At 36.7% G+C, this 55839-nt stretch carries 69 protein-coding genes and 1 pseudogene (2 of these 70 cut by a window edge); 60 read left to right on the top strand and 10 right to left on the bottom strand.

The features are described 5' to 3' along the window. The 3 genes from spoVAE to CLNEO_RS07015 form a co-directional block, all read left to right on the top strand. Window positions 1–26, top strand: the 3' end of a protein-coding gene (gene spoVAE / locus CLNEO_RS07025) for a stage V sporulation protein AE (protein ID WP_066086460.1). The gene continues 331 nt to the left of window position 1, outside the view; the window shows 26 of its 357 coding nt (coding positions 332–357); its start codon lies beyond the left edge, outside the window; it ends in the stop codon at window positions 24–26. A 532-nt stretch (window positions 27–558) separates the two neighbouring features. Next, window positions 559–1080: an HD domain-containing protein gene (locus CLNEO_RS07020; protein WP_066086456.1), complete on the top strand. Its 522-nt coding sequence runs from the start codon at window positions 559–561 to the stop codon at window positions 1078–1080. A gap of 19 nt (window positions 1081–1099) precedes the next feature. After that, window positions 1100–1264, top strand: a complete 165-nt coding sequence (locus CLNEO_RS07015) for a hypothetical protein (RefSeq protein WP_157723500.1) — start codon at window positions 1100–1102, stop codon at window positions 1262–1264. Between the two features lie 10 nt (window positions 1265–1274). Here the strand turns inward: CLNEO_RS07015 and CLNEO_RS07010 are convergent, their stop codons facing one another. Then, window positions 1275–2528, bottom strand: a complete 1254-nt coding sequence (locus CLNEO_RS07010) for a shikimate kinase (RefSeq protein WP_066086449.1) — start codon at window positions 2526–2528, stop codon at window positions 1275–1277. 278 nt (window positions 2529–2806) lie between these two features. On the opposite strand from CLNEO_RS07010, the gene CLNEO_RS07005 reads away from it, so the two are divergent. From CLNEO_RS07005 to CLNEO_RS06995, 3 genes are all read left to right on the top strand, one after another. Next, on the top strand, window positions 2807–4411 hold the full coding sequence (locus CLNEO_RS07005) for a family 10 glycosylhydrolase (RefSeq protein ID WP_066086446.1): 1605 nt from the start codon (window positions 2807–2809) through the stop codon (window positions 4409–4411). Window positions 4412–4751: 340 nt separating this feature from the next. Further along, window positions 4752–7334, top strand: a complete 2583-nt coding sequence (gene clpB / locus CLNEO_RS07000; protein WP_066086444.1) for an ATP-dependent chaperone ClpB — start codon at window positions 4752–4754, stop codon at window positions 7332–7334. A gap of 496 nt (window positions 7335–7830) precedes the next feature. Continuing rightward, on the top strand, window positions 7831–8928 hold the full coding sequence (locus CLNEO_RS06995; protein ID WP_066086441.1) for a diguanylate cyclase domain-containing protein: 1098 nt from the start codon (window positions 7831–7833) through the stop codon (window positions 8926–8928). A gap of 155 nt (window positions 8929–9083) precedes the next feature. Here CLNEO_RS06995 and CLNEO_RS06990 read toward each other — a convergent pair whose 3' ends face one another. After that, window positions 9084–9263, bottom strand: a complete 180-nt coding sequence (locus CLNEO_RS06990; RefSeq protein WP_066086439.1) for a hypothetical protein — start codon at window positions 9261–9263, stop codon at window positions 9084–9086. Between the two features lies 1 nt (window position 9264). Continuing rightward, window positions 9265–9441: a hypothetical protein gene (locus CLNEO_RS06985; protein ID WP_162266461.1), complete on the bottom strand. Its 177-nt coding sequence runs from the start codon at window positions 9439–9441 to the stop codon at window positions 9265–9267. A gap of 206 nt (window positions 9442–9647) precedes the next feature. Here CLNEO_RS06985 and CLNEO_RS06980 point away from each other — a divergent pair, with 206 nt between their 5' ends. The 4 genes from CLNEO_RS06980 to CLNEO_RS06965 all read left to right on the top strand — a co-directional run bounded on the left by CLNEO_RS06980 (window position 9648) and on the right by CLNEO_RS06965 (window position 12592). Then, window positions 9648–10304, top strand: coding sequence for a YigZ family protein (locus tag CLNEO_RS06980; protein WP_066086435.1), 657 nt, complete (start codon window positions 9648–9650; stop codon window positions 10302–10304). A gap of 197 nt (window positions 10305–10501) precedes the next feature. After that, a complete protein-coding gene (locus CLNEO_RS06975) occupies window positions 10502–11230 on the top strand; it encodes a YebC/PmpR family DNA-binding transcriptional regulator (protein WP_066086432.1) in 729 nt (242 codons plus the stop codon). A gap of 180 nt (window positions 11231–11410) precedes the next feature. Next, window positions 11411–12313: a tyrosine-type recombinase/integrase gene (locus tag CLNEO_RS06970; protein WP_066086429.1), complete on the top strand. Its 903-nt coding sequence runs from the start codon at window positions 11411–11413 to the stop codon at window positions 12311–12313. A gap of 51 nt (window positions 12314–12364) precedes the next feature. Then, complete coding sequence (locus CLNEO_RS06965) at window positions 12365–12592, top strand: hypothetical protein (protein WP_066086426.1); 228 nt, start codon at window positions 12365–12367, stop codon at window positions 12590–12592. Between the two features lie 656 nt (window positions 12593–13248). On the opposite strand, the gene CLNEO_RS06960 is transcribed toward CLNEO_RS06965, so the two are convergent. Further along, window positions 13249–13911 carry a helix-turn-helix domain-containing protein gene (locus CLNEO_RS06960; protein ID WP_066086421.1) on the bottom strand — a complete coding sequence of 221 codons (663 nt, stop codon included), beginning with the start codon at window positions 13909–13911 and terminating at the stop codon, window positions 13249–13251. A gap of 243 nt (window positions 13912–14154) precedes the next feature. On the opposite strand from CLNEO_RS06960, the gene CLNEO_RS06955 reads away from it, so the two are divergent. The 36 genes and pseudogenes from CLNEO_RS06955 to CLNEO_RS16510 form a co-directional block, all read left to right on the top strand. After that, the gene (locus CLNEO_RS06955) at window positions 14155–14436 is read left to right on the top strand and encodes a hypothetical protein (protein WP_066086418.1); all 282 of its coding nucleotides are present in this window, start codon (window positions 14155–14157) and stop codon (window positions 14434–14436) included. A 17-nt stretch (window positions 14437–14453) separates the two neighbouring features. Next, window positions 14454–14705: a hypothetical protein gene (locus CLNEO_RS06950; RefSeq protein WP_066086415.1), complete on the top strand. Its 252-nt coding sequence runs from the start codon at window positions 14454–14456 to the stop codon at window positions 14703–14705. A gap of 160 nt (window positions 14706–14865) precedes the next feature. Continuing rightward, window positions 14866–15153 (top strand): hypothetical protein, encoded by a 288-nt coding sequence (locus tag CLNEO_RS06945; protein ID WP_066086413.1) that lies wholly within the window; start codon window positions 14866–14868, stop codon window positions 15151–15153. Window positions 15154–15209: 56 nt separating this feature from the next. Next, window positions 15210–15674, top strand: a complete 465-nt coding sequence (locus tag CLNEO_RS06940; protein WP_066086410.1) for a hypothetical protein — start codon at window positions 15210–15212, stop codon at window positions 15672–15674. Between the two features lie 143 nt (window positions 15675–15817). Then, on the top strand, window positions 15818–16633 hold the full coding sequence (locus CLNEO_RS06935) for a hypothetical protein (protein WP_066086407.1): 816 nt from the start codon (window positions 15818–15820) through the stop codon (window positions 16631–16633). 116 nt (window positions 16634–16749) lie between these two features. After that, window positions 16750–17697: a DUF3102 domain-containing protein gene (locus CLNEO_RS06930; RefSeq protein WP_066086405.1), complete on the top strand. Its 948-nt coding sequence runs from the start codon at window positions 16750–16752 to the stop codon at window positions 17695–17697. Between the two features lie 146 nt (window positions 17698–17843). Beyond that, window positions 17844–18848 (top strand): hypothetical protein, encoded by a 1005-nt coding sequence (locus tag CLNEO_RS06925; RefSeq protein ID WP_066086402.1) that lies wholly within the window; start codon window positions 17844–17846, stop codon window positions 18846–18848. A gap of 235 nt (window positions 18849–19083) precedes the next feature. After that, on the top strand, window positions 19084–19251 hold the full coding sequence (locus CLNEO_RS15755; protein ID WP_157723499.1) for a DUF5659 domain-containing protein: 168 nt from the start codon (window positions 19084–19086) through the stop codon (window positions 19249–19251). 83 nt (window positions 19252–19334) lie between these two features. Continuing rightward, window positions 19335–19907, top strand: coding sequence for a hypothetical protein (locus CLNEO_RS06920; RefSeq protein WP_066086400.1), 573 nt, complete (start codon window positions 19335–19337; stop codon window positions 19905–19907). A 20-nt stretch (window positions 19908–19927) separates the two neighbouring features. After that, window positions 19928–20179, top strand: coding sequence for a hypothetical protein (locus CLNEO_RS06915; protein ID WP_066086397.1), 252 nt, complete (start codon window positions 19928–19930; stop codon window positions 20177–20179). 78 nt (window positions 20180–20257) lie between these two features. Further along, window positions 20258–20437 (top strand): hypothetical protein, encoded by a 180-nt coding sequence (locus CLNEO_RS06910; protein WP_066086394.1) that lies wholly within the window; start codon window positions 20258–20260, stop codon window positions 20435–20437. Next, the gene (locus CLNEO_RS06905; protein WP_066086393.1) at window positions 20430–20648 is read left to right on the top strand and encodes a hypothetical protein; all 219 of its coding nucleotides are present in this window, start codon (window positions 20430–20432) and stop codon (window positions 20646–20648) included. The genes CLNEO_RS06910 and CLNEO_RS06905 overlap by 8 nt, the downstream gene beginning before the upstream one ends. After that, window positions 20641–21198, top strand: coding sequence for a M15 family metallopeptidase (locus CLNEO_RS06900; protein ID WP_066086390.1), 558 nt, complete (start codon window positions 20641–20643; stop codon window positions 21196–21198). The genes CLNEO_RS06905 and CLNEO_RS06900 overlap by 8 nt, the downstream gene beginning before the upstream one ends. Before the next feature lie 152 nt (window positions 21199–21350). After that, window positions 21351–21764, top strand: a complete 414-nt coding sequence (locus CLNEO_RS06895) for a helix-turn-helix domain-containing protein (protein WP_066086388.1) — start codon at window positions 21351–21353, stop codon at window positions 21762–21764. Window positions 21765–22330: 566 nt separating this feature from the next. Beyond that, window positions 22331–22477, top strand: a complete 147-nt coding sequence (locus CLNEO_RS15750; RefSeq protein ID WP_157723498.1) for a hypothetical protein — start codon at window positions 22331–22333, stop codon at window positions 22475–22477. Then, on the top strand, window positions 22464–23726 hold the full coding sequence (locus CLNEO_RS06890; RefSeq protein WP_242864178.1) for a PBSX family phage terminase large subunit: 1263 nt from the start codon (window positions 22464–22466) through the stop codon (window positions 23724–23726). The genes CLNEO_RS15750 and CLNEO_RS06890 overlap by 14 nt, the downstream gene beginning before the upstream one ends. Window positions 23727–23740: 14 nt before the next feature. Further along, window positions 23741–25051, top strand: coding sequence for a phage portal protein (locus CLNEO_RS06885; RefSeq protein WP_066086385.1), 1311 nt, complete (start codon window positions 23741–23743; stop codon window positions 25049–25051). Beyond that, on the top strand, window positions 25041–25775 hold the full coding sequence (locus CLNEO_RS06880) for a structural protein (protein ID WP_066086382.1): 735 nt from the start codon (window positions 25041–25043) through the stop codon (window positions 25773–25775). Before CLNEO_RS06885 ends, CLNEO_RS06880 begins: the two co-directional genes overlap by 11 nt. 104 nt (window positions 25776–25879) lie before the next feature. After that, window positions 25880–26440, top strand: a complete 561-nt coding sequence (locus CLNEO_RS06875) for an NUMOD4 domain-containing protein (protein WP_066086379.1) — start codon at window positions 25880–25882, stop codon at window positions 26438–26440. Between the two features lie 178 nt (window positions 26441–26618). Next, complete coding sequence (locus CLNEO_RS06870; RefSeq protein ID WP_066086377.1) at window positions 26619–27161, top strand: DUF4355 domain-containing protein; 543 nt, start codon at window positions 26619–26621, stop codon at window positions 27159–27161. Window positions 27162–27176: 15 nt separating this feature from the next. Continuing rightward, on the top strand, window positions 27177–28001 hold the full coding sequence (locus CLNEO_RS06865) for a hypothetical protein (RefSeq protein ID WP_066086375.1): 825 nt from the start codon (window positions 27177–27179) through the stop codon (window positions 27999–28001). 81 nt (window positions 28002–28082) lie between these two features. Next, entirely contained in the window at window positions 28083–28328 is a 246-nt protein-coding gene (locus CLNEO_RS06860; protein ID WP_157723497.1) for a head-tail connector protein, read from the top strand. Continuing rightward, on the top strand, window positions 28325–28618 hold the full coding sequence (locus tag CLNEO_RS06855; protein WP_066086370.1) for a hypothetical protein: 294 nt from the start codon (window positions 28325–28327) through the stop codon (window positions 28616–28618). The genes CLNEO_RS06860 and CLNEO_RS06855 overlap by 4 nt, the downstream gene beginning before the upstream one ends. Beyond that, the gene (locus CLNEO_RS06850; RefSeq protein WP_066086368.1) at window positions 28615–28944 is read left to right on the top strand and encodes an HK97 gp10 family phage protein; all 330 of its coding nucleotides are present in this window, start codon (window positions 28615–28617) and stop codon (window positions 28942–28944) included. The genes CLNEO_RS06855 and CLNEO_RS06850 overlap by 4 nt, the downstream gene beginning before the upstream one ends. Next, window positions 28941–29321 (top strand): hypothetical protein, encoded by a 381-nt coding sequence (locus CLNEO_RS06845; protein WP_066086365.1) that lies wholly within the window; start codon window positions 28941–28943, stop codon window positions 29319–29321. Before CLNEO_RS06850 ends, CLNEO_RS06845 begins: the two co-directional genes overlap by 4 nt. 5 nt (window positions 29322–29326) lie before the next feature. After that, the gene (locus CLNEO_RS06840) at window positions 29327–29869 is read left to right on the top strand and encodes a hypothetical protein (protein ID WP_066086363.1); all 543 of its coding nucleotides are present in this window, start codon (window positions 29327–29329) and stop codon (window positions 29867–29869) included. Window positions 29870–29926: 57 nt separating this feature from the next. Then, entirely contained in the window at window positions 29927–30277 is a 351-nt protein-coding gene (locus tag CLNEO_RS06835; RefSeq protein WP_066086361.1) for a hypothetical protein, read from the top strand. An 11-nt stretch (window positions 30278–30288) separates the two neighbouring features. Next, window positions 30289–30564: a hypothetical protein gene (locus tag CLNEO_RS06830; protein ID WP_066086358.1), complete on the top strand. Its 276-nt coding sequence runs from the start codon at window positions 30289–30291 to the stop codon at window positions 30562–30564. Continuing rightward, window positions 30557–32026, top strand: coding sequence for a phage tail tape measure protein (locus CLNEO_RS06825; protein WP_066086356.1), 1470 nt, complete (start codon window positions 30557–30559; stop codon window positions 32024–32026). Before CLNEO_RS06830 ends, CLNEO_RS06825 begins: the two co-directional genes overlap by 8 nt. A gap of 1 nt (window position 32027) precedes the next feature. After that, window positions 32028–32720, top strand: coding sequence for a phage tail domain-containing protein (locus CLNEO_RS06820; RefSeq protein WP_083531891.1), 693 nt, complete (start codon window positions 32028–32030; stop codon window positions 32718–32720). Between the two features lies 1 nt (window position 32721). Then, window positions 32722–33756: a BppU family phage baseplate upper protein gene (locus CLNEO_RS06815; protein ID WP_066086353.1), complete on the top strand. Its 1035-nt coding sequence runs from the start codon at window positions 32722–32724 to the stop codon at window positions 33754–33756. 13 nt (window positions 33757–33769) lie between these two features. Continuing rightward, window positions 33770–34081, top strand: coding sequence for a hypothetical protein (locus tag CLNEO_RS06810; RefSeq protein WP_066086350.1), 312 nt, complete (start codon window positions 33770–33772; stop codon window positions 34079–34081). 2 nt (window positions 34082–34083) lie between these two features. Next, window positions 34084–34218: an XkdX family protein gene (locus tag CLNEO_RS15360; RefSeq protein WP_083531822.1), complete on the top strand. Its 135-nt coding sequence runs from the start codon at window positions 34084–34086 to the stop codon at window positions 34216–34218. Then, on the top strand, window positions 34218–35477 hold the full coding sequence (locus CLNEO_RS06805) for a phage tail spike protein (protein ID WP_066086343.1): 1260 nt from the start codon (window positions 34218–34220) through the stop codon (window positions 35475–35477). Before CLNEO_RS15360 ends, CLNEO_RS06805 begins: the two co-directional genes overlap by 1 nt. A gap of 12 nt (window positions 35478–35489) precedes the next feature. Further along, complete coding sequence (locus CLNEO_RS06800; protein WP_066086340.1) at window positions 35490–35765, top strand: hypothetical protein; 276 nt, start codon at window positions 35490–35492, stop codon at window positions 35763–35765. Between the two features lie 191 nt (window positions 35766–35956). After that, a pseudogene (locus tag CLNEO_RS16510) lies at window positions 35957–36043 on the top strand (YebC/PmpR family DNA-binding transcriptional regulator); the annotation flags it as partial. 75 nt (window positions 36044–36118) lie between these two features. On the opposite strand, the gene CLNEO_RS06795 reads toward CLNEO_RS16510, so the two are convergent. The 3 genes from CLNEO_RS06795 to CLNEO_RS06785 all read right to left on the bottom strand — a co-directional run bounded on the left by CLNEO_RS06795 (window position 36119) and on the right by CLNEO_RS06785 (window position 38174). After that, a complete protein-coding gene (locus tag CLNEO_RS06795; RefSeq protein ID WP_066086337.1) occupies window positions 36119–36889 on the bottom strand; it encodes a site-specific integrase in 771 nt (256 codons plus the stop codon). A gap of 345 nt (window positions 36890–37234) precedes the next feature. Then, the gene (locus CLNEO_RS06790; protein WP_066086334.1) at window positions 37235–37867 is read right to left on the bottom strand and encodes an HAD family hydrolase; all 633 of its coding nucleotides are present in this window, start codon (window positions 37865–37867) and stop codon (window positions 37235–37237) included. A 13-nt stretch (window positions 37868–37880) separates the two neighbouring features. After that, entirely contained in the window at window positions 37881–38174 is a 294-nt protein-coding gene (locus CLNEO_RS06785; RefSeq protein ID WP_066086332.1) for a thiamine-binding protein, read from the bottom strand. A 159-nt stretch (window positions 38175–38333) separates the two neighbouring features. Between CLNEO_RS06785 and fumC the strand changes: the two genes are divergently transcribed. Together fumC and CLNEO_RS06775 are read left to right on the top strand one after the other, a co-directional pair. Continuing rightward, on the top strand, window positions 38334–39698 hold the full coding sequence (fumC, locus tag CLNEO_RS06780; RefSeq protein ID WP_066086329.1) for a class II fumarate hydratase: 1365 nt from the start codon (window positions 38334–38336) through the stop codon (window positions 39696–39698). 334 nt (window positions 39699–40032) lie between these two features. Next, window positions 40033–41211, top strand: a complete 1179-nt coding sequence (locus tag CLNEO_RS06775) for an NAD(P)-dependent malic enzyme (RefSeq protein WP_066086327.1) — start codon at window positions 40033–40035, stop codon at window positions 41209–41211. 120 nt (window positions 41212–41331) lie between these two features. Here CLNEO_RS06775 and CLNEO_RS06770 read toward each other — a convergent pair whose 3' ends face one another. Beyond that, window positions 41332–41790 carry a YaiI/YqxD family protein gene (locus CLNEO_RS06770; protein WP_066086324.1) on the bottom strand — a complete coding sequence of 153 codons (459 nt, stop codon included), beginning with the start codon at window positions 41788–41790 and terminating at the stop codon, window positions 41332–41334. Window positions 41791–41886: 96 nt separating this feature from the next. After that, entirely contained in the window at window positions 41887–42525 is a 639-nt protein-coding gene (locus CLNEO_RS06765; protein ID WP_066086322.1) for a lactate utilization protein, read from the bottom strand. Between the two features lie 548 nt (window positions 42526–43073). Here CLNEO_RS06765 and CLNEO_RS06760 point away from each other — a divergent pair. Continuing rightward, window positions 43074–43859, top strand: a complete 786-nt coding sequence (locus CLNEO_RS06760; RefSeq protein WP_066086320.1) for a TrmH family RNA methyltransferase — start codon at window positions 43074–43076, stop codon at window positions 43857–43859. A 162-nt stretch (window positions 43860–44021) separates the two neighbouring features. On the opposite strand, the gene CLNEO_RS06755 is transcribed toward CLNEO_RS06760, so the two are convergent. Further along, window positions 44022–44342, bottom strand: coding sequence for a DUF3892 domain-containing protein (locus CLNEO_RS06755; protein WP_066086317.1), 321 nt, complete (start codon window positions 44340–44342; stop codon window positions 44022–44024). A 731-nt stretch (window positions 44343–45073) separates the two neighbouring features. On the opposite strand from CLNEO_RS06755, the gene aroF reads away from it, so the two are divergent. From aroF to CLNEO_RS06700, 11 genes are all read left to right on the top strand, one after another. Then, complete coding sequence (gene aroF / locus CLNEO_RS06750) at window positions 45074–46087, top strand: 3-deoxy-7-phosphoheptulonate synthase (protein ID WP_066086316.1); 1014 nt, start codon at window positions 45074–45076, stop codon at window positions 46085–46087. 100 nt (window positions 46088–46187) lie between these two features. After that, window positions 46188–47036, top strand: a complete 849-nt coding sequence (locus CLNEO_RS06745) for a prephenate dehydrogenase (RefSeq protein WP_066086314.1) — start codon at window positions 46188–46190, stop codon at window positions 47034–47036. 8 nt (window positions 47037–47044) lie between these two features. Beyond that, window positions 47045–48106 carry a 3-dehydroquinate synthase gene (gene aroB, locus CLNEO_RS06740; protein WP_066086312.1) on the top strand — a complete coding sequence of 354 codons (1062 nt, stop codon included), beginning with the start codon at window positions 47045–47047 and terminating at the stop codon, window positions 48104–48106. Window positions 48107–48111: 5 nt separating this feature from the next. Then, window positions 48112–49377: a 3-phosphoshikimate 1-carboxyvinyltransferase gene (gene aroA, locus CLNEO_RS06735; protein WP_066086310.1), complete on the top strand. Its 1266-nt coding sequence runs from the start codon at window positions 48112–48114 to the stop codon at window positions 49375–49377. Next, the gene (gene aroC, locus CLNEO_RS06730) at window positions 49367–50452 is read left to right on the top strand and encodes a chorismate synthase (protein ID WP_066086307.1); all 1086 of its coding nucleotides are present in this window, start codon (window positions 49367–49369) and stop codon (window positions 50450–50452) included. The genes aroA and aroC overlap by 11 nt, the downstream gene beginning before the upstream one ends. A gap of 154 nt (window positions 50453–50606) precedes the next feature. Continuing rightward, window positions 50607–51746, top strand: a complete 1140-nt coding sequence (locus tag CLNEO_RS06725; RefSeq protein ID WP_066086303.1) for a bifunctional chorismate mutase/prephenate dehydratase — start codon at window positions 50607–50609, stop codon at window positions 51744–51746. Window positions 51747–51758: 12 nt separating this feature from the next. Continuing rightward, on the top strand, window positions 51759–52205 hold the full coding sequence (gene aroQ / locus CLNEO_RS06720; RefSeq protein ID WP_066086299.1) for a type II 3-dehydroquinate dehydratase: 447 nt from the start codon (window positions 51759–51761) through the stop codon (window positions 52203–52205). Window positions 52206–52208: 3 nt separating this feature from the next. Then, window positions 52209–53396 carry a pyridoxal phosphate-dependent aminotransferase gene (locus tag CLNEO_RS06715; protein WP_066086296.1) on the top strand — a complete coding sequence of 396 codons (1188 nt, stop codon included), beginning with the start codon at window positions 52209–52211 and terminating at the stop codon, window positions 53394–53396. 706 nt (window positions 53397–54102) lie between these two features. Then, window positions 54103–54534: a division/cell wall cluster transcriptional repressor MraZ gene (gene mraZ / locus CLNEO_RS06710; protein ID WP_066086293.1), complete on the top strand. Its 432-nt coding sequence runs from the start codon at window positions 54103–54105 to the stop codon at window positions 54532–54534. A 121-nt stretch (window positions 54535–54655) separates the two neighbouring features. After that, on the top strand, window positions 54656–55594 hold the full coding sequence (gene rsmH / locus CLNEO_RS06705) for a 16S rRNA (cytosine(1402)-N(4))-methyltransferase RsmH (protein WP_066086651.1): 939 nt from the start codon (window positions 54656–54658) through the stop codon (window positions 55592–55594). Window positions 55595–55615: 21 nt separating this feature from the next. Further along, on the top strand, window positions 55616–55839 hold the 5' end (the start) of the coding sequence (locus tag CLNEO_RS06700) for an FtsB family cell division protein (RefSeq protein WP_066086288.1). Its footprint extends 316 nt past the window's final position; 224 of the gene's 540 nt are visible here — the first part of the coding sequence; it begins with the start codon at window positions 55616–55618; its stop codon lies off the right edge, out of view.

Below are 55839 nucleotides of genomic sequence, written 5' to 3'. Positions count from 1 at the left end.
TTGTTACGAATCCAAAGGAAAAGTAAAATATATTTTATTTTTGCAGGGTCATATCAAGAGATAGGGCCTTGCATTTTTTTTGCAAGCAAGGACAGATTATGTTAAGTATCAAGGAAAAGATGGGGAAAGCTTACACAATCTTAAATTTCTAAAACAATGGCTACGGGAAAAAATTTTTCATTTGAAGAGCCAATGGAAAATAGTAAATTAAATTAGTGTTTTATTTTATCATTGCAAGGGCAGGAATGAATGCAATTGGTTTAAATGCCTAATTTCAAATCACTATTTGCTTTTTTGTGCATTTTTAAACAAATTAATTGAAAAAAGAATGTTTAAAGCTAACAAAAGAACATCCAATGACGAACTTAAATTTTGCTTGGTTTGTTTCTTGTGTGAAATTAGTTCGTATGCTATAATAAAAAAGTTAAAGCACTTAAAGTGAAAATAAAAGACTTTTTGTCAGGCAATTAAGAAAATTAATGGAATTTTAGAAAGATAAGTTGATTTTTCTACGTTGGGTGATATAATTATGTTAATCTAAAAAAGGATGTGAGGCCAATGCACAAGGCAATTGGTTCTAAAAAAGATTTTGGCAACTTAAATGAGGATGAATTGTTAGCAGAGTACAATAGCTGTGTGGGGGATATCATTAATCACGAAATGGTGAAGAAGATGGATTCCTGCGTGCAGCATTGCAATACAAGCCGGTTGCAGCATAGTATCAACGTATCTTATTATAGCTTTTGGGTTTGTTATCGTATGGGGTGGGACTATCGTTCTGCCGCAAGAGCAGGACTTTTGCACGATTTATTTTTCTACGACTGGAGAATTAAAAAGGGGCTTCGCACCAATCATGCCTCTTGGCATCCAAGGGTTGCGTTGGATAACGCAAGCAAAATTACAGAGCTTAACAAAGTTGAACGAGATGCTATTCGTAGGCATATGTGGCCATGTACATTGATTCCTCCCAGATATATTGAATCCTATGTGGTTACCCTTGTAGACAAAGTTTGTGCTGTTTGCGAGGTTGCAGAGCGGAAATATAAAGGTTTCCGTGTGAGAAAAGTTGCTGTTTCTTAAAGGAATAAAGAATCATTTTGTGAAGGAAATGTTAGTATATGAAACGTCGGTAAACACAGGGGTTGTGGGTATCGGCGTTTTTGTTATGTACGATAAAGGAATATCGGAACATTGTTCCATCAAAACAACCCCAAAAGGCGGTGAAACTCTATGGTTCATCACCTTTTGGGGTTTGATTGTTTAAAATATTTTGATTATGCTTTGGACAAAATTTGAGCAAAAACAAGGATAAGCTCGTCCAAGCCCGTTTCGGGGGAAAAATTATTTTCGCAAATTCCCTCAGCGGCAGCAGTATATAGGGGCAACCGTTCTTGATACAGGCGAAGGGTGGTTTCCGCATTTGGTGCTAATGGCCTGCCGTTTCCGCTTTCCAATAATGAAACTTCTCTTTTTATCCAAACAATTCGTCCATTTTTCTTTAGAATATTTATGTTTTCCCAATCCTTAATGACGCCCCCGCCGGTTGAAATAACAAAACCGTTCAATTGTGAATACTTTTGAACCATGGCTTTTTCAATTTCACGAAATGCGGGCTCTCCCATTTGATAGAAATAGTCTTCAATAGGCATTTTGATTTCTTTTACAATTTCTTCGTCAATATCAATAAAGGTTTTACCAAGGCATTCTGCCGCTTTTTTTCCCAACGTGGTTTTGCCGCAACCACTCATGCCAATTAATACAAGGTTGCTGCGTTCTTCCAAAAGAGAGGAATATAGCCTGTGGGTTATAGAGTCGTCTACTTTTTTTTCTAAAAAAATGGCAACTGCGCATTTTGCTTGCCCAATGAGCATTTCTAGGCCGCCAACTGCAACGACTCCTTTTGAAATCCCGTCTAAAACAAATTGTGTTCTTAGAGGATTATATACAACATCAATTACTGCTTCCAGCCTTTCAAAGGACGATAAATCAATGGGACTATGTTCTGTATTTGGAAACATACCAACAGGGGTGGTGTTGATAATGATTTGCGCATCCCCATGGTTTTGATAGCAGGCATCGTAGGAGATTGTTTCGGGATTTTCCTTATAATATACGGTCAGAACTTCCTTTGCTCCCATATCCGTTACCACTGAAATGCAGGCTTTTGCCGCTCCGCCTTTTCCCAGTAACAAAACTTTTTTTCCTCTTGGATCTATTTTGTGCTTGACTAACATATACCGAAAACCATCATAATCCGTATTATAGCCATAAAGCCTATTATTTTTATTTACAATTGTGTTAACTGCGCCGATTGCTTCTGCTTTTGGATCGATGCAATCCAAGTATGGAATGACCATTTCCTTATAGGGTATGGTTACATTGATTGCGGCAAAGTCTTTTTGTGCCATGAAATTGTGAAAAGACGCTTTGGATAAGGGGATCAAATTGTAGGTATAATCTGCCAGTTGTTCATGTATGATTTTGGAAAAGCTGTGTCCAAGCTTTTCTCCGATTAAGCCGTATCTCATGGAAGCACCTCAAATCTTTGTTTTCTCCTATGGTAATACAGTAAATGAATTTATGCAACGGTTTCTTTGGTTTTCTTTTTCCATAATGCAAAGGATGTATTATTTCATTTGTTAAAGCTTGCATGAGAAGTATTTTTATTACAACTGCAATGAAATGGCTTGCTTCATAATGACCATAAATTACCACCATTTTGTAAGCTATTCTTAATGGTAATCTAGGGAATATTGTGATAATATAGTAAAAAACGGTAGGGTTAGTAGATTAATAGGAGAAAATGATGAAAAAATTGTTGAAAAAAATGGGCGCGGCAATATTATCAGCATCTTTATTGTTAAATAGTACAAACATAGTAACGGCATATGCAGCTAATTCCAAGGATTTTTGTGGTGTGTGGATTTCAACGGTATATAGTGCGGATTATCCCTCTGTGCAAAATGATATAGTAGCACAAAAGGCAGAGTTTACACAAAAACTAGACAAATTGAAGGCACTTGGGATAAATGCCGTGGTAGTTCAGGTCAGACCCAAGGGGGATGCTTTTTATGAATCGGAATTAAATCCTTGGAGTGCAGTTTTAACCGGCATACAGGGAAAAGATCCGGGGTATGACCCAATGGCGTTTATGATCGAGGAAGCACATAAAAGAGGGATGGAGTTTCATGCATGGATGAACCCTTACCGCATTACCACCTCGGGAACGGATTTGGCGGCGCTTTCTTCTGATAATATGGCAAGGCAGCACCCTGATTGGATCATTACTTACAATGGTGCAATGTACTATAACCCTGGAAAAACGGAGGTAAAAGAGTATATTCGTGACACTGTTGGTGAGGTTGTTAAAAACTATAATGTGGATGCAATTCATTTTGATGATTATTTTTATCCGTCAAATTATCCATTGCCCGACGGAGAAACGAGGGATGGACAAGAGGCAAATGCGCGCCGAGAGCATGTAAATGACATGGTTCGCATGGTAAATGAGAAAATAAAAGAAATTAATCCAAAGGTTCAATTTGGGATAAGCCCCTTGGGGATTTGGAAAAACAACAGCTCGGATCCCTCCGGTTCTCAAACCAATGGTGGGGAAGGCTATTATTCCGTATTTGGTGATGCAAAAACTTGGGTGCAAAAGGGATGGGTAGACTATATTACACCCCAGCTATATTGGGAAACTGGATATTCCTATGCGGATTATGAAACCCTTGTGAAATGGTGGAGCAATTTGGTAAAGGGCACCGGTGTTACTCTTTATATTGGACAGGGCATATACAAGGATGTTGTAGCCAAGGAAATCGCGCATCAGTTAAAGATCAATGAAGGTTATGATGTAAACGGAAGCATTTTCTTTAGTGCAAGAGATTTATTTGATGATCGACAGGGTGCGGCAACGGCAATAAAGAAATACTATACTGCAACCTCTTCAGCGGGAACGACGACCCCAGTGACACCAACTGTGATTGAAAAGAAGAAGGCCTATGCGACCCGTTCGTCAATTACCGTAAACGGAATGCCTGTTTCCTTTGAAGTATATACGATTAATGATTATACCTACTTTAAGTTAAGGGATATTGCTTATTCCATCAGCGGCACGCAAAAGCAGTTTGACACTGTTTGGAATGAGGCGGATGCTTCAATTAATTTGTTAACAGGCTTAAGCTATTCGGGAACAGCCAGCGACAGCGCAACAGCAACAGATACATCGGCAACTACCTCCACAGCAAAGCTTTATCTGGATGGGGAACAACAGAGTGTAAGTGCGTTTACCATTAACGATTATACCTATTATAAACTAAGAGATATTGCGAAGCTTTTAAATGTTGGGGTTACTTGGGATAGTGAAACATCTACCATAGGTATTGATACCACAAAAGGATATGAATAAATTGCTTTTAGGCGGTGCTTACAGAATTTTTGTAAGCGCTGTCTTTTTATGTTTAAAGCATGATATGTAAGTCTGAGAGACGGAAAAAATGATGAGTCCCTTGAAGGGGGTAGAATTATTCAAAATATATGTGCTTTATTTCAATTTTTTGGCAAAACTGAAAATGGGTTGAAAAATAATGTAAAGAGGATATTCTAAAAATAAAATTTTTGTATAATAATTATTGTTAGCACTCTTTACAAGTGAGTGCTAACAATGTATAATAAACCCATAATTGATAAATTAAATTGATAAAGAAACGCACAATATTATTTGTTTTGATTAGAAAGGTGGAATGGTTATGAACTTGCAAAAATTTACACAAAAATCATTGGAAGCCATTCAAAATGCCCAATCCGTTGCTGTGGAGTATGGAAATCCCCAAATAGACCAACAGCATTTGTTGGCTGCTCTATTAACCCAGGAGGATGGTTTGATACCTCAGCTTTTGCAGAAAATGAGCGTAAATGTGAACGGTCTTCTTCAGGCGGTGGAGGCTGAAGTGAAAAAGCTTCCCCGTGTATCCGGCGGGCAAACTTATTTAAGCTCTGATTTGGAAAAAACGATGGTTGCATCCGAAAAGCTTGCTGAAAATATGAAGGATGAATATGTTTCGGTGGAGCATGTTTTTATGGCGATGTTAAATGCGCCCAATGGCGTTTTGAAGCCTATTTTTAAGCAGTATAATGTAAGCAAGGACAGCTTAATGAAAATTTTGGCCTCTGTAAGGGGAAACACTCGTGTAACCAGCGATTCTCCCGAGGCAACCTATGATGCCTTGAGAAAATACGGATCTGATTTGGTGGAAAAGGCAAGGAGTAAAAAGCTTGACCCTGTCATTGGACGAGATGACGAAATTAGAAACGTTATTCGGATTCTTTCACGTAAGACAAAAAACAATCCGGTTTTAATCGGTGAGCCGGGGGTTGGTAAAACGGCCATTGCTGAAGGCTTGGCCCAGCGAATTTTAAAAGAAGATGTGCCCAATAGCTTAAAGGATAAAACCATTTTTTCATTGGATATGGGTGCATTGATTGCTGGAGCGAAATTTCGGGGTGAATTTGAGGAGCGGTTGAAAGCGGTTTTAAACGAGGTGCGTAAGAGTGAGGGGAAAATTATCCTCTTTATTGATGAGCTGCACACCATTGTTGGGGCAGGAAAAGCCGACGGTGCCATGGATGCAGGCAACCTGCTTAAGCCAATGTTGGCAAGGGGTGAGCTGCATTGCATTGGGGCAACAACCCTCAATGAATACAAGCAGTATATAGAAAAAGACCCCGCCTTGGAAAGAAGATTTCAACCGGTGTTGGTTAATGAGCCTACGGTGGAGGATACGATTGCCATTTTGCGTGGGCTAAAGGAACGATACGAGGTATACCATGGCGTAAAAATTCAAGATCAGGCAATTATTGGGGCCGCAACATTATCCAATCGCTATATTACCGATCGGTTTCTTCCTGATAAGGCAATCGACTTGGTGGATGAGGCCTGCGCCATGATTCGTACGGAAATGGACTCCATGCCCACAGAATTGGACATTATTCAGAGAAAAATCATTCAGCATGAAATTGAGGAGGCGGCTTTAAAGAAAGAGAACGACAAGCTTTCCAAGGAGCGCTTGGCGGAAACGCAAAGAGAATTGGCAGAAATGCGTGATAAGTTTGCCGCATTAAAAGCGAAATGGGAAAATGAAAAGGATTCCATTGGCGTTGTGCAAAAGCTTAGAGAGGAAATAGAGGATGTAAACGCTGAAATTGAAGCTGCGGAAAGAAAGTATGATTTGAACCGTGCCGCTGAGTTAAAATACGGCAAGCTGCCCCAATTGCAGAAGGAGTTAGAGGAAAAAGAGCGTTTTGCCGAGGAAAACAACGGAAAGAACACGCTGCTCCGTGATAAAGTAACAGAGGAAGAAATTGCCCGAATTATTGAACGTTGGACGGGTATTCCCGTTGCTAAGCTTATGGAGGGGGAAAGAGATAAGCTCCTGCATTTGGAGGATATTTTGCACAAAAGAGTGGTAGGACAGGACGAAGCGGTAACGAAGGTTACAGAAGCAATTTTGAGAAGCCGTGCGGGGATTCAAAGTCCCAACAGACCCATTGGCTCTTTCTTGTTCCTTGGGCCAACGGGGGTTGGAAAAACGGAATTGGCAAAAACCTTAGCGGAGTGCTTGTTTGATGATGAAAAAAATATGGTGCGTATAGATATGTCTGAATATATGGAGAAATTCAGCGTATCCCGTCTGATTGGCGCACCTCCCGGATATGTAGGATATGAAGAAGGCGGACAGCTTACCGAGGCTGTTCGAAGGAAGCCTTATTCTGTCATTCTTTTTGATGAAGTTGAAAAAGCCCATCCAGAGGTATTTAATATCCTTCTTCAAGTTTTGGATGATGGGCGAATTACTGATTCTCAGGGAAGAACAGTAGATTTCAAAAATACGGTCATTATTTTGACCTCAAACCTGGGTTCTTCCTATTTATTAGAGGGTGTGGGTGAAACAGGAGAAATTAAAGAAGATGCCCGCATGGCCGTGGAAGAATTGCTGCATCGTTCCTTTAGACCGGAATTTTTGAACCGCCTGGACGAAATTGTATTCTATAAGCCCTTGAGCAAGGATAATATTACCCATATTATTGATTTAATTATGGCGGATTTGAATAAACGATTGGCGGATAAACAGCTTCGCTGTGAATTAACAACTAGGGCAAAGCAGTTCATCGTGGAGGAGGGCTATGACCCTGCATTTGGTGCCAGACCATTAAAGAGATTGGTACAAAGAAATATTGAAACCCTTTTAGCAAAAAAAATAATTGCTGATGAAGTTGTTCCGGAAAGCAACTTGATAGTCGATGTGATAAATGGCGAATACAAGGTTATTTAAATTAAGATTGTTGGCAAACCGTTGGAAGCCTATTAATTTTTAGAAATCAAACGAAATAACCCCTTGTATAGCTGTACGAGGTAGCCCCTTTTGTTAGACAAAACAGGTCTAATAAAGGGGCTTTCTTTTTTTAAAATTAATTTGCTGCTTTATGAAATGATTATTGGCATAATATAATCTTTTTTCTAGTGATTATAAACGGATTTATTTAAATTTATATGAGGGGCTTTGGTTCAGATTGTTTTTGCCTCATTGTTCTGTTATAATAAAAGTTAAAGCAAAAGTTGGAATGAATCATGCTTTCTTTAAATAAAAAATGCTTGTTTTGCTTTCCCATGCAGTATGCTTTTTTTGCTGCGGATACTTTCGGTGAATACTCGGTTCAAATACAAGTATTTATTGCACTTGACGCTTCGAAAGATAATTAAAAAGGATTCGAATAGACTTGACTGTTTATTATATGTTATGAAAAAATTTACATTAGGAAGGAATTTGAATGAACAATATATCGAAGCAAATGAGATGCCTTGCACATTTGAAAGGGAAATTGTTGGCGGATAAAGTTAATTTATATCAAGAAGAAATAAACGACAGGAATTATCATAGTTTTCTGGGTTTGTCTGTTGTAGGTGTAGTTATATCTGGCAGTATTTTGATCATTGGAATACCCTTCCCTCATTTTTTTATTTATAATAAGCAGATTTTTGGTTTATTTTGTTTATGTATTGTTTTATATTTTATGGGAAAGCTTTTTCTACAAAAAGAAAAGAAATATAGTACCCTAGCTTTTTATTGTGCCTTGACACCCATTATGTTTATGGGTATTTTAATGGGGACTTTTTTAGATCCTAGGGTGCCTTCTGTTACAATTATGGTTTTTTTATGTGTGTTAACCTTGTTTATGATAGATAAGCCATGGCGAATTATAATGTTTATTACTTGCTCAGCAATTGTATATGTAATTTTGTGCTATAAAGCCAAGGAGTATGAATTGTTCCTTACAGATGTGATACACTTGTTTGCTTTTTATTCCATGGCGGTGGGCATTAATTTTTTAACTGTGAACGAGCGTATTGATAACGTAGAAGGCTTCGTGAATTATAGAATCAGGTCTGAATTAGATTTAATGACAGGTGTTTATAACAGAGAAGTTGGACTGAATAAAATCAAGCAACTTATCAATGATGGGGTACAAGGTGCCTTTATTATTGTAGATATTGACAATTTTAAGAGGATAAATGATAATTTCGGTCATTTGTATGGAGATATTGTGATCAAAGGCGTAAGCCGCTTAATTAAAAAATCCTTTCATGAGGAAGATGTTGTATTGCGTATGGGTGGGGATGAGTTTATCGTTTACTCTGTTAATCTTGTAGAAGTGAAAGAATGTAAAAAAAAGTTGGAATGCTTGTTGGATTGCTTTAGCAGCTCTGAGGCAGGAGAGGAAAAAAAGGGGATTCCTGTAAGTATTAGCATAGGATGCTCTATTAATGACAAGGTGCAAATTGATTTTAACCGTCTTTACAGGGAAAGTGATCAATGCTTATATGTTGCAAAGCAATCAGGGAAGGGTTGCTGTGTAATTAAGGAGTAGATGCGTAGCGGTATTCAAATCGTCTTGCGAAGGTTGAAAACAAAAGTAATAATTTTTGTTGTGCATAATATGAATTGTTCATGATATTTTACGTAAAAGCGATACCTAATTAAATTTATCAAGTATCGCTTTTACGCTATCATAATCATTTTGAATTAACGACCTGTTCTTTGTGCTGCTTTAGCAAAATGACGCAAAGATCTCATTGTGCGAATTTCAGAGCTATTATGAGAAATGGCCTGTTGAATATTGTCAGGTAAGCCTTTATAATAATTTTGAGCTCTGCCATTGTTTAACAGTAAATCTGCTAAGTCTCTATATTCTTTTGCAAACAAATTAATAGCCTCCTCTCAATAGATGTTCAGCATAGCGCCGAAGGTCTAAGTCGTAGTGGATGTTGTTTTGATATTGACGAATATTAAACTGGCGATCTTCGGGGAGAGAGTTGAAAAAATCCTTTGCTTTAGGGCTCCGGTTTAATAAATCATCAAGGTCTTTGTATTCTTGAGCCATTTTTATCACCTCAACCTTATGATGCTCAAAAAATGAGGTTCCATTCCTAAATTTACGCATGAAAGAATTTTCCAGAATGGAAATTTATGAAGGCTTGGCATTAAAATATTTATGGGTTTTATATATATTTGCGCTAAGATAGTTATAGTGTAATTGAATCAATTTGGTGCAATTTTTTCGAAAAAAATAAATGGTTGGTGGATGAGATGCTTAATCAATATAAAACAATTTTAAGAGAAGCGGAAGGGGAAATAATAGAAAAAAAATCCCGGTTTATTGCAACGGTAAGACCGATAAAGTCAGAAGACGAAGCAAAGCAGTTTATTGAAGAAATGAAAAAAAAGTATTGGAATGCCACCCATAACGTATTTGCATATCAGTTTGGGGAGCATAATGAATTACAGCGTTTTAGCGATGACGGAGAACCCCAGGGAACAGCTGGAATGCCTGTTTTAAACGTTCTGAAGGGGGAGGAGGTTAAAAATACTGTAATCGTAGTTACGCGGTATTTTGGCGGTACGCTTCTGGGAACGGGAGGATTGGTACGGGCCTACGGAAGAGCTGCGAAAGAGGGGCTTTTGGCCGCCGGCATAGTAGAGCTAATTCTTTACGCAAGGTATGAAATTATTGCAGAATATACGGAATCGGGGAAGGTGCAATATGAAATCATGCAAGAAGGGCATGTTCTTTTTGATACCCAATATTCTGACAAGGTTGTTTATACTGTTTTTGTGAAAGCCGAGGAAACGAATGCATTTGAGAAAAAAATGCTTGATATTTTTCGAGGAAACGCGCCGTTTAAGAAACAAGGGGAACAATATGGTGCTTGGCAGGAGGGAGAGATATCTTTTCTGGAAAAGTAGGCGCTTGCTAGAAAAAATTCATGATAGAGGTAAAAAATAATCAATATATGTCTGAATTTTCCCCGAAGAATAAGAAGCTTTTTTTAGTACTTTGTTGTGTTTGGTCGAAAAAGAAATTATGGAATATGGATTTTTCTTGAATTACGGCAGAAAAAATGATAGAATATTTTGGTGAAATTTTATGGAGGAGGGTTCTTATGTCAGGACATTCGAAGTTTGCGAATATAAAGCACAAAAAAGAACGGAACGATGCAGCAAAGGGAAAAGTTTTTACCATGTTAGGTAGAGAAATTCAAGTGGCGGTAAAGTCTGGTGGATCCGATCCAACGAGCAATGGAAAGCTGCGAGATGTGATTGCCAAGTGTAAATCAAACAATATGCCAAATGATACAATTGATAGAAGTATTAAAAAAGCGGCCGGAAACGAAGATGGCGTTGAATATGAAACAATCAGATACGAAGGCTACGGGCCCGCAGGCGTTGCGGTAATTGTGGAAGCGCTTACTGATAATAGAAATCGTGCTGCAGCAAATGTTAGAAATGCATTTACAAAGGGTGGCGGCAACATGGGTACATCAGGCTGCGTTTCCTTTATGTTTGATGAAAAAGGTTTGATTGTGATTGACAGGGAAGAAGCCGACATGGATGAAGAAGAATTGATGATGGTTGCTTTGGATGCGGGTGCGGAAGATTTTGCGGCAGAGGAAGACAGCTTTGAAATTACTACATCCCCGGATGATTTTTCTGTTGTAAGGGAGGCGTTGGAGGCTGCAAATATTCCTATGGCCTCTGCGGAGGTTACGATGATTCCCCAGACATATACAGAACTGAAATCTGACGAAGAAATTAAGAAAATGAATAAGCTTTTGGATTTGCTGGACGATGATGATGATGTTCAGAATGTATTTCATAACTGGGATGAATAATAATGCATTTTCACCATCCGTTAAAACGTTGATATTTAGGGGTTTCTTAGATTTGCATACATGCTATGCATCAAATATTGAATAAAATAACGTTCAGTTATGATGTACAAACAACTTTCAGTTACGATATACATTTATACATTTTAAGTATAAAAATTGTGATTGGGGGTTGTTTTTTTTATGCAATTAATACACTTATTGGATGAATTTTTATTGGAACTAAAAATAAGTAACAAGTCAGAAAGAACAATAAAAACCGTAAGAAATAACTGTACTTTGTTTATTAAATATGTGGGGAAAGAATTTAATGTTGATTCTGTCGAACAGTTGAACAGAAACCACGTTAAAGCCTACGTTACCTATAAACAATCATTAGGCTTGAAAGCTACCTATATTAATAACATTATTAAAAACTTGCGTATGTTATTCAATTATCTACATCAAGAAGAATATATATCTACTAATCTTATGAAACAAATTAAATTTCAAAAGGAAAGCAAGGTTATTATTCAATCATTTACAGATGTAGAAGTTTCAAGGATGATTAAAGTATATAGTAATGAAAATTTTTTAAATTCACGCAATAAATGTATTATGGTTATGTTATTTGACACAGGAATTAGAAATTCCGAATTGTGCGATATTACCATGAAAGATATAATGGAAAATGCAATCTTAATTCATGGAAAGGGCGATAAGCAAAGAATTGTGCCTATTTCACCATATTTACAGAAAATCATGTTGAAGCATGAGCAAAAGAGAGCCTTATATATCAAAGAAAGATATGAACAAGAATATTATTTTTTAAGCCAAAAAGGAAAGAGATTGACACCAGAAGCAATTGAAAGGGTAGTGAAAGTATGTGGGGAACAAGCCAATGTAAGAAGTGACATAAGGTGTTCTCCTCATACTTGCAGACATACCTACGCACAAATGCAGTTAAAAAATGGCTTAGATGTATATTCTCTATCTCGTATCTTGGGGCATGAGAATATCACTATAACTAAACGTTATTTACAATCATTGACAGATGCAGACATTTTAGCTCTAGCAGTTAAAACTTCACCATTGATGAATTTATAACACATAGTATTTTACCCCTTACAAGCTAAAAAAAATGCCTGTGAGGGGTATTTGTATCATGGCGGAAAATTCCGCTGCGACAACAATTCTACCAGAGAAAAAACAGCAGAACAGAAAGCTAGGGAAGCAAAGAGTTTAAAGGAAATTGAGAGTGTATTAGCGGAGAAAAGAAGAGAAAGCACACTTAAACAAAATGTTACCGATGTGCCAGTTTCGGCACAACGGCACACCCCTCAGATGAAAAAGGTAGGGCAAGAGACATCGTTGCCAAAAAAGTAGGGTTAAAATCTGGTCACGAAGTAGATAGAGCTATTAAAACGGTAGCTGTTATTGATGAATTAGAACAAAAAGGCGAAACAGAAACTAAAGGTATCCACCATTTAAGGCATACCCTGTACGGAATATTATTCCTACCAGCTTGCTTATAAGTACGGGATGAAACGCACCATACCACTTTTATTACAAGTGGGTAACAAAACGTTATATACCTCACCCACGAAATTGTGGTCAGTGAAATCTCAACCGCCAAAATTGGCGAGTAATCAACTATGTTAAATTTGACATAGTTCAACTGTCAGAAATTACTGATGGTTAAAGTTAGTGAGTCCGAATTATTCGGAGACACTAGAATATATTTAACCATCTTAAAATTAAGCCCGTTACTCCACTCAACATTACTCTTCCTTTACCCATTCCACTAGAGAAAATACACGTTTTTCCACCCTAATTTAAACGATAATACTTTTCTAATGCAATTCTTCACCTAAAATATTTGAAACGAAAATAGGGGCATATACTGCGATTTAACCCAAGGTTATTTGACAAATAAAAAAGGATACACACTAAATGCGTACCCTGTAAATTATTTTTAAATCTTGAATTAGTGATACATCTTTATTTTTAAAATCTTGAATTAAACTTCATAGGGTAAAAAATCATTGTTCTTCGTCTAAATTGTCATCTTCATTTACAATACTTACACGTTGTTCGTCTTTATTTGCGTACTTTAAAAATAAATTGCTTATCTCTTCATATAGTTCGTGTGTTATATCTTCATCTAAATCTTTTAAAATAAAAAATGGTATACTCATAATTCCAGTCATAAAAGGTAAATTAAAATCAATGTTTCTGCATAACGTTCTTAAAATTTTTACAGCCTCTTCTGGAATTTGATTATACATACTATTGAAAGCGCTTAGGATATATCTTTTTTGCGTTTGAAATTCTTCCTTGTTTTCGCTTGTCGTAAATTTAGCATATTTATTAATATCTTTTTTTATATCTTTTTTGTCTAAAAAACTCATCTGTCCAGAATCATCTGTATATAAACTATTTAAATCTTCTTCAAAAGTATTTGAAATAAAGTTGTCTGCTTCTTCCATAGTTAAATCTAAGATTTTAGAAAAAACTAAAACTAAATCAGATTGTTTGATACTTTTAGTTCTTCCATTTTCAATTTGTGCTATCCATGATTGCGGTCGTTCCATTTTTTTTGCTAATTGCGTAGCCGATAAATCTTTTTTTTGACGTTCACTTATTATTAAAGATTTAATTTCATCTGTTATCTTTATTCTTTTTATTGGATTATCCAATAACATATATATTCCTCCTTTTAGTTTTTCTGATTAACATACATTATATCGAAAAAAATACAAAGTGTCAATTATTTTTTAACTAATGTACAAAAATCACAAAATATAAAAATAATCACATAAAACTTCAAAAAACAACTTGACATACATTATAGCTGGTGGTATATTTTTGTAATAGCAGAAAACGACTTGACTTGTGATAGATTGTTTGAAATTACTGATAATACAAAACAAGGGGAGGACACCACCATGACACAGCTTGAACACTTAATGGAAACCAATGCAACAACAAATGATTTACTTGACGTTATCGCTTCATATCGTTATCTGGTAGCAGAAAAAGAAAAAGAAATTCATCAACTTAAAGAGCAGCTTTCCCAAAACACCTACACACCACCAGTAATTCAAGATGGTGTATTATTTCAAATGGCAAGCGTCAAATATGGCGCACCTGTAACTCATGTAAAAAATACCACTGGAATTAAATGGTATGAGGACAAGCTTGTGAAACCAGAACTAAAAATTATTTAGGGTTGGAGGGTGAACGGATGAACGATATTACGGTAAACGAAAGAATCAAAATAACCAATATTAAAAGGCATGAATATCTTGGGGAAGGTGTCATATTCGCCAAGTTAATATACCAAGGAAAAAAGTACACACTAAAGTATGACTACATAAAAAAAGAAATGTTAGGTTGCGCTGCCTGTGGATATATAGAAATGCCTTGGAATGAAGGTAGGGGTGTGTGGAATCTGATTAAAGAAGCGTTGGACAAGGCTAAGATTAGGGCTGGATAAAATAGTAAAAAACTATTGACGGAATACGTGTTCTGCTGTATAGTGAAAAATGCGAACACAAACCAAACACTATAACAATAATTCACTCTAACGAGTGCTTTATATAGATGTCACTATTACTATTACTATTATTATTTTAAAATTCCAAGGAGGAAATTTTATGCAAAACGAAGGAAACGAAGTAACACCAGAGGAAGTAATTTCAAACGATGTGCAGTGGGTGGATATTTTAAAGTATCTTGCAGAGTGTGAAGCAGCAATGGGAGAATGGGGAGAATTAGTTCCACCAGAACAAGTTTCGCAGGACGAAAACGAGTTGATGCTGAATTTAGAAAAAATGGGTAAATGTGGGCTTATTGAAGGTGCAAATACGCAGGCAAAAAATTTGTTAGAAGTAGAATGGACACTTACAAGAGAAGGATATTCGTATTTGTATCAGAATTCATAAATTTCAAGGAAAATATTGTTGCAATTATCACACATACAAAAAGGAGAAATGTACTTATGGATAAAAATATGATGGTTTTATTAAGAGCAAAAAGACTTGTTTTAGATGGTATTTGTCATTCAGACAAAGAAAAATCTTTTAAAGAGATTATTGAACAATTTACACAAAATGGACAAACAGCAGTTACCCATCTTGCAGTACAGCAATTGTTAAAAGAACAAATGATTCAAAGTGATTGTTCAAGTAATGTTTATAAATTAGAAGCTATGAATTTTATTATTTCTGAACGAGGGGAACAATTTCTTGAATTTTTAAGTAATGAAGATAGATTTACAACAGCAGAGATAATTTGTGAAAAGCTAAAGGATTTTAGTACAAGCACCTTTTTTAAAGTTTATACCAAATTAGAAGAACAAGAAATGGACAAGCTGGTTGATAGATATTGTGGAAAAGAATGGACAACGGCAGAGGACGGTTCTCATAAACGTAAAACAATTTTCGATGATGCACCACAGAAATGAAAAAGCTGCCAATATTAATATACTGACAGCCTAACCACTCACCATAGGATGAATGATATGTAATTTTGTACTCTAGTCAAGTCATTATAACATATTAATTTGTCCTGTGGTAGATAAATATAGAAAGGATTAATGATTTTTTAATGACGGAAAAAGAATTTGCAGAAAAAATTTGGGAGAAATCTTTCAGTACAATTATAGTTGATTATATAAGACAACCTAGAAATAAAAAAGAAGTTGACACTGTTATAAAAATAAAGCTTACCTGTTTAACAAAAATGTTGAGGACGATGTACCGAAAATACAAACAATCTATTCCAACAATGCTAGATATGGTAAATGAGTTTCAAGCTTTATTATATTTTGGAAGTTTGGAATTTGCAAAAGGTAAAAGCGAAGAAGAGTTAATTACTGTGGTAGATGATTTTAATATATTCGACCATTCAATAAGTAAGCAGTATTATAATTACCTTGAAAAATATATCAAGGGTAAACTTTATGATTTATATGTTATGAACAAAAAGGAACTGAAACTTACGGCTGAAGAAAAAGAAAATATGACAGTTGAAGAAATTGAAAAAAAGGAACAAGAATATAAAGATAAACTTTCAGAAACTTTAATAGGTAATTTTGAATTAGATTTTGATGAGTTTAAAAAAAGCAATCAAAAAGATACTTATTATGATTTGCACATCAAACATATTAAAGATTACTATTCAAAAGAAAATAATCAATATAGATGGTTACCAGAAGTATTATTGTGGTACTGGTGCAATAGAGAAGATATTCTTACAAAAAGCCAGCTTGAATTTATGGACAATTTGAATAGAAATCTTGCTAATGAAGTGTATGGTAGGGGAAACACTAAGCATTTTAAGGATAGGATTAAAACTAGAATATTGAGGAAGTACGAAGAATACCAGAAAGAAAATGGATTGATAGAAAGTAAGGTAGCGTAAGGTTATCTCCCTAGGGTGAATTACTGCCCTAGGGGATTTATTGATTTTGAAGTTTAAATACAATATACTAGCCTTCCGAATAAATCGGAAGCCTCTACTTTAAAGGAGAAATGTAAATGAATAATGAAATTATAGTGAAGCAAGAAAATGAATTAGAAGTAATGACAAAGGAGTTTTTACACCTTAAAAATGAAACTGCAAACAACATGATTAGAATGGGTAAAATCTTAATCAAAGTTAAAGATTCACTCCCACATGGCAAATTCGGAGAATGGCTTGAAAATGAGGTTGATTTTAGCCAACGTTCAGCAAATCAATTTATGAAAATTGCTCGTGAGTTTGGTTCAAATTCGCAAGCGATTTCTAATTTGGAATCGACAAAACTATATTTATTAGCGGAATTACCTGCTGATGATAGAGAAAATTTCATGAATGAGAATGACGTAAAAAATATCTCCACAAGAGAGATGAAGCAAAAAATTAAAGATTATAAGAAGAATTCAAATGGTTTTTGGAATATTGTTGATAAAATTCGTGATGCAAATAAATATAATATTCCTGTTGATGAGTTGAAACCATTTCCAAATAACACTGATTATTTCCCAGATATGAAGAGAAGAAATTATATTGATTTTCTGGAAAGCATTGAACAGTATGGGGTATTAAATCCTATACTTATTACCCGAGATAATACTATTATTAGTGGACATCAACGTGTAAGAGCGTGTAAAGATTTAGGAATTGAAACAATACCAGCATTTTATTTTTATAGCGAAAATAAGAATAATTATAGCTTGAATGATTTGTTATTACATGAATTTTTTATTTCAAATTTTCACACAAGAACATCTATTTTTTGGTTGGCTAGTGCATGGGATGAGTTTTATTTTGGTGATAAAGAAAAATCACTGGAACATATGGATAAGTTTGTTAATGAAGGTGCTGCAATTGACAAAAAATTTGATGATTGGATGGAAGGAATACGCCAAAAAATTGATAAACTGGAAGCCGAAAATAATAACCTAACTAAAGAAAACGACACTAAAATGTCAAAAAGTTGTTAGTGACTAGCAAATATGCGTATATTTTTATGTCGATTTCCTTAGTACTATAAGTTAAAAACCATATACAAGTTAATAACCATTTTAGCACTGCTTACGCAGTTCAAATTTGAAAGTTTTATTTTGATTAATTAATGAAAGGAATATGAATGTTAAAATTATTTATTACAAAGGAATTTATATTTGAGCCAGAAGAAGTTGCAGTATATTTAATATTAAATGGCTTGCAAAATAATAAAAATGATATACTATTTACCTCTATTGATGAGATAGGATATTATCTTACAGGTAGATTTTTAGATTCGCAAAAAGATAGACGTATTATTAATGGTATTAAAAAAGGCTTATCTACTTTAATTAAGGATGAAAATATTAAGTTTATTGAACAAGATAAGAATAATTATATCTTCGATGGTACAACTTGTAGATTAAATGATAAGGCTAATTTTACCATAATTGAACTATGGGAAATTCAAAAGATTTTTGCACTAGGTGCAATAGGATTTAAACTATTGAAGTATTATATGAATATTGTAGGTACTATTAATGGGAAAACAAAATCATGGCATATGTCACAAGAAGATATGTGTGAAGCATGGGAAATAAATTATGTTACTCTTAATGAATATAATAAAAAATTAGAAGAGTTAGAATTATTATTTATCTACAGAGGTAATGCAAGAAAGAAAGACGGTACATTCCATAAGATAAATAATGTTTATGGAAGATATAGGGATAAAGATGAGATAATGTCAGAGGCTAGAATTTATCTATCAAGTACTGAATTTGAGTATTATATGGAAAAAAATAAACTTGATGGAGATACAAGAACAAGTATCAAAATGAGATATAACGGCTTTGTTGCTGGTGCGAAAAAGTACAAAAATAATCAAGGTGAAATACTTAAATTATATGATGATTGTGTTAGATATAATAAAACGTTAGATGAAAGATATACGGAATTAACCCCTTTAGATTTATCTGTATTTGATTCGGTTACTAATCTAGTAAATCAAAAGCAAAACATTGAATCAAATGATTTGGATTCTGATTCATGGGGAGATGCAAATGTAATGGCTAAAGATACTTTTGATATAGATGATGAGCTAAAGAATATTTTTGGTATTACAGATTCATTTGAGAAAGCTATATAAAGAAGTAGTTTGTTTTATTGAAGTTGTTCCTTTTATGGAGCAACTTTTTTATTGTATAAAAGTAATGAAAATTTAAAATTAATTCCATATATAAATATACTATATAAACAAAAAAATACACCATTTATTAGCTATAATATATAGAAAGAGTTGCTTATAAACTCTTTAATTATGTAATTGTTTACAAAAATGCGGTACTTGTCAATGGGAGTATTATACAAAGGAAGGTGATGTTATGAGAAATATAAGAGTAGTACATAGTTTAGCATTAATGATGCATCTGGTAAGGAATGGATTTGCTGTAATTAAGGTTATTGATTCATTTACGGATAAGAATTTAAAGGTTTTTTTATTTGAAGATTCAGAGGAATTAAAAGATTGTATGATTCGATTTAAGAAATAATATTTGGTTGTACATGGTGTACAACTTTTTTTATTGTAACTATTCAAAGGTAAAACAAAGAGAGGAAGCTGTGAATTAGGTTAGTGAGTACAAATTACAAAAATGCAAAACACAATTTAGAGGGAAAAGTAGGAGAAGATAAGGTATTAGAATATTTAAAAACTATTCCTAAGATGGTTAAAATTACAGACGTTAGAGAAATGGACGAATATCAAGGAAAAGACGTTGATTTTATTTGTAAAAAACAGATTGATGAATGGGATTGTAAAAAATATTCGATTGAAGTTAAGACGGATATTGCAGCAGGTACATATGGAAATTTCTTTATTGAGAAACAGATTCATTATTTGGTAGATACACCTGTTGCAAAGAAAGGTACTATTACACAGGGCTGGATTTATTACAGCGAGTGCGATTTCTTTTTTATCTTTGTGCCTAAACAGGAAAGGATTTATATTTTTCATAATAATGTGATTAAGCAATATATAAATAAATTCCATCCGCCTGTTAGAAATTGTAATGATGGCTATAAGATTGTTCATGGATGGTGCGTTAAGATAAAAGATTTCTTACAAAAATACAATGAAAGTATTGTTTGTATAGATTCAAATACATTTAAGCAAATTGACAATCGAGATGTTATTAATAATTTATGATACATACAAAGGAGATTAACATGAGACAAAATAATTTAAGTGAAAATTTTATTAAAGAACATAACAAAAAGAAGATTGATGAGTTTTTCAATAATAATTTACCATATGCAATCCATCTTAAGAGTTGCGAAAAAATGGATGATGGATATATTTTTAAGGTTGATACTATAAAATTGAATTCTCTAGATGAAGTAAATAAGGAAATGGATTATTTCGAAAAAACGGTTGATTCATTAGTGAATGATATTTATGAAATTACTAGAGAAAAATAATTTTTAGGACGTAGCTTAACTAATAATGGGACGTTGAAATATACGTCCCTTTTTTATTATACAAAGGGAGGAATGAATATGAGTTTTCTTACATTTGCAGTTATTTATACATGGGTTAGTTTGATTATTGTATTAACGCTTATTATGACACCTATGATTATTCTGGTGGCAGAATTAATTGAATTATTCGTTAGATTTTTATATCTATCATGCAAGGTTATTTATTTAAAAATGAAAGTGGGTGTAAAAAATGAATGATAATTCTAAGGTAACAATCCAGAATTTATTGACGGTTAAAAGCATTGTTACAATTTTATTGACAGTGATTTTTAGTTATTTGGCTATTATTGGAAAGGTAAGCGGAGAACAGTTTCTAACCATATTTAGTGTAGTAATTGCATTTTATTTCGGCAGCCAATACCAGAAAGGAATTCAATCGCCAAATAAGGAGGTTGAGAATAATGAGTGATATAACCAAGGCTTGCAGAGACATTAAAGAGTTATCTCCATTGGCTCAAATAGCGTGTAATTTGTTCATGGAAGAGTGTAAAAAGGCTGGGTTGAATGTTTGTATTACTGAAACTTACCGCTCTGGTGACAGGCAAGTATGGCTATATGAACAAGGCAGAACTAGAGCAGGTAATATTGTTACATGGACAAAGAATAGTAAGCATACTGGTAGAATGGCTTGGGATATTTGCAAGAATGTTAAGGGGCAAGAGTATTCAGACAGTGCTTTCTTCTCCAAGTGTGGGGAAGTTGCTAAAAGGTTAGGTATAACTTGGGGTGGTACTTGGAGTACACCAGATAAGCCACATTTTGAGATTGATAAAGGATGGAAAGCACTAAAGGGAGATGATGAAGTGTTAGAGCATGGAATTATTATTGTTGATGGCAAGGAATGTAAAGTTGATATGATTCGTAAGGATGGGATTACTTATATTAAAACTAGAGATATTGCAGAGGTATTAGGGTTGAAGGTTGGTAATAAGGGAAGTATTCCAGTGATTGAAAGCTAAATAAAATAATCAAGTAAGATACTAGTAAAAAAGCCAATCAAGAAGGAACTCAATATAAACAGGAAAAATTTAAGCTTATTCAATTAGGTAACCTCCTTATAAATGAACTAATTTAATATTACCATAAATTTACACAGAAAGGAAGTGATAATATGGCAAACGATAAACGAGATAATAAAGGTAGATTTGCTGTACATGAGAAATTAACACCTATTCAGTTAAAAATGATTGCTGAATTATTGGATAATGGTGGAAATAAGGTAGAAGCGTGTAGGAAATTAAACGTTCCTAGAAGCACTTTGTACGATTGGATAGACAATACTATTTGGAATGATGAATACAGAAAAGCGTGTGAGAGGGTATATAAACTTAGTTTAGGTAAATACATGAATAAGCTTGATAAAATGCTTGATAGTAAGGATAGTAGAACGGTAATGAAAGCTATTGAAAATGGATTGAGGTTAAATGGGTACTTAGATTCAAAGCTAGACATTACTCAAAATACCACAGAAGATATAACAATTAGGATAGTTTCAGATAGTGAAGATGCTGAAAATGAGGGATAAATATATTCGTTATTATTACAATGAAATTTAATCACAATACTTTGTTAATCTAACACTGTGTTACTTCACTGTAAGTTACCTATGCGTAAAAAAATTGTTATGCGAATATCTAGGAATAATTGCATTACTTTACAGTGATAAAGAACCCTTGATATATAAGGGTTTTAAGCGTGTTGTAATGTGTGTAAAACCATAGTGTAATCTGCACAATTAAAATCATAGGATAAACAACTTAAAATAAAAATTTTATGGTTATTTGTTGTGTAGATTGCACAAAAAAATAAAGGAAAATGAGTGATGAAAATAGAGTGATTGAGAGGTAAATTTGCACAACAAAAACAGGTGAAAATAAGCGTATAAGCTAGGGTAGGGGGGGGACACCCTTTTAGAATATACCCATACCCCTGTTTGTGTACCAATATATCACACAGCCTATTTTATTACCATAGAAAATAGCTTTACGGTAAATTTGCCGTAGACCGTTTAAGCGATTCCAAAAATTGGTGTCGCTTTTCTATCATGCAGGATATGCACAATACGCACAACCTAGCAAAAGGAGTAAATATATGAATACACCAACCACAGCAACCCCTACCTTCATTGTCAGAAAAGAAAAAGTGGAAGATTTTTTATCTGGAACAACTAAAGGTAATCTTCAAAAAGTATTAGCAAGAGCGGATAAATTCAAAAAAAAGGAAGGTGATAACAATTAACTTAAACATAACAACAGAAATATTTAATGATATTTACTTACCATATATAACAGATTATTCACACAGATATGAGGTGTATAAAGGTTCGGCAGGTAGTGGGAAATCTTATTATATTACGCAGAAAATCTTGATTAAGGCTTTATCATCTAAAAGAAAAGTTTTAGTGATGCGTAAAGTAGGTACTTCAATTAAAGATTCAACATGGCAATTATTTATTGATGTTCTACATCAATTTAAGATGTATGATAAATGTAAGGTAAATAAAAGTGAATTAAGAATAGAACTACCAAACCATTCAATTTTTCTTTTTAAATCACTTGATGATAGAGAAAAAATAAAATCCATTGCAGGAGTCACAGATATATTTTGTGAGGAGTGTACTGAATTTTCGCAGAGTGATATTATTCAGCTTAATTTGAGATTAAGGGCAAAAATATCTAATTTACAAATGTTTTTTGCTCTTAATCCAATCTCGAAAGAAAACTATACATTTTCATATTTTAGATTCCATGAAAAAGAAGAAAACGAAACTATCCCTATTAGAGAATATGGTAATACGATTGTTTTCAATAGTACCTATAAAAATAATAAGTTCTTGCCACAGGAATATATTGATTCGTTGGAAGAATTAAAAGAAACAAATCCATATGAATATACAGTTTACGCTTTAGGTAAGTTTGCCAACTTAGGAAAACTTGTATATCCTAACCATGAAATTATGGAATTTGATTGGAGAGAAATTTTAAAGAAACCTAATACAAAGGCAATATTTGGGCTTGATTTTGGATATATAAATGATGAATCAGCGTTAATATTTGCTATATATTCAGAGGATGAAAAGAGAATATATATTTATGATGAGATATACCAAAAGGGTTTATTAAATAATGAATTAGCTGGTTTGATTATTCAAAAGGGTATTGCGAAAGAAATAATTATTGCTGATTGTGCCGAAAGAAAATCTATTGATGAAATCAGAAAATACGGTATTCCTAGAATTAGACCTTGCCGAAAAGGGAAAGGTAGTATCTTGCAAGGAATAAATAAGGTAAGCCAGAATAAGATAATCATTCATCCATCATGCACAAATGCGATTGTTGAGATTAAAAACTATACATGGAAAAAGGATAAGAATACAGAAAGCTATGTTAATGAAGCGAATGATTCTTACAACCATCTCATGGATGCTTTAAGATACAGTATTCAAGTAATTAAAGCCAAAGCCAACATATTAACGGTAAAATTATAGGAAGGAGGGAACAAATGTATTACATAGACAAGCAAGAGACATTAAGCTTAGAAAAGATAGAAAAATATATTGAAGATTATAAGTATAAATATTTACCACGATTATTAAAAAACAAGCGGTATTATGATTGTAAAAATGATACCATTATGAACCGTACATTTACAGATGTGACGAAACCAAATAATAAAGTTGCTACACCTTGGGCGAAATATGTTTCAGTTCTCATTAGTGGTTACTTCATGGGTAAACCAATTACCTATGATACCCAACAGGAAGAATTAAAAGATATTATATCTGGATTTACCACAAAAGAAATTGCACATAATCAGAGTGTAGAAAAGGATTGTTCCATTTTTGGCATTGGTGCAGAATTACTATTCATTAATGGGAATAAGCAGGTACAATTTGAAAAATTAGACCCTACAACGGTAATACCTATTTACAGTACAGCAATCACAAAGGAATTACTTTACTGTATTCGATTTTGGGAAACAAGGGATATTCTTTCCAATGATACCACAACAAACATTGAAGTTTATTCTGCTAATGATATTAGATATTATAAGAAATCTATCAGTGGTACTGTTTTGACAGGCACAGATGATAATTATTTTAAGCAAGTACCTATTAATATCTTCTATAATAATGAGGATATAACAGGAGATGCAGAGCCAGTATTAAAATTGATTGATGGCTATGATATTTCATTATCGGATACTGCAAACTTTAGGGAAGAATTGAATGACAGCTATTTAGTATTTAAAAATTCTAACCTTGAAACGGAAGATATTATTACCATGAAACAGAATAGAATTATCTCTATTGAAAATGCACAAGAAGGTAGTGCTTGTAGTGTTGATTGGCTTAATAAAGATTCCAACGATATCGAGAATGAGAATTATAAAAACCGTTTAGCAGATGATATTAAGCGTTTCTCATTTGTGGCTGATATTGAAACCGCTAAGAGCCATACAACGGCTACGAGTGCTAAGATTGGATTAATGGGAATAGAACAGATATGCGCCAGCAAGGAAGTATATTTCAGACAAGCATTATTGAGACGGTTGAATTTATTCTGTAACTTTTACAATTTGTTAGGAAGTAATATGAATACAGATGATGTTAAAATTTCATTTGTTCGCAACGTCCCGATTGATTTATCGGTAATTTCTGACACGATACAAAAGCTAAGTTCATTTGTTAGCAAGCGTACACTCTTAACGCAAATACCATTCATTAATGATATTGATGGGGAATTAAAACAGATTGATGAAGAAAATAGCCTTGATGCTTATGCCTTAGAAGGTGATACTGATGGCGAATAATAACTATTGGTTAGACAGAATGGAAAATGTCCAAAAGCTAACAAATAAGCAAGTAACACAAAGGATAAAAAAGTTATACCAGAAAGCTAATAAACGGATTAATAAGGAAATCAATAATATCTGGATGCAGATGCTAGAGGATGGAGAAATCTCAACAGCTAACCTTTATAAAGGTATGAGGTTTTCCAATCTTCAAAATTTGCTTCAAAGTGAATTACTTTCACTTAGCCGAGAAAGTGAAAAATATCTATCCGCTGCATTATTAAAGGTGGTAGAACAAGGCTTTACTGATATGAATAGATATATTAATAAGCCTACAGATTTTACTATTATGGATGCACAAACAGCCAAACAAATAATAGCACAACAATATAAGGGTGCTGTATTCAGTGAGCGTATATGGGATAATACCAATAAATTAAGAGGTGTTATTGAGAATAAAATAATTGATACTGCTATCCTTGGGAAAGATGTAAGAAAAGTAAGCAAGGAATTAAATTCCCTTATGGGCAGTGGATATAGCCAAAGTAAAAGAATTGTAATAACGGAAACAAGCAGAGTTTATAATGAAGGTTGCCGACAGAAAGCACAGGACAATGGCTATAAAACATATCATTTGTTGTTAGAGCCAGATGCTTGTGAGGAATGTGTGGCATTGGAACATGAACACTTTAATATTAACGAGAGTGTGTTACCAATTCACCCTTTTGTCGTTGCGGTATGATTATTGATTTAGATTAATAGTTGTACCGCTAATTTAATAAATAATTTCAGACACCTAACGATGGTGTCTTTTTTATTGCAGAAAATAATTATAGGAGGTTCTTAATGATAGAGCAGTGGAAAGATATTAAAGATTTTGAAGGTATTTATCAAGTATCAAATTTAGGTAGAATAAAATCACTTGAAAGAATTGTAATTGATAAAAAGGGAATGAAAAAGATTTGTAAAGAAACCATTAAAACCATACATGACAACGGCAAAGGCTATTTGAACGTGAATTTATGGAAAGATAATAAAAGTTATATGAGATATGTTCATAGACTGGTGGCACAGGCTTTTATACCTAATTTAGAGGATAAATCAACAGTAAATCACAAGGATTTCAATAGAAGTAATAATTGTGTAGATAATCTTGAATGGGCTACTTATAGTGAAAATAATGGGTATAGTGATAGGTTAGAAAGACAGGGGAAAACCTTTAGAAAAACAAATCCGTTTAACAAACCAATTAATCAATATGATTTAGATGGAAATTATATACAACAATTTCAAAGCATAAGAGAAGCCGAAAGAGTTGTAAATGATGGTACAGGCAGTAATATTTATAGAGTTTGCAAAGGACAATATAAACAATCTTTAGGGTATATTTGGAAATATGCAAGTTGATTTACCAGAACTGTAAAAGGTTCTTTTTTTTATGCCTTGTTTGGGGTTTAAGGCTTTAAAGATAAAACGTCTACCTCCCAAAATGGGAGGATGCAACTATTTAGTAGGTTGCAAGTTGCAACTTACCAACAGGGTGCGACAACAGTGTCGTGCGTTGACCTTACAGGAGGATTTTAAAATGGAAGAAAATAACAACACTAGTGTAGAAACAATTGAAACAACAGAAACACAGGAAACAGAAAACAAAACTTTTACTCAAGCTGATTTTGATAGAGAAATTTCTAAAATGTATGATAAATTTGAAAAAAGATTTTCTAAACGTGCAGAGGAAGCGCAAAAGCTTGCATCAATGAATGCAGAGGAAAAAGCTAAGTATGAGTTTGAACAGCGTGTGAAGGAATTAGAAGGTAAAGAAAAAGAATGGACACTCAAAGAAAATAAATATGAAGCTAGTAAAATTCTTGGGGAAAAGGGTTTACCTATTGCCTTTGCTGATTTTATTGTAGCTGAAGATGCTGAAACAATGATGTCCAATATCAAGCTTTTTGATGATGAGTTTAAGAAAGCAGTAGCAAAAGAAGTACAGGCAAGAATCGGCAGCAATACACCTAAAGCAAGTACAATTGATTTAGAAGTAGGCATGACGAAAGAGAAATTTGCACAGTTAAATGACAATGAAAAGATTGCTTTTTTAAAGAGTAATCCAGATTTTTTAAAATAAAGGAGACGATAAATTATGGCAACTATTAACGGAAACGTAACAACAACTCAGGACACAACAGCAGGATATATTGAAGCACTGGTTGTAAAAAATGCTTTTGAAACAGCAATTACATCTTTGATTAATTCAAAGAATTTGTTTACTACAAAGTTTACCTTACAGGGTGAAGATGGTGATTTGATTAGAAAAATTACTTACACTTATGATGGTGGTGTAGTAGATGCCGATACAGGCGAATTAGTACCTTCAGAACAGAGAGGAAAGCTTTCCTATAAGACACAGGAACTTAGAATTAAAGCAATGAAACAGGCTTTTGATGTTACTGATAAAGAGAAACGTCAGAATAGCAATGTATTAACAATGATGGCACAGGGTAATGCAGAAGTTACATATAACTTTATTAATGATAGCTTTTATACAGCTTTGCGAACCATTACAAAAACGCAGGAATTCACTACATTTAATTGGGATGCTGTAGAAGATGCCCTTGCAACATTGAATCTTGAATCAAGAGAAGGAATGTTCCTTTTGGTATCTCCTAAAATGTATTCTCAGTTGAAGAAATCCTCTGATGTAAAAACTGCTAACAATGGGGAAATTATTTTCTCTGGACAGGTAAAAACTGTAGACGGTTTGAGCATTGTAACTTCAAACAAATTGGGAGACGATGAAGCTTTCATTGCTTCTAAGGATACTATTGTTTATGAGTGCAAGAATGATGCTACAGTAACAACTGACGTATATAACGAATTGGAAAAGGAAACTTTTGTTACTAAATTCGCTGGTATTGTTTACCTTGACAATGAAAAGAAAGCAGTTAAATTTACCAAAACCGTCTAAGAAATGCTTAGAGGGTGCATGAAATTTAATGTAGGGGGACGGAGTGCTGTCCTCCTTTACTTTTTAAAAGAAGGTGAGGATATGGAAGAATACATTGAGATTTGTAAAGCTATCTTTGAAACCTACACGAATATTTCTTATGATGGCGAAAATAACGCTCATGTTGTTTGTGTAAATGAAATGGCGAAGTGTCACAAGAACAGAGAAAATAATGAGGGTTTAACTTCATTTAGCGGAAGTGGTATTTCCGAAAGCTATGAATCACTATATCCTAAATATATTGTTGTGATGCTTGAAAAGTTTAGAAAAAAGGTGAGATTGCTATGACAAAACAACCTTTTAATCTTTATCAAATAGTAACAACAAATGGTAGATATGGAGAAGAAACAGAGGAAGTATTGATTGATACAATAGGTGTTGCTATTTCACAACAGCATATGAAATCATTTACCAATGAAATACAGTATTATATTAAGGTAGAAACTGGATTGACAAGCTATCAGAATTTTACAGTTGGAGAAAATTATTTTATTTCAGATAGTAATACCAAATATGAGATACAATCCTTTATTGTTGGTAGATGGACACAGCTACAATTAAAGCAGGTGATTGTATGAGTGAGATAACGGTGAACTTGAATAATTTTATTGAGAATATTTTACCAGAGAAAATAACACAAGGCTTAGAATTAGCTGGGCAATATGTAGAAAATACAGCCAAAGAAAATATTACTGAGATGGGCGCAGTTGATACAGGTGCATTGAAAAATTCTATTACTCATGTTGTAGAAAATAATGCTGTTGAGATTGGCACAAGCGTAGAGTATTCACCTTTTGTTCACGAGGGTACAAGCAAAATGGAGGGCAGACCCTTCTTGCAAAATGCCGTTGATGAACACATGACAGAGATAGTACAATATTTTAAGAGGGGGGCAGAATTTTGATACTGGATGATATTTTACAAAGGTTAGAAGATGATACAGAGTTAAAATCATTATTAAATTCTTCCTCAAATAACACTGGGATTTACCTAAATAAAACCGACAAAACAGACAGTATTGTATATAGGTTTATCAATTTAACCAGTGATGCAATTAAAGAGCAAAACAGGCTTGAGATTAGTTGTTTAAGCCAAGATTATTTAAAGGTTAATGCAATCCTTGAAAGAGTGAAAGCAATTTTACTTACTGTAGGGGATGAGCAATTTAATAATGACGTTTTAGAGATTGCCTTAAATGGTGGTGGGTATTTGTTTGACGAGGATACCAAGAACCATATTGTTAAGGCTTTTTTTATTGTAAAGAATAGATATAGGAGGTAATAAGAATGGAAAAAATTGTATTGGGCAGTGGTAAGGTTTATATTGATGAATTCACTGGTACACTTCCAGAAAATACAGCGATTGAAATTGAAAGTAAATTATTAGGCTATATTCAAAGTGGGGCAAGCATTAGCTATAAGCCTAGTTTTTATGAAGCCAAAGATGATTTGGGTTTGGTATCTAAGAAAATTATTACAGATGAAGAAGCCGTATTGAAATCTGGTGTTATGACTTGGAATGGAAATACATTGAAAAAATTATGTTCTACTGCAAGAGTTTCCGAGGATACAGCTACACATACCAGAACTGTAAAAATTGGCGGTACTGGTAATTATGATGGAAAGAAGTATGTAATTCATTTTGTACATACTGATTCTGTAGATGGTGACATTAGAGTAACCATTGTTGGTAGCAATGAAGCAGGGTTTGAGCTTGCATTTGCAAAGGATAAAGAAACGGTTATTAATGCGGAATTTAAGGCGCAGCCACTGGATAGCGAGGGAACTCTAATTCATTATAAAGAGTATGATAGCAGCATTACAGCGTAAATGATTTAGGGGTACTGTTATGGTATCCCTTTTCTATTATTAAAAGGAGTGAAATCAATGTTAGATTTACAAAGAGTTTCAAATGAAAGCTACGAATTGAAATGGTTTGATGGTACTGTTTTAAAGTTGAGAAAACCAACTAGAGCAATGGAATTAAGTTTTTTAGATATAAATACTAAAAAGATGGACGAGAAAACAGGAATCGCAGCGATATACAATCTGATGTATAGAATTTTCATATTGCATGAGCCTGTATATATTCAGAAAAAAGGCTTTATTAATAAATTGCTGAAGAAAACAGAATTACTTGTAATAACTGAAAGTGATGTTGAAAAAATTCCTTATGATATTTTAGTTAATATTCTTGAAGAGTATTTTGATTTTTACTATAAGAAACTGGGGGAATAATCATCCCTTGTATGCCTACTGGTACAGGGGAAGAAAAACCGTACTTGTATACGGATACAGAGGATTTAAAGATGGTTGCAGATTACAGCGGATTAAACTTCAATGAGTGCTTAGAATTGGATTGTTACACATACAAGACACTTGTAAAGGATGCTTTTATTCATAAGATGCGTCAAACGGAAAAAGGTAGTGAATATCTTGAGGATTGTTGGTTATTACAGCAAACTAAGCCAGATATTAAGAAATTAAAAGAAATATTTGGGGAGGTGAAAAAAGAAAATGATTGATTTAGGCGAATTAGGAATTAAGCTTAAAGTTGATGATAGCGGCGGCATTGATGGCTTGAAACAATTTGGAGATAATGCAGAAAACACAGGCGGTAAGCTTGATGGGTTGCTAGGTAAATTAAAAGGGTTAGCTGTTGGTTTAGCTATTGGCGCAACCATTAAAAAAGGTTTTGATATTGCAAAGCAAGCTGTAACAGAATTTGCTGATAAAGGTGATGATATTGACAAGATGAGCCAAAAGTTCTCTATGTCAGCGGAAGCCTATCAGCAATGGGAAAGCATAGCAGGACACAATGGAACGTCAATTGAAACAGTGGGTAAGGCTATAAAGGAAATTACCACAAGTGCTGAAGATAATGCTGAAGCCTATGAAAATATGGGTATAAGCATGAAAAATACTGACGGTTCAATTCGAGATAGCCAAAGTATTTTTAAGGATACCATTTTAGCATTATCTGATATGAAAGCTGGAACTGAAAGAGATGCTAAAGCTAAAGAACTTTTGGGGAATAAATACCAAGAATTATTACCGCTTATTAATGGTGGTAAAGATGCCATATTAGAACAGCTTGAAGCGTCTGAAAGTGCTGTAACCATGACAGATGAGCAAGTAAAATCTGCTGCTGCTTTTAAGGATGCACAACAGGCAATGGAAGAACAGATTACCAAAGTTAAGATGGCATTAACAGAAAAGTTAATTCCAGCTTTAGTAAATATTATGGATTGGGTTTCTGAGTATATGCCACAGATACAAGAAACTGTTGATACGGTAGTATCTGCTATAGGTGGTTTTATTGATGGTTTAGTAGCTATGATTTCTGCATTAGTTACTTCAGCGCAAACAGAAGGAACATTATTTAATACAGTTTGGGAAAATATGAAGATAGTTGTTGATACAGTGTTAAAGGGAATTCAAGCTTTGTTTGGTGCATTTACAGCATTATTCAATGGAGATTTCGAGGGGTTCTTAAACGGAATAAACGATTTTCTTAATATTGCCATTGAGGGGCTTGTAAAGCTGATTGCAAACTCAAGCAAACTTTTCCTTAATGCAGGTAAGAGCATTTTTACATCATTGTGGGACGGTTTAAAGCAAGTATGGGATGGTATTAAAAAATGGGTAGATGAAAAGGTTTCTTGGCTTACGGATAAGGTAACATTCTGGAAAAAGAAGAAAAGCGAAATGGGCAATGATTCAGACGGTGAATCAGATGGTAGCCATAGAAATGGTTTAGCTTATGTCCCTTATGATGAATATAAATCCGTCCTCCATAAGGGGGAAATGGTGCTTACACAAGCTGAAGCTGACAGATACCGTAATGATGAAACCACAAACAAGACAGAAAACTTTACTGTAAACATTGCAAAAGTTGAGAACAGTAACGGAAGAACTACTGGGGATTTAATGAGAGAAATGGAATTCTACAGAAAATCAAAGAAGCTAGCAACAGGGGGTGCTTAAGGTGTCACAATATTTTACATTCAAAGGGATTAATTCTCTTGATATGGGGGTTGTTATGCTGAAAGCACCCTCCATTTATAAACCAACGAAGAAAGTAAATGAAATTGAAATTGCAGGGAGAAACGGTATCTTACATGAGGATACAAATGCTTATGAGAATTACACAAAGGAAGCTGAGTGTCATGTAACAGATAGAAGTAAGATTGATGATATTTGTGCTTGGCTGAATGGTTATGGGGAAGTTACTTTTTCCAGTGAACCAGACAAAGTTTACAAGGCATTCATTAAGAATCAAATACCATTTAATAATATATTGGTGAATTTGAATGATTTTTTAGTGCAATTCGATTGCTTCCCTTTTAAGTATTCTGTGAACCATGCAGACGAAGAAATGAGCCTTACAACAGGGACAACTATCTATAACCAAGGCACAGTTTATAGCGAACCAGTAATCACAATTTATGGCGAAGGGAATATTACGCTCACAATTAATGATGAAGATTATTCTATTACTGGAATTGACGGCTATGTAACAATCAATAGCGAGATACAAGAAGTTTATAAAGATAGCATAAATAAAAATAATTCCTTTTTAGCATTGGATTTCCCTAAATTTCAAGTAGGGGCAAATACAATTAGTTGGACAGGAAACGTAGAAAGAGTAGAAACGCAACCTAATTGGAGGTGGTTATAAGATGGCACAAGTCTATAAGAAGTTAGAAATTGATGTAAATAAAGAAGTTACGGCTATTATTACAGCCGTTCAAAATGATGCCAGTAGCCGATATTTAGATGTGGTTTTGTTAGATGGTAGCACAGCCATTAATCTTACAGGGCATGAGGTTAGAATATATGGGAAAAAAGCAGATGATAAAGAGTTTTATAATAATGGAGAAATTACAAATGCAACGGCAGGAAGATGCCAGTTTGAATTAACAAGTCAAGCGTTAGCAGTAGCGCAGGATTTGGAAGTACAGATTATTATATTTAAGGATAATGTGGAAATTTTGAGTACACAGCCGTTCAAAATCCATGTAGTGGCAAGCCTTATTTCTTCTGGTGCGGTTGAGAGTAGCAACGAATACGGTGCATTGGTTGTGCTATACCAGAACCTTTACGAAGCCTATGATTTAATGACGGATATGGTACAAAATATGGGCACAAAAGGTACGATTGCAACCGAGCGCAATTTGGACACCTTTTGGCAGATGCTAGAATATATGGCTGAATATTTGGATACAGATTTAACCACTTTACTGAATCAAGTGTTATCGGAAGCCAACGTACAAGGGGTGATTGATAGGCTAGGCAATACAGTGGATACAGGTGGCACGACAACAGCAGGGACGGTAATGGGGAAATTGAATGGCTTGCTTAGTGTCAAAAAGTACAAAGTTTATAAAAAATTAACAACAACCACTCCTCCTGGTACCACAAAAATCATTTTATCTGTATCTGGTGCAGGGGAGTTTTACGGATTGCAAGGCACGCTTACAGGTGTAACAGTTATTGCTGACGGAGTTGAATATTCAAACTTGTCTGGAGGTACGAACTATATTTATAAGCCGTCGGTAGCATCGAGCGGGGATGGGCTATTCTGTGAAGCTAATACCAGTTCCAAAACGTCAAATTATTCGACTGGAGTTATGCCGTTTAAGGATTCTTTTGTTGTTGTGGTAAGCGGAAATACGGGCGTAGAAGTGGGTATAGCATATGCTCTGTACGAATAAAGGAGGGGGAGTTATGTATTATAAAAAACAAGGAAATGAGCCACCTGTAATTAAAAGTGGCTGTGCATACACGGAAAGTTATTATTTTGATGGCTATTTGTTTTTGAAATATTCTGTCGGTAATGTACCATCAGAGGGATTAGAAGAAATTACGCAAGAGGAATTTGAAGCGAATAAGCCTGTTATTCCAGAACCAGAACCGCAGCCAACGGAGCAAGATATTCTGCAAGCCGAATTGTTATTGAACCAAATGTCGATTCTGGATAATCAAGGGGCGCAAGATGCGGTTATGGCTGAAATATTACTAGGACAATTGGAGGTGTAAATATGTATGCGATCGTAAAACGGTATTACGATATGGGGCTGTATTCTGCTAGTGATGTAGCAAAATTTGTCAAGGCTAGAAGATTAGTAGCCGAAGAATACAAGCTAATTACAGGGTTGGAATACGAGGTGATTTGATGATTACCATACACGAAAAAAATAGCACAGCATTTGACACATTAGGCTTGGGGGCATTGCTCCCGAGCCTTTGTAGTGTCACAGAGGAATTAAACGGTGTTTATGAGTTGGAATTGCAGCACCCTTATGACGAGTGGGGAAAGTGGGAGAAGCTTGAAAATGGTTACATCCTATGTGTAAGTACGCCAAGGGGAAAACAGGCTTTTCGTATTTATAACATTAAGCCTACTATGGAAAGTATCACAGTGAATGCAAGACATATCTTTTATGATTTACTGGATAATTTTATTCAATCTTGCAGTATCACAGCACAGACACCACAAAGCACATTGAATAGCTTGCAATCAGCGTTTAACTATGCTATGCCATTCACATTCAATACAACACTAACAGGCACAGGAAGTTTAGCAGTATCTAGTATTAATCCCATTTCAGCACTTTTGGGAAGTGGAGAGGACAATGACAGCTTTGTTTCTGTATTTGGCGGTGAAATATTGAGGGATAATTATAATATATCTTTTTTACCCTCTATTGGAAGTGATAAAGGGGTTTCTATCCGATATAGTAAAAACCTTATAGGATTAGAAATTGAAGAAGATATTAGCGAAGTGGCAACAAAAATATTTCCTGTTGGTAAGGATGGATTAATTGGTTCACCTGTGAACAGTACTCATATTAATGATTATCCATACCCTAAAGCTAGAAAATATGAAAATACTTCCCTTACAACACAAGCACAACTTACAGCGTATGCACAAAGTTTATTTAACAGCGGTGTAGACTTGCCAACGGTGAATATTAAAGCAGATTTTCAGTTGTTGGCAAAGACAGAAGAATATAAGAATTTTGCAATACTGGAAGATGTCCAGCTTGGGGACGTTGTGACAGTGGTAAATAGTAAGATGAATTTCAGCAAGAAAGCGCAAGTGATTTCTTATGAGTGGGATTGCTTGCTTGAAAAATATAATTTCGTTGAATTAGGGGATTTTGTCGAAGATATTACAACCAGTATTACCAGTGGGGAGAAAAGCCTTTCTACTGCATTGGGTGCATCTACTGAGGTAAAGCAAGTGTTAAACCTTATCAGCGGTAATATTACCATAGTAAACAATACGCTATATATCAGTATGGATAGTGCAGATTACACACAGGCAACAAAATTATTCCGTTGGGGTACTGGTGGCTTACAATTCAGCAGCACAGGAATAAACGGTACATGGAAAACCATAATTGATAGTAATGGAAATTTAGCAACATAAGGAGTTGAGGGGATGAATCAAGATGAGATGGCAGTTAGAATTGAAAATATAGAAGTACGTCAAGATAAGATGGAGAAAAGGCAAGACGATTTGGAACAGCTTACAAATGCGGTTTCTGTAATGCAAAATGAACAGGAACATATTAAAGAAGATTTAGGTGAAATTAAGGGAGACGTAAAAACTTTAATTGAGAAACCAGCTAAGAGATGGGATAGTATTGTAATGACATCAATTACTGTTGTTGTAGGTGCTTTGGTTGGGTATTTGCTTAGTGGGGGGACGATATAAATATTCATTGTTATGGTATATTTTAGGGTATATAGTGTAATGGCTATATGCCCTTTTTGTTTCTTAAAACTTGCATTCAGTGATGGTTTATGTTATCATTCAGTGATGATATATGTTGAGGTGTTTAACAAAAATCGTAACTGAATTTTCAATGTAAATCTGAGCAAAAAACCTTGAAAAATCAACGTTTAGAAGAAATTAAGAAAATGAGTAAGCTTTTGGATTTGCTGGACGATGATGATGATGTTCAGAATGTATTTCATAACTGGGATGAATAATAAATAAAATCGCCGTAAGCCTTGAAATTACAGGGTTTACGGCTTTATTTTTTGTCTATGCGTACTAAAAACGTACTATTTCATTAAAGCATCTAGTTTTTCACATACTGTCGTTTGCTTGTTAGGGTATAAATGACTGTATACTTCTAAAGTTGTTTTTATGTTTTCGTGTCCCAATCTATCCGCTACTACAAGGGGCTGAAATCCCATTTCGATTAACAAGGATGCATGGGAGTGCCTTAAGTCATGAATACGTATTTGTTTCACACCTGCGGTCTCAGCGTATTTATTTAGTACTACTCGCAAGGTGGGACGGCTGGCAGTTATGAGACGGGTACTTTTGCCACAGTCATATATATGTGATAGATATTCTTCTATTGTTTCACACAAAGCAATAGGGATTTCTACTATCCTTTTACTTTTCTTTGTCTTAGGTGTTAAAATCAGCTCTTCTTTATGGAGTTTAGCATAATTTTTACTTATAGATATTTCTTTCTTAATTAGGTCAATATCTCCAACAGTGAGTGCTAACAGTTCCTCGGAACGCATTCCTGTCCAGAATAATATCTCAAAGGCTAATTTGTACTCAGGGTCTTTTACGGATTCAATGAATTTTTTATATTCATCTAATGTCCAGAATTGTATATCTGCTTTTGGTTTGCCTTGTATCCTTTCGTATATTTTACAAGGATTTGAGGATAGGTTGTAATAACGAACTGCAAAATTAAATATGCATGATATTTGGCCATTCACTTTTTTTAAATATAAATTGCTGTATTCATTAGTTTCTAGGAGCTTATTATTAAACTGTCTTAGCGTGTTCGGTGTGATTTGGTTGATGGGCATATCTCCAAGCTCTGGGATGATCCGATTGTCAACAATTGATCTTTTAATGGCGGACATTGCAACGAGTGCAAATGGTCAGTGGAATAACACTTGCGAGGGCACAGCAGAATTAATAACACTGGGAAAAGCTATTGAAACAATTTAACGTTAGTAGTGGATTGAAGCAATATTATTTAAAGCAAAAGGCAAGGACTTCGCAATGCGTATCTCTTGCCTTTTTTTATTCCTCATGGCAGTGAGGTAATCGTAAGATTGCTTTAGAAAGAAGTAGCTAAAAAAAATTATAGAAAAAAACCTATCACAAATTGCAATAGGTTCCGATATTTTTTCTAGAAACGCTTGAAGTTACAATAATTCCTTATAGCTTTTTATGTATTTGTCGGCAACGGCGCGAATGACACCGCTGTCAGCCTCTGTAACAGGATCTGCAACGGCATAAACGGTAAAGCCCCCTTTTTTTGCTCCCTCAACAGCATAAAGTGCATCCTCGAAAACAATGGTATTTTCCAGATTCCCGCCCAATTTTTCCATGGCAATGCGGAATACTTGGGGGTCAGTTTTATAGTGGCCTGTTTCAGTACAGGTCAGAATGAACTGAAAGTATTTTATAAGGTCAAGACGCTCCAAGGCAGGATGGATATAGCTAGCTTCGGAAGCGGTTAAAACACACATTTTGGTGCCATTTTCTAATTCCTTATCCAAAAATTCTTTTGCATAAGGCTTTAAGGGAATGGTATTTTTATAGGCATCCTCAACATATTGAATGATTTCGTTTATAATTTCCTCAGGCGTATGGGTTACGCCCAAGTCTTTACGGAAATACTCTGCCGTTTGACCGATAGTTTGGGCTTTAACCACACTATGTAAATTTTCAGGTACGGCAAAACCATGGTTTAATAAAAAGTTGCGCCCCGTATTTTTCCAAACAGGCATGGAATCAATTAAAGTGCCGTCAAGGTCAAAGATAATACTTTTCATAAGTTCTCCTTTGTTATCTATATTTATCTGTTTTTTCTGCTATCGTTAAGAGGCCTTGTGGATTATGAAATATTTTCACATAGGATTTGGTGGAGGGGGCGCCTAGTTCCACAGGGATTTCTTGGCAACGCTTTACAATTTCCATTAGGGTTTCTATATCCCCCTCAATCGTGGTTTCAAAAGGTCCAACCATATAGTTGCAACCCGTTGAAGCAATATACTCAATCACACGATCCACAATGACACAGACTTTATCCATTTCTGAAATATCGGGCAAAACCTGTATTGCAATGCTGGTTGTATACATTTTCATTCCTCCTTTTTGTGAAGTGTACCATTTTCTACAAAAAAACTCAACTATTGTGACAGACTTTTTCCCATTGAGGAATATTATTTTTTGTTATTTTTTGTTATAATGTATTTTAGGATAATTGTAAGTGAAATTATATATATAAGGAGAATTGCCATGGAATACCGTATCGAAAAAGACTCTATGGGCGAGGTTAAGGTTCCTATGGGGGTATATTGGGGAGCACAAACCCAAAGAAGTTTTGAAAATTTTAAAATAAGTACCGAAAAAATCCCTATGGAAATCATTTATGCCTTTGCAATTTTAAAAAAAGCTGTTGCCCAAGCAAATAACAAATTAGGCAAGCTGGATGAAAGAAGATGTTCAATTATCGGGCAGGTTTGCGACGAAATTTTGGCAGGGAAGCTTGACGATGCGTTTCCTTTGGTTGTTTGGCAAACAGGCAGCGGCACGCAGTCCAACATGAACGTAAATGAAGTGGTTGCCAATCGTGGGAACGAAATCGCAGGGGAAAAGCTTTTGCATCCCAACGATCATGTGAATATGTCCCAAAGCTCCAATGATACGTTTCCCACAGCCATGCATATTGCTGCCGTCTTGGAAACGAAAAAACAGCTGCTGCCTGCGCTGGAGCGAATGATTACTGAACTGGCACGTTTAGAGGAGGAAAATAAGGGGATTGTCAAAACAGGCAGAACCCATTTGCAGGATGCGACGCCGATAACCTTTTCCCAGGAAATCAGCGGTTGGCGGAATATGTTGCAAAAGGCCAAGGGGATGATTGAAACAAGTCTTGTGGGTGTGCAGGAATTGGCATTAGGCGGAACAGCGGTGGGCACTGGCTTGAATGCGCCAAAGGGTTTTGCTGAAGCGGCGGCGGAAGAAGTTTCCAAGCTGACGGGCGAGCTTTTTATTACCGCAGAAAATAAGTTCCATGCCTTAACGGCAAAGGATGAGCTGGTATTTGCCCATGGAGCGTTAAAGGCGCTGGCTGCAAATTTAATGAAAATTGCAAACGATGTTCGTTGGCTTTCCAGCGGCCCTCGATGCGGTTTAGGCGAAATTTTTATTCCCGAAAATGAGCCGGGAAGCTCCATTATGCCGGGTAAGGTAAACCCAACCCAGTGCGAGGCGGTAACCATGGTGTCTGTTCAGGTCTTGGCAAACGATACAGCCGTTGGTATTTGTGCTTCTCAAGGGAATTTTGAGCTGAATGTGTTTATGCCGGTATGCATTTATAACTTTTTACAATCCGTTCGTCTGTTGGCAGATGGATTGGATTCTTTCCGTGTACATTGTGTGGCAGGTATTCGGGCAAATACGGAGAAAATGAATGAAAATCTCCATCGTTCCCTGATGCTGGTTACTTGCTTGAACCCTTATATTGGCTATGAAAATGCAGCAAAAACAGCGAAAAAGGCGTATATAGAGAACATTTCATTAAAGGAAGCCTGTGTTTCTTTGGGGTTTTTGACAGAAGAAAAATTTGACGAGGTATTTCGTCCTGAAAATATGGTTTGATGGATTCAGACTGGTAAACCTTGGACGTTGCCCAAACCCACTTGCTTTTTGAAAAAAGCAAGACCAAAACTTTTACTTAAACCGCATATTTATGCGGTTTAGATGAGTCAATGTGGCAATGTTAAAGACGTGCCATCTGTCCGCAGGACAGCTTTGCGTAGCAAAGCCCTCAAGGTTTTCATTTTGTCTACGTTCTGAATGAATTATAGGATACCCTATGGGCAATGGTGGTGGGGATTTATCAATGGTTCTTAGGTCTTATAAAATGTCATGTTTTGAATTCAGTTTTGGAATAATAGCGGATAGTAATTTATTAAAAATAGGAGGCACATCCATGAGTATTGAAGAAAAAGCGTTAAAGCTGCATTATGAAATGCAGGGGAAAATAGAAGTGGTTTCCAGAAAAGAGGTCACCACGAGAGAGGATCTATCCTTGCTGTATACCCCAGGGGTTGCAGAGCCTTGTCGAGTGATTGAGAAAAACTATGAGGAATCCTTTCGTTTGACACGCCGCTCCAATTTGGTTGCCGTTGTGACAGATGGCACTGCGGTTCTAGGGTTGGGAGATATCGGCCCTGCGGCTGGTATGCCTGTAATGGAGGGGAAATGCGTATTATTTAAGGAGTTTGGCGGCGTGGATGCATTCCCTCTTTGCATAGACTCCAAGGATGTGGACACCATTGTAAATACAATTTATTTGATCTCCAAAAGCTTTGGCGGTATTAATTTGGAGGATATTTCAGCACCCCGTTGTTTTGAAATTGAGCGCAAGCTGAAAGAAATCTGTGATATTCCCGTATTTCATGATGATCAACACGGGACTGCTATTGTTGTTGCGTCGGCCATGCTCAATGCCATGAAGGTGGTTGGGAAGAAAATGGGGGAAATGAAGATTGTCATTAATGGGGCAGGTGCGGCAGGCATTGCCATTGGTAAGCTTTTAATCTCCATGGGCTTTGGGAATATTGTTATGTGTGACATCAATGGTATTATTTGTGAGGGTGATTCAGACTTAAATGCAGGGCAGGAAGAAATTTCTCATATTAGCAATATCCATAAGGAAAAAGGAAAGTTAGCTGATGCCATGAGGGGAGCCGATGCATTTGTTGGTGTTTCTCGTCCGAACATGGTAACCAAGGAAATGGTAGCTTCCATGAATCAGGGCATTGTTTTTGCCATGGCAAACCCCATCCCTGAAATTATGCCTGATGAAGCACTGGCCGCAGGTGCGGCAGTTGTTGGCACCGGGCGTTCGGATTTTCCTAATCAAATTAACAATGTTTTGATTTTCCCGGGAATTTTCAAGGGAGCGCTAGCTGTTCGTGCTAAGGAAATTACAGAGGGGATGAAGCAAAGGGCGGCCTATGCAATTGCGGCGATGATTCCTGAGGACAAGCTGCATAAAGAAAATATTATTCCTTCTGCACTGGATAAATCCGTTGCCGATGCCGTGGCGAAAGCTGTTGCTGATGTAGCAATTGAAGAGGGGATTGCTCGTATAAAACCGGAATGATTTCCCGGGCGGGGATACACCTCTTTTGAAGGTACGTTTTTGTGAAGCGTAAGGGCAGTAGATGCTATTAGCAAAAAGGACAGGCTTTTTTACACAAAAGTCTGTCCTTTTTGAAACTACCTAGGAATTAGGAGCTTCCTTTGCGGTTAATGCTTTTTCAAAAATCGCAAGGAAGTTAGCATCATCTGTTTTTGTCCGTTTTGGAATATGTCCGCCACGGCCCTTTTTTTGCCGCCGCATTTCCCGGGAAAGATGTCGCTCAAAAAGCATACGTTCAATATTCTCAGCTGTATAAAAAAATCCGTTGGGGTGAATTACCGTGGCTTTTTTTGCCAAAATCAGTGTAGCTAAGCCGTAATCGGCAGTGATACAGAGATCGCCTTTTTCCGTTCGGTTGGCAATGGCAAGGTCTGCACTATCAGCCCCTTGGTCAACGGTCACCACATGAACATTTTCTTCGGGATAAAATAAAACATGAGAAGCATCCGTTACCATATAAACCTGGATATTATATTTTTTTGATGTGTCCACAATCATTTCTTTTACAGGGCAAGCATCAGCATCAACAAGAACCTTCATGGTAGTCTCCTTTCGCAGCAAGCTTTTGCGAATAAATTTTACTTGTTATATGTGGTGGAGGCCTTCTATTACATGAAGGCATTACTGTAATTAAAATTAAAAACCTAATTCTTCACCAACTACAATTACTTTAATCCTTTTTGCTGGTTTACATAATCGTGTGATTAAAACCTGAGCACAAATACAATCAGGAGAGGTACAGTTATGGCAGGAGCCTGTTGCAACACAAGGCGTTTTCCCCATAAAACGGAAAGCGTTGATGGGGGCTGCAACACTTCTTGCACGAGCAACTGCTCCATCAAGATTTTGTGCAACTTTGTTAATGCCGCAGATAACGACTACATTTTTGGGGCCAAAGCTCATGGCAGCAACACGGTTGCCTGTACCGTCAATGTTTACCAAAATACCATCTGCGGAGATTGCATTGGTGCTGGTAATAAAATAATCAGTCAAAAGACCTTTTCGATGTAACTCTGCCATTTCTTCCGGGGATTTTGCCAAATCCCGATCAATCACTTCGTATTCACCGTCATGGAAAGCTTTAGTAAGACCCAGATCGCGAATAGTCATAGAACCTCCCCAAGATATGGAGCTTTTTTCAGGGACTAACGAAAGCGCTTTTTCCAGGGCTTCTTTTGCGGTAGGACAGTAATATGCTTCAAAATATCTTGCTTCCAATTTTGCTACTAGGGTTTTTCCCAATGCTTCTTTTCTTTTTTCAACTGGTGTACTCATTAAACGATCTCCTTTCGTTTTTTAATAGATAGTTGTATTTTACCATATATTTTATGAAAACCAATACTTGAAAGCGAAGTTTTCTCATTTTTGTGTGGAGGGCTACGTTTTATTCATTGAATCAGGCTGAATTATTTTGTGTGTTTTTTGTGAAGTATTAGGGCAACACCGCACAATTCGCGGCTGCCGCATTGTACCCCCATCTACTTGCATCTTTTCCGTCAGTCTGCACAAAAATGCTCGTAAATACCTCCAGTATTCACTGCGCTTTTTGTTTTGCCTGACGAAAAATTCTGACTTCGCATCTGGACGCGCAGAGTTATGGGGTATTATTTTAGAAAAAACAGATTTGGAGAAGGTGTTTTTCTTCAAAAGGATGAAAAAACGAACATTCATGCTTTGGTCAGTTAAAGAAAGGGCTTTGCTGCTTAAAAATACTTTTTTAATCCATTTCCGCATTTATATAATAAATTACATCTGTTTTTTGTTGCAAAGGAATTGTGTTTTGTATTATGATAGGGAGAAGAATTGAGAAATGAGGGAGCTTCATGGCGAAAACAATTGAGAGCCATCAAAATAAAATTTACAAATACATAAAGAGCTTAAGTCAGAAGAAAAATCGAGATAAAGAAGGTTTATTTCTCGCGGAAGGTGTGCGCTTTGTTTCCGAAATTCCTCCAAATTGGGAAGTTGAAATGTTTGTTATTACGAAAGCATTTACAATGGAAAATGATATTCGGAATTTTGATAAGAGGGCGGAAACATATATTGTTACGGAAGAATTGTTTTTACCATTGTCAGATACGGAGAATCCTCAAGGAGTTTTGGCTGTTTGCAAGAAGCAAAGGGAGGGACAGGAAGAAATATGGAAAAGGGATGCACCCTTTTTCCTGTTGGCCGAGGCGTTGAACGATCCAGGAAACCTAGGGACAGTCATTCGTACAGCGGATGCCAGCGGCGTGGATGGGATTTTCCTGTCAAAAGGCAGTGTTGATGTATATAATCCAAAGGTTTTGCGTGCAACAATGGGTTCTATATTTCATGTGCCTGTCTTTCAAAATGTAGATTTAAAGGAAATCACCCTGAAAATGAAAGAAAAGAACATTTCGTTGTATGCTGCTCATTTAAAAGGGGATTGCTATCCGTATCAGCTGCCGTTGGAAAAAGGTTGTGCTTTTTTGATTGGCAACGAGGCGAGAGGGCTTTCCCACGAAGCGACAAACCTATGTGACCGTTGGGTAAGGATTCCTATGCCTGGGAAGGCGGAGTCTTTAAATGCCTCCATTGCCGCTGGAGTACTGATGTATGAGGTAGTGCGCCAAAGGTTGAAGTAGAAATCCTGTGGTGAAGGAAGATATTCAGATTGAAGAGTTTCGTATAAAATGGTTTTATGAAAGTAGTTTTTGTAAACCTGAACGAACAAAGGTTTTTGAAAAATAAAGAAAATTTTAAGCAAAAAGAAAAAGGCGGAATCCAGCCTTTTTCTTTTTGAGCAATTATTTCGTTGCTGGATCGACGGATACTGTGGGTAAATGGGAGAGGTTATTGTCCTCTGTTCCATCGGGGATGGATTTTAAATATTCTGTGTCCCCACGGTGGGCGATACCAACGCCTGCTATGCCGCCTTGACGCGCCAATTTTATGGCATCCTTCTTTTCAACAATCGTGTCATCAGAAAGACGGTAGCCTTTTACTTTCCCACTTTTCTTAACTAGCCCCGTGATTTTTTGGGCATTGGGATTTGCCGAAGGAATATCATCCAGTGTATTTTTTGCCAAAGCTTCTGTCAGTTCATTTTTTTCTAGAGTAAAAGCCATAACAACTCCTCCTTTTTGTATTATTGTATCCCATATTAAGAGAATTATCGTTTGAATAAGCATTTTTGTTATATTATAATTTGTGAAACACAAAAGGTGAGGTTTTCTTGGTTAAAAAAATAGAAAAGAAATTTTTTGGTTTCATTCTTAAAGTTGTTTTACATTTTTATATAAAAAATAGCAAGAAGATTCTTAAATATACAAGTTGACAAATATCACGATTTGTGATATTTTAATAACAAAGAAAGAAATGGGGAAAAATTTATGTTTTATTAAATTGCTTTGATTTTTTAATCAAAGTGATTTTTTTTGAAAGGCAAAACCCTTGTTTTCTAGGGAGTTCATATATGTTTTGTTTGTTTTCCACAAAAATTAAAAAAATAAGGGTTTACAGACAAATGTCTTTGTGGTAGTATGTTTAAAAATAACCAAATACCAAAAATAATTGTGAAAGAGGTTGCGAATATGAATTCAAACAGTTTTGCTGCAACTACATACTTTTATTTTTACCGTGTTTTCAGAGATTCAAAGTGAATTTTACTGTGAGAAAAGACGGTTAGTTTTGTTGGTTTTTTCGAATATGAAGGCTTATAAAGGCTTCGCAGTGAAATTCACTGCGGAGTCTTTCTTTTTTATATCGAGAAACCAAAAACTGTATGTATTGATTCTAAATATTACAAAATTTCTTTCAGATTAGTAAACGATGAACATAATTTAAGGAGGATAAAGACATGATCGTAGTATTGAAAAATGGAACAAAGCCGGAGCAAATTGATAATTTAAAGGCATGGTTAAAAAGTATGGGTATTGATACGCATATGTCAGTTGGTGTGAACCATACGATTGTTGGGTTGGTAGGAGATACTTCCAATGTGGACGTGGATTTAGTTCGTTCCCTAGATATTGTAGAAAAAGTGCAGAGAATTCAGGAGCCTTTTAAAAATGCAAACAAGAAATTTCATAATGAAAGATTGGTTGTTGATGTAAATGGTGTAAAAATTGGCGGCGGCGAATTTCAGATTATTGCAGGGCCTTGCTCCGTTGAATCCAGAGAACAGGTTTGCTACGTTGCCGAATGTGTAAAGAAATCAGGGGCAGGATTTTTGCGCGGGGGCGCTTTCAAACCTCGTACTTCCCCATATGCGTTCCAAGGCTTACAAGCAGAAGGCATTAACCTTTTGCAGGAGGCAAAAAAGATGACAGGCCTGCCCATTGTTTCTGAAATTATGAATATTACACATTTGCCTTTATTCGATCCTGTAGATGTGGTTCAGGTTGGTGCAAGAAATATGCAAAATTTCGAATTGCTGAAGGAGTTGGGCAGAACGAACAAGGTGATTCTTTTAAAAAGAGGTTTGGCAAACACCATTGATGAATTATTAATGAGTGCAGAATACATTATGGCCGGAGGGAATGAAAACGTAATCCTTTGTGAAAGAGGAATTCGTACATTTGAAACAAGAACAAGAAATACCTTGGATCTTTCCATTATCCCTGTTTTGAAGAAGTTAACACATTTGCCTGTAGTCATTGACCCTAGCCATGCTTTGGGATACTCTTATATGGTAAAGCCTATGGCGTTGGCGGCAACAGCTGCAGGGGCAGATGGCTTGATGATTGAGGTGCACAACGATCCTCCACATGCATTATGCGATGGTGCGCAGTCTTTGACACCTGATGCATTTGATGATGTAGCAAAGGCGGTATTTCAGATAAGACCGTTTGCTTGCAAATTTGACGATTAATTGTAATTGAAAGCAGTATTGTCAAAAATGAAGAGCTTCTTTGGAAAAGGCCAAGGAAAGTCTTTTTGAAAAAAGCAGAATAGGAGATTGAGGTGAGCATATGAAAATTGGCGTTATCGGCTTGGGGCTGATTGGCGGTTCTATGGCAAAGGCGATAAAACAAAAAACGGAGCATATGGTTTTTGGTTGGGATCAATCTGAAAGTGTGCGTTACAGCGCAAGGCTGGCAGAGGGGGTACACGATATTTTGGAAGATGGAGATCCTTCTGGTTGTGATTTGGTTATCATTGCGTTATATCCAAGTGCAACGGTGGATTATGTGAATAAATTTGCATCCAATTTTAAAAAAGGAGCAATGGTAGTTGACTGTGCAGGCGTTAAACGGGAGGTTTGCCAGCCCCTTGAAGCAGTTGCAAAGGATAATGGGTTTATTTTCTGCGGTGCCCATCCCATGGCAGGGATTGAACGCAGCGGCTTTACCTATTCAACTTCTGCATTATTTGAAGGTGCAACGATGATTTTAACGCCTTATACAGGTACAGACATTGCGCCAATGAATGAGTTAAGCCTATTTTTTAAAAGCCTTGGCTTTGCTAAAATGCAGGTAGCTACGGATGCAGAGCATGACCAGATGATCGCATATACTTCTCAGCTGGCGCACGTTGTGTCCAGTGCGTATATTAAAAGCGAGCTATCTCCCAAGTTTAAAGGGTTTTCTGCCGGGAGCTTTCACGATATGACCCGCGTGGCGAAGCTGAATGAAACCATGTGGACAGAATTATTTTTAGATAACAACGATTTTCTTGCCAATGAAATTGATGATCTGATTGCCCGTTTACAGGAGTATAGCAAGGCAATTAGGGGAAAAGATAGTGAAAAGCTTAAGTCTATGCTAAAAGAGGGCAAGGAAAAACGTCTTGCCATTGACGAAGTAAAAGAATTTGAATGAGGTTGCCTATGAGAAGTGTGAAGGTAAATACATCAACAGAGTATGACATTTTAATTGGAAAGGGCTTGCTGACACAGGTTGGCAAAGAGGTTTCCAAGCGGGTTGCGCCTTGCAAAGCTGCAATGATTACGGATAGTAAGGTGGACTCCTTATTTTCGGCAACGGTAGCCCTTTCCTTGGCGGATGCAGGGTTTTCTGTGTGTAAATTTGTTTTCCCCCAGGGGGAGGGTTCCAAAAATATTGGAACATTGAGCGAAATTTTGGAATTTCTTGCCGAAAACGAAATGACAAGGCAGGATATAATCATTGCCTTAGGCGGCGGCGTTGTAGGCGATATGTCTGGGTTTGCCGCTGCTATTTACCAAAGGGGAATTAAGTTTGTGCAAATCCCCACCACTTTTTTGGCGGCGGTGGATTCCTCCGTTGGGGGAAAAACTGCCATCGATTTAAAGGCTGGCAAAAATTTGGCAGGAGCATTTTATCAGCCGAAGCTGGTACTATGTGACACCAATGCGTTGTTGACCTTGCCAAAAGAGGTTTTTGCCGATGGCGTTGCTGAGACATTGAAATACGGTGTAATCGGGGATGAAAAATTATTCCATAAAGTCGAATCCTTGGAGTTTATGCAAGACTTGGAAGAAACCATAGAAATTTGCGTTTCTATGAAGCGTGACATTGTGATGCGAGATGAATTTGACAATGGAGAACGACAATTATTAAACCTTGGGCATACCTTGGGTCATTCCATAGAAAAATTAAGCAATTTCACCATATCCCATGGCCATGCCGTTGCCATTGGTCTACATCTGATTGCCAAGGCGGCTGAGGCAAAGGGTATAGCAGAGTGTGGACTTGCTGAACGAATTTGCAAGGCTTTGGTGAAAAATGGATTGCCAATACAAACGGATTTTTCTGTACGGCAAATTGCCCAAGGTGCGTTCATGGATAAAAAACGCAGAGGCGGCACAATCAGCTTTGTTTTCCCAGAGAAAATTGGAAAATGCCGTATTGAGAAGGTTCCTATAGAAGAAGTAGGGCAGTTAGTGACTGTGGCGATGAAAAGCAGGTGAAACGTGTGAATATAAAAATCGGAAAAAGTACCCTTAAGGGGAATATAAAGGTGATTTCCTCCAAATCAGATGCCCATCGTTTGCTGATTGCGGCGGCTTTGGCCGATCATCCAACAAAAATTTTGTTGGAGGGATGGAATAACGATATTGAAGCTACAAAAAACTGCATGGAAGCCTTAGGCTGCAAAATAAAACGAAATGGGAACGGCATGGAGGTTATGCCTCTTTGGGTGGCAGAAACAAAGGATATTGTTTTGGATTGTGGGGAAAGTGGCTCTACCCTGCGTTTTTTGCTCCCCGTTGTGGCGGCTTTAGGTAAACAAGCCATTGTTGAAGGGCAAGGAAGGCTGCCAGAAAGACCCATTGGCATTTTACTTGAGGAGTTAAGAAGGCATGGCTGTGTGGTAAAGGAAGATTCGTTACCCCTTGAAATGAGCGGAGGGATGAGGGGCGGCGTATTTACACTACCCGGAAATGTCAGCTCTCAATTTATTACAGGACTTTTGTTTGCCCTTCCGTTGCTGGAAAAAGACAGCCAAATTCGTCTTACCACAAAAATGGAGTCCAGAGGCTATGTAGACATGACATTAGAAACCTTGAAAGCGTTTGGCATTATTATTGACGAGCAGGAATGGGGTTTCTTCATAAAAGGTGGTCAAATCTACCGTTCTCCTAGGGAAATATCAGCTGAGGGTGATTGGTCAGGCGCGGCATTTTGGGTTGTTGCCGGTGGCATTGGCGGAGAAATCAACTGTACCGGATTACGGAAGGATTCTTGTCAAGGTGATAAAGAAATTGTTCCCATCATGGAACGTTTTGGCGCTCGGGTAGGGTGGCAGGAAAATACCGTTAAGGTTTCCTCGGGAAAATTAAGGGGAATTGACATAGATGCCGCTCAGATTCCAGATTTGGTGCCCATTCTTTGTACGGCAGCCGCTTTGGCTGAGGGGAAAACGCTGATTTATAATGCAGGCAGACTGCGTATCAAGGAAAGTGACCGCCTAAAGGCTATGGCGGAGGGACTGCAAAGGCTGGGTGTAAGCGTAACCCAACAGCCTGATTCTATTTTAATTGAAGGCGGAAATGTAATGCCTTCGGAGGAGGTTGTTTTGGATTCCTATGATGACCATAGAATTGTTATGGCCCTTGCCATTGCGGCGGCGGCTTTGGGGGTGGATGCGGTGATTGAACGAGCCGAAGCTGTTTCCAAGTCTTATCCCACATTTTTTGCGGAATTTACCAGATTAGGGGGTGCTGCGGATGTCTTCTAGCTTTGGAGATAGGGTGAAAATCAGTATATTTGGACAATCCCATTCCGAGGCTATCGGTGTTGTGATTGACGGTCTGCCCGTTGGAGAGGAAATTGATTTGGAGGCGGCACAACGATTTCTTGATCGAAGAGCACCAGGCAAAAATGCCTATTCCACCCCCAGAAAAGAGGGGGATCAGGTTCGGGTGGTTTCGGGGCTGTTTGATAGCAAAACCTGTGGTGCGCCAATTTGCGCCATGATAGAAAACACAAATACCCGTTCCAAGGACTACGCCCAGCTAAAGGACATGCCAAGGCCTGGACACGCGGATTTTACCGCTGAAATAAAGTACCATGGCTTTCAAGATTACCGAGGGGGCGGACATTTTTCCGGCAGATTAACTGCGCCCCTATGCTTTGCCGGAGCGGTTTGCCTGCAAATTTTGGAGCGCAGAGGAATTTCAATCGGCGCCCATATTCTTTCTATTCACGAGCAAAAAGATAAGAGTTTTGATGCTGTGTATATTACCAAGGAAGAATTGGCCGAAGTGGTTTCAAAAGAATTCCCTACCATTGAAGATGGAGCGGGGGAAGAAATGAAGGCAATTATTCAAAAAGCCAGAGAAGAAGGGGATTCCGTTGGCGGTGTGATTGAATGCGTTGCCATAGGATTGCCCGTTGGTATTGGTGAGCCCATGTTTGATGGGTTGGAAAGTAAGCTTTCCTCCATAGTATTTGCCATTCCCGCAGTCAAAGGCATAGAATTTGGCGAAGGGTTTGGGGTTGCAACGCTTTTTGGTTCCCAAAATAATGATTTGTTTTATATAGAAGAAACAGGCAAAATCAAGACAAAAACAAACCATCATGGCGGTAGTTTGGGTGGTATTTCCAGCGGAATGCCCTTAGTCATTCGCACCGCATTTAAGCCTACACCGTCGATTAGTAAAAATCAAGCTACGGTGAGCCTTGAAAAGGGGAAAAATACCACGTTAAGCGTAACAGGACGTCATGATCCTTGTATTGTTCCCAGAGCAGTACCTTGTGTAGAGGCAGCAATGGCAATTGCCCTCTTGGATTTATACGAGCTGTTTCAATAAAACTTGGCTTGAGCTTGCTTTTTTGATAACTTAAATCGGCTTTAATATAGCCTTTGTGACGGATATGGATTACACAGAAACATTTATTTATTAGCCAAGAGAAAAAATCTCTTGGGGATTTGAGGCAAGCCCTCAAGAAAGGAAGGAACTTAGGATGGATTTAGAGGCTTTGAGAAACAAAATGAATGGCATTGACGATGAGCTTGTGAAGCTGTTTGTAGACCGAATGAAAACAGCGGAAGAAATTGGTGAATCAAAAGCAGAAAATAATCTGCCTGTTATGGATAAAAAAAGAGAAGCTGCTGTGTTACAGCGTGTGATGGAATTGGCAGGGGAGGAATTTGAATTATATATTAATACCCTGTACCATACCTTGTTTGAGGTAAGCAGAAGCTATCAGGCTGGGTTATTGACCAAGGAAACAGCCCTTACCCAAGAAATTCTTGCAAATACCAGCGAACCTAAAACGGAATTTCCAAGAAAAGCCGTGGTTGCTTGCCAAGGTGTTGAGGGATCTTATGCGGAACGCGCTTGCACAAAGCTGTTTGCTATGCCTAATACTATGTTTTTCAACAATTTTGAAAGCGTATTCAATGCTGTGGAAATGGGACTTTGCCAATATGGCGTTTTGCCCATTGAAAACAGCTCTGCCGGTTCGGTAACGGAAGTATATGATTTAATGGTACGCCATAAATTCTATGTGGTTAAGAGCATAAAACTGCACATCAACCATGCCCTTGTTGGAAAAAAAGGAACAAAGCTCTCTGATGTGAAAGAAATCATTTCCCATGATCAAGCATTGCAGCAGTGCAGTGAATTTTTGAAATCCCTTCCAAATGTAAAGGTTACTGTTTTTGAAAATACCGCCATGGCGGCAAAATATGTTGCAGAATGTGATCGTTCGGACATTGCAGCTCTTTCCTCCCCTGAATGTGCAAAGCTGTATGGCTTAGATATAGTGCAAGAGGATGTTCAGAATAATCAAAATAACTATACCCGGTTCATTTGTATTGCAAAAAACATGGAAATTTATGCTGGAGCAAATAAAATCAGCTTAATGCTTTCTTTGGAGCACAGACCAGGTTCTCTGCATGAAATGATTGGTAAGGTTGCTTGCCATGGCTTGAATCTTTGCAAGTTGGAAAGCCGCCCCATTCCGGGAAAGGATTTTGAATTCCGTTTCTATTTCGACTTAGACGGTTCTGTATTCTCCCCTCATGTATTGACATTGCTTAAGGATATGGAACAATCTGCTGAAAAATTATCCTTCCTGGGATGCTACTCAGAAATGTAAGGAGAGATGGGCATGAAGATACTCGTGCTAAACGGGCCGAATTTAAATATGCTTGGAATTCGGGAAAAAAATATTTATGGCAATGATACCTACGAGGATTTGGTGAACTTGGTTCAAAAAATCGCTAAAGAAAACCATATTGAAGTTGAGGTTTATCAATCCAATCATGAGGGTGCATTGGTTGATCGCATTCAGCAGGCTTATTTTGACGGCACAGAGGGTATTGTGATAAATCCTGCGGCATATACCCATACCAGTGTGGCAATTTTGGATGCATTGAAGGCGGTAAGTCTTCCGGCTGTGGAGGTGCATCTTTCCGATGTGAGCCAAAGAGAGGATTTTCGTCAGATATCATATGCAGGCAAGGCTTGCGTTAAGACAATTATGGGTAAGGGCTTTTTGGGCTACCAAGAAGGGATGCTGTTTTTGCTGGAGATGGCGGATAGGAAAGGGGAATAAAGTATGATTTCAAAAAATATGAAGATTTTGGTGGAAAAAAGTGCCGGAATTAGCGCGTTATTTTCTGAGGGAAAGCGGATGCGTGAGGTTTTGGGCGAGGAAAATGTTTTTGATTTTGGGATAGGAAACCCCAATGTAAATGCGCCCCTTTCCGTTAACAAAACGGCCATTGAGCTTCTGGAAACCATGGATTCCTTAGCGTTACACAGCTATACTGACGGTACAGGCATTCCTAGTGTGCGTCAGGCCATCGCCGAAAGCGTAAACCGCCGTTTTCAAGAGGAATATACAGGAGAAAATATCGTTATGACCGCAGGGGCAGCAGGTGGGTTAAACGTGATTTTGAAGGTTTTGTTAGACCAAGGGGATGAGGTTTTGACATTTGCACCTTATTTTTCAGAATACGACGTATATGTTGCCAATGCGGGTGGTCGGCTGATTGCCATTGAGCCCAATGTTCCCTCCTTTTTGCCTGATGCAAAAAAATTGGAGGAGGCAATTACACCAAAAACAAAGGCGATTATTATTAACAACCCCAACAACCCTACGGGAGTGGTTTATGATGTGCAAACCCTGGGAAAAATTGCGGGGGTTTTGAAGGCAAAAGAAAAGGAACTTGGCACCTCCATTTATTTGATTTCCGATGAACCTTACAGAGAATTGGTTTTTGACGGCGCAACGGTGCCTTATATTCCAAAGCTTTATGGGAATACCATTGTTGCTTATTCATTTTCAAAATCCCTTTCGCTGCCTGGGGATAGAATTGGCTATTTAACCATTCCTTCAACGGTGCAGGATTTTCAAGAGGTGGTTTTCGGAGCAGGCGTTGCCAACCGTATCTTGGGTTTTGTCAATGCACCAGTTTTACAGCAATTGGTTGTTGCAAAATGCTGTGATGAGAAGTCAGACATTGCGTTTTACGATAAAAACAGGGAGATTTTATATAGTGCTTTATCCCAATATGGTTTTGAATGTGCAAAACCCCAAGGAGCATTCTACCTTTTTGTGAAATCCATGGAGGAGGATGAGTTTGCTTTTGTAAATAAAGCAAAGGAATTCGGTATTTTGATGACACCAGGCAGTGGTTTTGGCTGTAAGGGTTATGTGAGAATCGCCTATTGTGTAGCAAGAGATACCATTGAGCGGGCATTGCCATCCTTTGAAAAGCTGGCAAAGGCATATCAAAAATAGAATGTGTTTTTGAAACAAAAGGGTGAAAATTTAATTACTGATTCAAAAATGGAATGTTTTCTAATGAAGAATGTATGTTGATAAGTCTTTTTAATTTGACGTAAGCAGTTGGAAAATCAAGAGTTTCCCAATGGGAATCCCCAGGATGGGCTTTGTTTATCCGAGGGAAACAGAGTATTTGAAGACCTTTGGTCATAGGAACTTATCTATTTGTCCTATGTCAGCTTGAAAAAAGCAAGACCGAAAACTTTTATTAAAACCACATATTCATGGGGGTTTAGATGGGTCAATGGGCGAAATCCTTGTGGATGTTTGAGGGCAAAGCCCTCAAGGTTTTGACTTTGTCTATGTTCTGCAGCAGGTATTGCAAAAGCAATACCTGCTTTTTTATGCTTGTTTTTTTGTATGTGGAGTAAAGTGGAGGTTTAAAAATCCCATAAATTTTATTCAAAAATTAAGTTACCCTTCTTGTGGTGGGGAATGGGTGAGGCTTTTCTTGTCGAAAATTGATACAAAATTCAAAAAATTAGAAAAAAGTCTTGAAATAGCAAGGTTTTTTTATGAAAAAAACACAGATTTTTCTAAAAGAGCACTTGTCTTATTTCAATAAATATATTACAATGTGGTTAATAGTGGAGGAAAGTGGTTGAAAATGGTTTGTTAGTCACTGCTTCTCCTGATTTTGGTGAAGGGTGGTGACTGCAAAATGTTTCTTGGTGAATTTCAACATTCTATTGATTCCAAAGGGCGATTAATTGTTCCTGCGAAATTCAGAGAAGACTTAGGTGAAAATTTTGTGGTGACCAAAGGTTTGGACAACTGTCTGTTTGCCTATCCCAAAAGTGAATGGGCGATTTTTGAAGAAAAACTGAAACAGCTTCCTTTGACCAACAGCGGCGCAAGGAAATTTGTACGTTTTTTCTTTGCCGGTGCCATTGAATGTGACATAGATAATCAGGGTAGAATAAACTTGCCTGCAAACCTTAGAGAATATGCGGGATTGAGAAAAGATGTTGTTTCCATCGGCGTAAACAACAGGGTGGAAATTTGGAATAAGGATAGTTGGTCTGAATATAACAACGAAGAGAACTTCATTAGTAACGAATTGGCTTTTGAGATGGAGAATTTGGGAATATAAATGATTAATTTTAGGTTTTATCCTGTTTTTTCAAATGATTGAAACGGATGAAGCCAACGGATTCAAAATAAAAGAAAGGAAAGGCAGAAAAAAGCTTTTTATGCTGCCGAGGGTAACCATTTTGGAATTTCATCATGTTTCCGTACTTCTATGGGAGTGCATTGAAAATTTAAACATTAAAGCTGACGGGATATATATAGATGGTACAATGGGCGGCGGCGGACACTCTCTGGAAATTGCCAAAAACCTGACGACAGGCAGGCTGATTTGCATTGATCAGGATCAGAATGCCCATGAGGCGGCAAAGGAAAGATTGAAAGATCATCTGGATAAAATTACTTTTGTACATGATAATTTTGGAAATATTGACAGTATTTTGGACAGCCTGAAAATTAAAAAAATAGACGGGATGCTATTGGATATTGGTGTTTCCTCCCATCAATTAGATGAGGCGGAACGAGGATTCTCCTATCAGCAGGATGCACCGCTGGATATGCGAATGGATACCTCAAAGTCATTTTCCGCTTATGAGGTGGTAAACAAATATGACGAAGATGCACTTAACCGTATAATTTTTGGCTATGGTGAGGAAAGGTGGGCAAGAAGAATTGCTCAATTTATTATAAAAGAACGGCAGGACAAGCCAATAGAAACAACGGCTGAGCTGGTTGAAGTAATTAAAAAAGCGGTACCAAAAGGGGCAAGAAAGGACGGTCCCCATCCTGCAAAGCGAACCTTTCAAGCAATTCGCATTGAAGTAAACGGTGAGCTGGATGTATTGCAACGTGCGATTGACAATGTTGCCAACAGATTAAACCCTGGGGGCAGACTTTGCATTATTACCTTCCATTCCTTGGAAGACAGGATTGTAAAAGAGGCATTTCGAAAACAAGAAAATCCATGCATTTGCCCGCCCCAGTTCCCGGTTTGTGTTTGCGGCAGAAAGCAAACAGCCAGGGTAATTACAAGAAAGCCTATTATACCAAGTGAAGATGAATTGGCAGTAAATCCCCGCGCAAGAAGTGCAAAATTGCGTGTTTTAGAGGGGGTAGAAAAATAAACAAGAAAGGGGTATTCGGTTATGGCTGTAAAACGAAACAACACAATACAAAATTCGTATAGAGGTTCCTCCTATTATACTTATGGCAACGTTGCGTTCGATGTGCAGCCGGAGTATACTCCTTATTATATCGATGAAGAAGCGAAAAAAAAACGTATTGCAGAGGAAAAACTGCAAAAGGCGGAAATTAGAGAAAGCAGAGTTACCGCCTTAAAGCTAATTGCAATTATTGTAGTTCTTTTTGC

The sequence above is a fragment of the Anaerotignum neopropionicum genome (assembly GCF_001571775.1).
GTDB lineage: Bacteria > Bacillota > Clostridia > Lachnospirales > Anaerotignaceae > Chakrabartyella > Chakrabartyella neopropionicum.
The sequence above is the reverse complement of the archived record's forward strand: the minus strand, read 5'-3'. Positions and strand labels throughout refer to the sequence as shown.

What these genes read in the sequence shown, in the direction of transcription:
- CLNEO_RS07020 (WP_066086456.1), top strand. Translation starts at nt 559, where the DNA reads ATGCACAAGGCAATTGGTTCTAAAAAAGATTTTGGCAACTTAAATGAG.
- CLNEO_RS07010 (WP_066086449.1), bottom strand. Translation starts at nt 2,528, where the DNA reads ATGAGATACGGCTTAATCGGAGAAAAGCTTGGACACAGCTTTTCCAAA.
- CLNEO_RS07005 (WP_066086446.1), top strand. Translation starts at nt 2,807, where the DNA reads ATGAAAAAATTGTTGAAAAAAATGGGCGCGGCAATATTATCAGCATCT.
- clpB (WP_066086444.1), top strand. Translation starts at nt 4,752, where the DNA reads ATGAACTTGCAAAAATTTACACAAAAATCATTGGAAGCCATTCAAAAT.
- CLNEO_RS06995 (WP_066086441.1), top strand. Translation starts at nt 7,831, where the DNA reads ATGAACAATATATCGAAGCAAATGAGATGCCTTGCACATTTGAAAGGG.
- CLNEO_RS06985 (WP_162266461.1), bottom strand. Translation starts at nt 9,441, where the DNA reads ATGGCTCAAGAATACAAAGACCTTGATGATTTATTAAACCGGAGCCCT.
- CLNEO_RS06980 (WP_066086435.1), top strand. Translation starts at nt 9,648, where the DNA reads ATGCTTAATCAATATAAAACAATTTTAAGAGAAGCGGAAGGGGAAATA.
- CLNEO_RS06975 (WP_066086432.1), top strand. Translation starts at nt 10,502, where the DNA reads ATGTCAGGACATTCGAAGTTTGCGAATATAAAGCACAAAAAAGAACGG.
- CLNEO_RS06970 (WP_066086429.1), top strand. Translation starts at nt 11,411, where the DNA reads ATGCAATTAATACACTTATTGGATGAATTTTTATTGGAACTAAAAATA.
- CLNEO_RS06960 (WP_066086421.1), bottom strand. Translation starts at nt 13,911, where the DNA reads ATGTTATTGGATAATCCAATAAAAAGAATAAAGATAACAGATGAAATT.
- CLNEO_RS06955 (WP_066086418.1), top strand. Translation starts at nt 14,155, where the DNA reads ATGACACAGCTTGAACACTTAATGGAAACCAATGCAACAACAAATGAT.
- CLNEO_RS06950 (WP_066086415.1), top strand. Translation starts at nt 14,454, where the DNA reads ATGAACGATATTACGGTAAACGAAAGAATCAAAATAACCAATATTAAA.
- CLNEO_RS06945 (WP_066086413.1), top strand. Translation starts at nt 14,866, where the DNA reads ATGCAAAACGAAGGAAACGAAGTAACACCAGAGGAAGTAATTTCAAAC.
- CLNEO_RS06940 (WP_066086410.1), top strand. Translation starts at nt 15,210, where the DNA reads ATGGATAAAAATATGATGGTTTTATTAAGAGCAAAAAGACTTGTTTTA.
- CLNEO_RS06935 (WP_066086407.1), top strand. Translation starts at nt 15,818, where the DNA reads ATGACGGAAAAAGAATTTGCAGAAAAAATTTGGGAGAAATCTTTCAGT.
- CLNEO_RS06930 (WP_066086405.1), top strand. Translation starts at nt 16,750, where the DNA reads ATGAATAATGAAATTATAGTGAAGCAAGAAAATGAATTAGAAGTAATG.
- CLNEO_RS06925 (WP_066086402.1), top strand. Translation starts at nt 17,844, where the DNA reads ATGTTAAAATTATTTATTACAAAGGAATTTATATTTGAGCCAGAAGAA.
- CLNEO_RS15755 (WP_157723499.1), top strand. Translation starts at nt 19,084, where the DNA reads ATGAGAAATATAAGAGTAGTACATAGTTTAGCATTAATGATGCATCTG.
- CLNEO_RS06915 (WP_066086397.1), top strand. Translation starts at nt 19,928, where the DNA reads ATGAGACAAAATAATTTAAGTGAAAATTTTATTAAAGAACATAACAAA.
- CLNEO_RS06910 (WP_066086394.1), top strand. Translation starts at nt 20,258, where the DNA reads ATGAGTTTTCTTACATTTGCAGTTATTTATACATGGGTTAGTTTGATT.
- CLNEO_RS06905 (WP_066086393.1), top strand. Translation starts at nt 20,430, where the DNA reads ATGAATGATAATTCTAAGGTAACAATCCAGAATTTATTGACGGTTAAA.
- CLNEO_RS06900 (WP_066086390.1), top strand. Translation starts at nt 20,641, where the DNA reads ATGAGTGATATAACCAAGGCTTGCAGAGACATTAAAGAGTTATCTCCA.
- CLNEO_RS06895 (WP_066086388.1), top strand. Translation starts at nt 21,351, where the DNA reads ATGGCAAACGATAAACGAGATAATAAAGGTAGATTTGCTGTACATGAG.
- CLNEO_RS15750 (WP_157723498.1), top strand. Translation starts at nt 22,331, where the DNA reads ATGAATACACCAACCACAGCAACCCCTACCTTCATTGTCAGAAAAGAA.
- CLNEO_RS06885 (WP_066086385.1), top strand. Translation starts at nt 23,741, where the DNA reads ATGTATTACATAGACAAGCAAGAGACATTAAGCTTAGAAAAGATAGAA.
- CLNEO_RS06880 (WP_066086382.1), top strand. Translation starts at nt 25,041, where the DNA reads ATGGCGAATAATAACTATTGGTTAGACAGAATGGAAAATGTCCAAAAG.
- CLNEO_RS06875 (WP_066086379.1), top strand. Translation starts at nt 25,880, where the DNA reads ATGATAGAGCAGTGGAAAGATATTAAAGATTTTGAAGGTATTTATCAA.
- CLNEO_RS06870 (WP_066086377.1), top strand. Translation starts at nt 26,619, where the DNA reads ATGGAAGAAAATAACAACACTAGTGTAGAAACAATTGAAACAACAGAA.
- CLNEO_RS06865 (WP_066086375.1), top strand. Translation starts at nt 27,177, where the DNA reads ATGGCAACTATTAACGGAAACGTAACAACAACTCAGGACACAACAGCA.
- CLNEO_RS06860 (WP_157723497.1), top strand. Translation starts at nt 28,083, where the DNA reads ATGGAAGAATACATTGAGATTTGTAAAGCTATCTTTGAAACCTACACG.
- CLNEO_RS06855 (WP_066086370.1), top strand. Translation starts at nt 28,325, where the DNA reads ATGACAAAACAACCTTTTAATCTTTATCAAATAGTAACAACAAATGGT.
- CLNEO_RS06850 (WP_066086368.1), top strand. Translation starts at nt 28,615, where the DNA reads ATGAGTGAGATAACGGTGAACTTGAATAATTTTATTGAGAATATTTTA.
- CLNEO_RS06840 (WP_066086363.1), top strand. Translation starts at nt 29,327, where the DNA reads ATGGAAAAAATTGTATTGGGCAGTGGTAAGGTTTATATTGATGAATTC.
- CLNEO_RS06835 (WP_066086361.1), top strand. Translation starts at nt 29,927, where the DNA reads ATGTTAGATTTACAAAGAGTTTCAAATGAAAGCTACGAATTGAAATGG.
- CLNEO_RS06830 (WP_066086358.1), top strand. Translation starts at nt 30,289, where the DNA reads ATGCCTACTGGTACAGGGGAAGAAAAACCGTACTTGTATACGGATACA.
- CLNEO_RS06825 (WP_066086356.1), top strand. Translation starts at nt 30,557, where the DNA reads ATGATTGATTTAGGCGAATTAGGAATTAAGCTTAAAGTTGATGATAGC.
- CLNEO_RS06815 (WP_066086353.1), top strand. Translation starts at nt 32,722, where the DNA reads ATGGCACAAGTCTATAAGAAGTTAGAAATTGATGTAAATAAAGAAGTT.
- CLNEO_RS06810 (WP_066086350.1), top strand. Translation starts at nt 33,770, where the DNA reads ATGTATTATAAAAAACAAGGAAATGAGCCACCTGTAATTAAAAGTGGC.
- CLNEO_RS15360 (WP_083531822.1), top strand. Translation starts at nt 34,084, where the DNA reads ATGTATGCGATCGTAAAACGGTATTACGATATGGGGCTGTATTCTGCT.
- CLNEO_RS06805 (WP_066086343.1), top strand. Translation starts at nt 34,218, where the DNA reads ATGATTACCATACACGAAAAAAATAGCACAGCATTTGACACATTAGGC.
- CLNEO_RS06800 (WP_066086340.1), top strand. Translation starts at nt 35,490, where the DNA reads ATGAATCAAGATGAGATGGCAGTTAGAATTGAAAATATAGAAGTACGT.
- CLNEO_RS06795 (WP_066086337.1), bottom strand. Translation starts at nt 36,889, where the DNA reads ATGCCCATCAACCAAATCACACCGAACACGCTAAGACAGTTTAATAAT.
- CLNEO_RS06790 (WP_066086334.1), bottom strand. Translation starts at nt 37,867, where the DNA reads ATGAAAAGTATTATCTTTGACCTTGACGGCACTTTAATTGATTCCATG.
- CLNEO_RS06785 (WP_066086332.1), bottom strand. Translation starts at nt 38,174, where the DNA reads ATGTATACAACCAGCATTGCAATACAGGTTTTGCCCGATATTTCAGAA.
- fumC (WP_066086329.1), top strand. Translation starts at nt 38,334, where the DNA reads ATGGAATACCGTATCGAAAAAGACTCTATGGGCGAGGTTAAGGTTCCT.
- CLNEO_RS06775 (WP_066086327.1), top strand. Translation starts at nt 40,033, where the DNA reads ATGAGTATTGAAGAAAAAGCGTTAAAGCTGCATTATGAAATGCAGGGG.
- CLNEO_RS06770 (WP_066086324.1), bottom strand. Translation starts at nt 41,790, where the DNA reads ATGAAGGTTCTTGTTGATGCTGATGCTTGCCCTGTAAAAGAAATGATT.
- CLNEO_RS06765 (WP_066086322.1), bottom strand. Translation starts at nt 42,525, where the DNA reads ATGAGTACACCAGTTGAAAAAAGAAAAGAAGCATTGGGAAAAACCCTA.
- CLNEO_RS06760 (WP_066086320.1), top strand. Translation starts at nt 43,074, where the DNA reads ATGGCGAAAACAATTGAGAGCCATCAAAATAAAATTTACAAATACATA.
- CLNEO_RS06755 (WP_066086317.1), bottom strand. Translation starts at nt 44,342, where the DNA reads ATGGCTTTTACTCTAGAAAAAAATGAACTGACAGAAGCTTTGGCAAAA.
- aroF (WP_066086316.1), top strand. Translation starts at nt 45,074, where the DNA reads ATGATCGTAGTATTGAAAAATGGAACAAAGCCGGAGCAAATTGATAAT.
- CLNEO_RS06745 (WP_066086314.1), top strand. Translation starts at nt 46,188, where the DNA reads ATGAAAATTGGCGTTATCGGCTTGGGGCTGATTGGCGGTTCTATGGCA.
- aroB (WP_066086312.1), top strand. Translation starts at nt 47,045, where the DNA reads ATGAGAAGTGTGAAGGTAAATACATCAACAGAGTATGACATTTTAATT.
- aroC (WP_066086307.1), top strand. Translation starts at nt 49,367, where the DNA reads ATGTCTTCTAGCTTTGGAGATAGGGTGAAAATCAGTATATTTGGACAA.
- CLNEO_RS06725 (WP_066086303.1), top strand. Translation starts at nt 50,607, where the DNA reads ATGGATTTAGAGGCTTTGAGAAACAAAATGAATGGCATTGACGATGAG.
- aroQ (WP_066086299.1), top strand. Translation starts at nt 51,759, where the DNA reads ATGAAGATACTCGTGCTAAACGGGCCGAATTTAAATATGCTTGGAATT.
- CLNEO_RS06715 (WP_066086296.1), top strand. Translation starts at nt 52,209, where the DNA reads ATGATTTCAAAAAATATGAAGATTTTGGTGGAAAAAAGTGCCGGAATT.
- mraZ (WP_066086293.1), top strand. Translation starts at nt 54,103, where the DNA reads ATGTTTCTTGGTGAATTTCAACATTCTATTGATTCCAAAGGGCGATTA.